The organism is Agrobacterium sp. LEGMi-208b, assembly GCF_059511785.1.
In genome coordinates, this window is the sequence record NZ_CM183446.1 from 1,401,985 (window position 1) to 1,458,515 (window position 56,531).

General features: G+C 60.9%; 51 protein-coding genes (2 of these 51 only partly in view). 32 read left to right on the plus strand and 19 right to left on the minus strand.

What is annotated here, in order from left to right; translation table 11 throughout:
• A protein-coding gene (rpsA, locus tag AC5YUO_RS20990) for a 30S ribosomal protein S1 (RefSeq protein ID WP_400819243.1) crosses the window boundary here: on the plus strand, positions 1-777 show its 3' portion. 924 nt of this gene lie to the left of the window's left edge; 777 of the gene's 1,701 nt are visible here — the last part of the coding sequence; its start codon lies beyond the left edge, outside the window; the stop codon is at positions 775-777.
• A 96-nt stretch (positions 778-873) separates the two neighbouring features.
• Here rpsA and AC5YUO_RS20995 read toward each other — a convergent pair whose 3' ends face one another.
• From AC5YUO_RS20995 to AC5YUO_RS21010, 4 genes are all read right to left on the minus strand, one after another.
• Entirely contained in the window at positions 874-2,424 is a 1,551-nt protein-coding gene (locus AC5YUO_RS20995) for a hypothetical protein (RefSeq protein ID WP_496155043.1), read from the minus strand.
• 254 nt (positions 2,425-2,678) lie between these two features.
• Positions 2,679-2,987: a hypothetical protein gene (locus AC5YUO_RS21000; protein ID WP_496155044.1), complete on the minus strand. Its 309-nt coding sequence runs from the start codon at positions 2,985-2,987 to the stop codon at positions 2,679-2,681.
• Between the two features lie 48 nt (positions 2,988-3,035).
• A complete protein-coding gene (locus AC5YUO_RS21005) occupies positions 3,036-4,265 on the minus strand; it encodes a hypothetical protein (RefSeq protein ID WP_496155045.1) in 1,230 nt (409 codons plus the stop codon).
• An 84-nt stretch (positions 4,266-4,349) separates the two neighbouring features.
• Complete coding sequence (locus AC5YUO_RS21010; RefSeq protein ID WP_496155046.1) at positions 4,350-4,976, minus strand: ribonuclease D; 627 nt, start codon at positions 4,974-4,976, stop codon at positions 4,350-4,352.
• Between the two features lie 176 nt (positions 4,977-5,152).
• On the opposite strand from AC5YUO_RS21010, the gene AC5YUO_RS21015 reads away from it, so the two are divergent.
• The 8 genes from AC5YUO_RS21015 (at position 5,153) to AC5YUO_RS21050 (ending at position 13,642) form a co-directional block, all read left to right on the plus strand.
• Positions 5,153-5,767, plus strand: a complete 615-nt coding sequence (locus AC5YUO_RS21015; protein WP_496155047.1) for a nucleoside 2-deoxyribosyltransferase — start codon at positions 5,153-5,155, stop codon at positions 5,765-5,767.
• Positions 5,764-6,513 carry an SDR family oxidoreductase gene (locus AC5YUO_RS21020; RefSeq protein WP_496155048.1) on the plus strand — a complete coding sequence of 250 codons (750 nt, stop codon included), beginning with the start codon at positions 5,764-5,766 and terminating at the stop codon, positions 6,511-6,513. Before AC5YUO_RS21015 ends, AC5YUO_RS21020 begins: the two co-directional genes overlap by 4 nt.
• 552 nt (positions 6,514-7,065) lie before the next feature.
• Entirely contained in the window at positions 7,066-8,253 is a 1,188-nt protein-coding gene (locus AC5YUO_RS21025) for a M24 family metallopeptidase (protein ID WP_496155049.1), read from the plus strand.
• A gap of 119 nt (positions 8,254-8,372) precedes the next feature.
• Positions 8,373-9,977 carry an ABC transporter substrate-binding protein gene (locus AC5YUO_RS21030; protein ID WP_496155050.1) on the plus strand — a complete coding sequence of 535 codons (1,605 nt, stop codon included), beginning with the start codon at positions 8,373-8,375 and terminating at the stop codon, positions 9,975-9,977.
• 61 nt (positions 9,978-10,038) lie between these two features.
• Complete coding sequence (locus AC5YUO_RS21035) at positions 10,039-11,046, plus strand: ABC transporter permease subunit (RefSeq protein WP_400819225.1); 1,008 nt, start codon at positions 10,039-10,041, stop codon at positions 11,044-11,046.
• Positions 11,043-11,957 (plus strand): ABC transporter permease subunit, encoded by a 915-nt coding sequence (locus AC5YUO_RS21040; RefSeq protein WP_080819996.1) that lies wholly within the window; start codon positions 11,043-11,045, stop codon positions 11,955-11,957. The genes AC5YUO_RS21035 and AC5YUO_RS21040 overlap by 4 nt, the downstream gene beginning before the upstream one ends.
• 3 nt (positions 11,958-11,960) lie before the next feature.
• Positions 11,961-12,800 carry an ABC transporter ATP-binding protein gene (locus AC5YUO_RS21045; RefSeq protein WP_496155051.1) on the plus strand — a complete coding sequence of 280 codons (840 nt, stop codon included), beginning with the start codon at positions 11,961-11,963 and terminating at the stop codon, positions 12,798-12,800.
• Positions 12,797-13,642, plus strand: a complete 846-nt coding sequence (locus AC5YUO_RS21050) for an ATP-binding cassette domain-containing protein (protein ID WP_496155052.1) — start codon at positions 12,797-12,799, stop codon at positions 13,640-13,642. The genes AC5YUO_RS21045 and AC5YUO_RS21050 overlap by 4 nt, the downstream gene beginning before the upstream one ends.
• Positions 13,643-13,828: 186 nt before the next feature.
• On the opposite strand, the gene AC5YUO_RS21055 is transcribed toward AC5YUO_RS21050, so the two are convergent.
• Positions 13,829-15,298, minus strand: a complete 1,470-nt coding sequence (locus AC5YUO_RS21055; RefSeq protein ID WP_496155053.1) for a mannitol dehydrogenase family protein — start codon at positions 15,296-15,298, stop codon at positions 13,829-13,831.
• Between the two features lie 107 nt (positions 15,299-15,405).
• A complete protein-coding gene (locus AC5YUO_RS21060; protein ID WP_496155054.1) occupies positions 15,406-16,080 on the minus strand; it encodes a GntR family transcriptional regulator in 675 nt (224 codons plus the stop codon).
• A 281-nt stretch (positions 16,081-16,361) separates the two neighbouring features.
• Between AC5YUO_RS21060 and AC5YUO_RS21065 the strand changes: the two genes are divergently transcribed.
• The gene (locus AC5YUO_RS21065; RefSeq protein WP_496155055.1) at positions 16,362-17,480 is read left to right on the plus strand and encodes a mandelate racemase/muconate lactonizing enzyme family protein; all 1,119 of its coding nucleotides are present in this window, start codon (positions 16,362-16,364) and stop codon (positions 17,478-17,480) included.
• A 103-nt stretch (positions 17,481-17,583) separates the two neighbouring features.
• Here AC5YUO_RS21065 and AC5YUO_RS21070 read toward each other — a convergent pair whose 3' ends face one another.
• Complete coding sequence (locus AC5YUO_RS21070) at positions 17,584-18,606, minus strand: LLM class flavin-dependent oxidoreductase (protein WP_496155056.1); 1,023 nt, start codon at positions 18,604-18,606, stop codon at positions 17,584-17,586.
• A gap of 136 nt (positions 18,607-18,742) precedes the next feature.
• Positions 18,743-19,660, minus strand: a complete 918-nt coding sequence (locus AC5YUO_RS21075) for a LysR family transcriptional regulator (protein ID WP_496155057.1) — start codon at positions 19,658-19,660, stop codon at positions 18,743-18,745.
• 212 nt (positions 19,661-19,872) lie between these two features.
• On the opposite strand from AC5YUO_RS21075, the gene AC5YUO_RS21080 reads away from it, so the two are divergent.
• From AC5YUO_RS21080 to AC5YUO_RS21135, 12 genes are all read left to right on the plus strand, one after another.
• Positions 19,873-21,081: an ABC transporter substrate-binding protein gene (locus AC5YUO_RS21080; protein ID WP_496155058.1), complete on the plus strand. Its 1,209-nt coding sequence runs from the start codon at positions 19,873-19,875 to the stop codon at positions 21,079-21,081.
• Between the two features lie 29 nt (positions 21,082-21,110).
• Positions 21,111-21,896, plus strand: coding sequence for an ABC transporter ATP-binding protein (locus tag AC5YUO_RS21085; RefSeq protein WP_496155059.1), 786 nt, complete (start codon positions 21,111-21,113; stop codon positions 21,894-21,896).
• A 1-nt stretch (position 21,897) separates the two neighbouring features.
• Entirely contained in the window at positions 21,898-22,599 is a 702-nt protein-coding gene (locus AC5YUO_RS21090; RefSeq protein WP_496155060.1) for an ABC transporter ATP-binding protein, read from the plus strand.
• Between the two features lie 2 nt (positions 22,600-22,601).
• Positions 22,602-23,489, plus strand: a complete 888-nt coding sequence (locus AC5YUO_RS21095) for a branched-chain amino acid ABC transporter permease (protein ID WP_400820425.1) — start codon at positions 22,602-22,604, stop codon at positions 23,487-23,489.
• 1 nt (position 23,490) lies between these two features.
• The gene (locus AC5YUO_RS21100; protein WP_496155061.1) at positions 23,491-24,498 is read left to right on the plus strand and encodes a branched-chain amino acid ABC transporter permease; all 1,008 of its coding nucleotides are present in this window, start codon (positions 23,491-23,493) and stop codon (positions 24,496-24,498) included.
• Positions 24,499-24,572: 74 nt separating this feature from the next.
• Positions 24,573-26,168: a GMC family oxidoreductase gene (locus tag AC5YUO_RS21105; RefSeq protein ID WP_496156537.1), complete on the plus strand. Its 1,596-nt coding sequence runs from the start codon at positions 24,573-24,575 to the stop codon at positions 26,166-26,168.
• A 13-nt stretch (positions 26,169-26,181) separates the two neighbouring features.
• The gene (mmsB, locus tag AC5YUO_RS21110) at positions 26,182-27,066 is read left to right on the plus strand and encodes a 3-hydroxyisobutyrate dehydrogenase (protein ID WP_496155062.1); all 885 of its coding nucleotides are present in this window, start codon (positions 26,182-26,184) and stop codon (positions 27,064-27,066) included.
• The gene (locus AC5YUO_RS21115; RefSeq protein WP_496155063.1) at positions 27,063-29,018 is read left to right on the plus strand and encodes an acetoacetate--CoA ligase; all 1,956 of its coding nucleotides are present in this window, start codon (positions 27,063-27,065) and stop codon (positions 29,016-29,018) included. The genes mmsB and AC5YUO_RS21115 overlap by 4 nt, the downstream gene beginning before the upstream one ends.
• A gap of 4 nt (positions 29,019-29,022) precedes the next feature.
• Positions 29,023-29,808 carry a 3-hydroxybutyrate dehydrogenase gene (locus tag AC5YUO_RS21120; protein WP_496155064.1) on the plus strand — a complete coding sequence of 262 codons (786 nt, stop codon included), beginning with the start codon at positions 29,023-29,025 and terminating at the stop codon, positions 29,806-29,808.
• Between the two features lie 119 nt (positions 29,809-29,927).
• Positions 29,928-30,971 carry a helix-turn-helix domain-containing protein gene (locus AC5YUO_RS21125; RefSeq protein WP_496155065.1) on the plus strand — a complete coding sequence of 348 codons (1,044 nt, stop codon included), beginning with the start codon at positions 29,928-29,930 and terminating at the stop codon, positions 30,969-30,971.
• Positions 30,972-31,468: 497 nt separating this feature from the next.
• Positions 31,469-31,810 (plus strand): flagellar basal body-associated FliL family protein, encoded by a 342-nt coding sequence (locus AC5YUO_RS21130; protein WP_400820408.1) that lies wholly within the window; start codon positions 31,469-31,471, stop codon positions 31,808-31,810.
• 103 nt (positions 31,811-31,913) lie between these two features.
• A complete protein-coding gene (locus tag AC5YUO_RS21135) occupies positions 31,914-34,250 on the plus strand; it encodes a glucose/quinate/shikimate family membrane-bound PQQ-dependent dehydrogenase (RefSeq protein WP_496155066.1) in 2,337 nt (778 codons plus the stop codon).
• Positions 34,251-34,319: 69 nt separating this feature from the next.
• On the opposite strand, the gene AC5YUO_RS21140 is transcribed toward AC5YUO_RS21135, so the two are convergent.
• Positions 34,320-34,820, minus strand: a complete 501-nt coding sequence (locus AC5YUO_RS21140) for a YciE/YciF ferroxidase family protein (protein ID WP_065657331.1) — start codon at positions 34,818-34,820, stop codon at positions 34,320-34,322.
• 172 nt (positions 34,821-34,992) lie between these two features.
• On the opposite strand from AC5YUO_RS21140, the gene AC5YUO_RS21145 reads away from it, so the two are divergent.
• Complete coding sequence (locus tag AC5YUO_RS21145; protein ID WP_496155067.1) at positions 34,993-35,478, plus strand: MgtC/SapB family protein; 486 nt, start codon at positions 34,993-34,995, stop codon at positions 35,476-35,478.
• A 6-nt stretch (positions 35,479-35,484) separates the two neighbouring features.
• On the opposite strand, the gene AC5YUO_RS21150 is transcribed toward AC5YUO_RS21145, so the two are convergent.
• From AC5YUO_RS21150 to AC5YUO_RS21175, 6 genes are all read right to left on the minus strand, one after another.
• Complete coding sequence (locus AC5YUO_RS21150; RefSeq protein ID WP_496155068.1) at positions 35,485-36,711, minus strand: NAD(P)/FAD-dependent oxidoreductase; 1,227 nt, start codon at positions 36,709-36,711, stop codon at positions 35,485-35,487.
• 19 nt (positions 36,712-36,730) lie between these two features.
• On the minus strand, positions 36,731-37,141 hold the full coding sequence (locus AC5YUO_RS21155; RefSeq protein WP_496155069.1) for a TIGR02588 family protein: 411 nt from the start codon (positions 37,139-37,141) through the stop codon (positions 36,731-36,733).
• 7 nt (positions 37,142-37,148) lie between these two features.
• Positions 37,149-38,009, minus strand: a complete 861-nt coding sequence (locus AC5YUO_RS21160; RefSeq protein ID WP_496155070.1) for a TIGR02587 family membrane protein — start codon at positions 38,007-38,009, stop codon at positions 37,149-37,151.
• Positions 38,010-38,063: 54 nt separating this feature from the next.
• Positions 38,064-38,507, minus strand: a complete 444-nt coding sequence (locus tag AC5YUO_RS21165) for a PPC domain-containing DNA-binding protein (protein ID WP_496155071.1) — start codon at positions 38,505-38,507, stop codon at positions 38,064-38,066.
• A 62-nt stretch (positions 38,508-38,569) separates the two neighbouring features.
• Positions 38,570-39,130: a type 1 glutamine amidotransferase domain-containing protein gene (locus AC5YUO_RS21170; protein WP_400820395.1), complete on the minus strand. Its 561-nt coding sequence runs from the start codon at positions 39,128-39,130 to the stop codon at positions 38,570-38,572.
• 18 nt (positions 39,131-39,148) lie between these two features.
• Complete coding sequence (locus AC5YUO_RS21175; protein ID WP_400820393.1) at positions 39,149-39,382, minus strand: hypothetical protein; 234 nt, start codon at positions 39,380-39,382, stop codon at positions 39,149-39,151.
• Positions 39,383-39,674: 292 nt separating this feature from the next.
• Here AC5YUO_RS21175 and AC5YUO_RS21180 point away from each other — a divergent pair, with 292 nt between their 5' ends.
• Genes AC5YUO_RS21180 through AC5YUO_RS21190 form a run of 3 tightly spaced genes read left to right on the plus strand, consistent with a single transcriptional unit; the run spans position 39,675 to position 43,436 of the window.
• On the plus strand, positions 39,675-40,505 hold the full coding sequence (locus tag AC5YUO_RS21180) for an N-formylglutamate amidohydrolase (RefSeq protein ID WP_496155072.1): 831 nt from the start codon (positions 39,675-39,677) through the stop codon (positions 40,503-40,505).
• The gene (locus AC5YUO_RS21185; protein ID WP_400820450.1) at positions 40,502-42,379 is read left to right on the plus strand and encodes a flavohemoglobin expression-modulating QEGLA motif protein; all 1,878 of its coding nucleotides are present in this window, start codon (positions 40,502-40,504) and stop codon (positions 42,377-42,379) included. The genes AC5YUO_RS21180 and AC5YUO_RS21185 overlap by 4 nt, the downstream gene beginning before the upstream one ends.
• A 10-nt stretch (positions 42,380-42,389) precedes the next feature.
• Complete coding sequence (locus AC5YUO_RS21190) at positions 42,390-43,436, plus strand: glutathione synthase (RefSeq protein ID WP_496155073.1); 1,047 nt, start codon at positions 42,390-42,392, stop codon at positions 43,434-43,436.
• A 2-nt stretch (positions 43,437-43,438) separates the two neighbouring features.
• Here the strand turns inward: AC5YUO_RS21190 and AC5YUO_RS21195 are convergent, their stop codons facing one another.
• Both AC5YUO_RS21195 and AC5YUO_RS21200 read right to left on the minus strand, forming a co-directional pair.
• Positions 43,439-44,461: an NAD-dependent epimerase gene (locus tag AC5YUO_RS21195; RefSeq protein ID WP_496155074.1), complete on the minus strand. Its 1,023-nt coding sequence runs from the start codon at positions 44,459-44,461 to the stop codon at positions 43,439-43,441.
• An 81-nt stretch (positions 44,462-44,542) separates the two neighbouring features.
• Positions 44,543-45,874 (minus strand): UDP-glucose dehydrogenase family protein, encoded by a 1,332-nt coding sequence (locus AC5YUO_RS21200; protein ID WP_400820388.1) that lies wholly within the window; start codon positions 45,872-45,874, stop codon positions 44,543-44,545.
• 381 nt (positions 45,875-46,255) lie between these two features.
• Between AC5YUO_RS21200 and AC5YUO_RS21205 the strand changes: the two genes are divergently transcribed.
• A complete protein-coding gene (locus tag AC5YUO_RS21205) occupies positions 46,256-47,143 on the plus strand; it encodes a DMT family transporter (protein ID WP_400820387.1) in 888 nt (295 codons plus the stop codon).
• 102 nt (positions 47,144-47,245) lie between these two features.
• On the plus strand, positions 47,246-48,226 hold the full coding sequence (locus tag AC5YUO_RS21210) for a glutathione S-transferase family protein (RefSeq protein WP_496155075.1): 981 nt from the start codon (positions 47,246-47,248) through the stop codon (positions 48,224-48,226).
• 12 nt (positions 48,227-48,238) lie between these two features.
• On the opposite strand, the gene AC5YUO_RS21215 is transcribed toward AC5YUO_RS21210, so the two are convergent.
• A complete protein-coding gene (locus AC5YUO_RS21215; protein WP_496155076.1) occupies positions 48,239-49,141 on the minus strand; it encodes a LysR family transcriptional regulator in 903 nt (300 codons plus the stop codon).
• Between the two features lie 215 nt (positions 49,142-49,356).
• Here AC5YUO_RS21215 and amaB point away from each other — a divergent pair, with 215 nt between their 5' ends.
• The 4 genes from amaB (at position 49,357) to AC5YUO_RS21235 (ending at position 53,702) form a co-directional block, all read left to right on the plus strand.
• Entirely contained in the window at positions 49,357-50,886 is a 1,530-nt protein-coding gene (gene amaB / locus AC5YUO_RS21220; protein WP_496155077.1) for an L-piperidine-6-carboxylate dehydrogenase, read from the plus strand.
• A 229-nt stretch (positions 50,887-51,115) separates the two neighbouring features.
• Positions 51,116-52,069 (plus strand): aliphatic sulfonate ABC transporter substrate-binding protein, encoded by a 954-nt coding sequence (locus AC5YUO_RS21225; RefSeq protein WP_496155078.1) that lies wholly within the window; start codon positions 51,116-51,118, stop codon positions 52,067-52,069.
• A 20-nt stretch (positions 52,070-52,089) separates the two neighbouring features.
• Positions 52,090-52,872 (plus strand): ABC transporter permease subunit, encoded by a 783-nt coding sequence (locus AC5YUO_RS21230; RefSeq protein ID WP_496155079.1) that lies wholly within the window; start codon positions 52,090-52,092, stop codon positions 52,870-52,872.
• A gap of 8 nt (positions 52,873-52,880) precedes the next feature.
• On the plus strand, positions 52,881-53,702 hold the full coding sequence (locus AC5YUO_RS21235) for an ABC transporter ATP-binding protein (RefSeq protein ID WP_496155080.1): 822 nt from the start codon (positions 52,881-52,883) through the stop codon (positions 53,700-53,702).
• Between the two features lie 37 nt (positions 53,703-53,739).
• Here the strand turns inward: AC5YUO_RS21235 and putA are convergent, their stop codons facing one another.
• A protein-coding gene (gene putA / locus AC5YUO_RS21240; protein WP_496155081.1) for a trifunctional transcriptional regulator/proline dehydrogenase/L-glutamate gamma-semialdehyde dehydrogenase crosses the window boundary here: on the minus strand, positions 53,740-56,531 show its 3' portion. It continues 883 nt past the right edge of the window; the window shows 2,792 of its 3,675 coding nt (coding positions 884-3,675); its start codon lies beyond the right edge, outside the window; its stop codon occupies positions 53,740-53,742.

Consider the following 56,531-nt stretch of genomic DNA (forward strand, 5'->3'; position numbering starts at 1 on the left):
CTGATCCACATTTCCGAAATGTCCTGGACCAAGAAGAACGTACATCCCGGCAAGATCCTGTCCACGAGCCAGGAAGTCGACGTTGTCGTTCTCGAAGTCGATCCGTCCAAGCGCCGTATCTCGCTCGGCCTCAAGCAGACGCTGGAAAACCCGTGGCAGGCATTTGCCTACAGCCATCCGGCCGGCACTGAAGTTGAGGGCGAAGTCAAGAACAAGACCGAATTCGGTCTGTTCATCGGCCTCGAAGGCGATGTCGACGGCATGGTTCACCTGTCGGATCTCGACTGGAACCGTCCGGGCGAACAGGTCATCGAAGAATACAACAAGGGTGACGTCGTTAAGGCTGTCGTTCTCGACGTTGACGTTGAGAAGGAACGCATCTCGCTCGGCATCAAGCAGCTCGGCAAGGATGCTGTCGGCGAAGCCGCAACCTCCGGCGACCTGCGCAAGAACGCAGTTGTTTCCGCTGAAGTCACCGCGGTTAACGATGGCGGCATCGAAGTGAAGCTCGTCAACCACGAAGACCTCACCTCGTTCATCCGTCGCGCCGATCTTTCCCGTGACCGCGACGAGCAGCGCCCCGAGCGCTTCTCGGTTGGCCAGGTTGTCGACGCCCGCGTCGTCAACTTCTCGAAGAAGGACCGCAAGGTCATGCTTTCGATCAAGGCTCTGGAAATCGCTGAAGAGAAGGAAGCCGTCGCACAGTTCGGTTCGTCCGACTCGGGCGCTTCGCTCGGCGACATCCTCGGCGCGGCTCTGAAGAACCGCGGCGAATAATCGCTCCGATCTTATGACATGAAGAACCCGCCGGAATTTCCGGCGGGTTTTTTGTTGCTTCCAGGTCGCGCCGGTGAACGGGCAGCGGCGCGTTGCTCAGAGCATGCCGCTCATCTTGAGATAATAGTTTTCCGCGCTGTCATCGGAAACCGTCGCTGGCGGGTTCTCCTGCGTGTCGGTCCCGTCATTGGCGGCGACGCGCTCTTCTTTTTCGTCCTCACCATTGGAATTTTCACCGCCGGCCTCGGCTTCGCCTTCGGCCTCATCCCCGGAAAACGGACCGCCTCCGCGCGGCGGCGATTCCGATTCATAGTCCTCATCCGCCGGAGGATAGGCGACGAGCGGCAGCGGCGTGCCGTCTTTTACCAGGGCCGCGGCGATCAATGATTGCGATGCCGATTGCTCCAGCATCGCCATTCTCACTTCCGGGTCCAGTGTGGCCCGGGGCAGCGGTTGGGCTTCGGGGCGGTGGGCCGCCGTCTCCGTTTCGTCACCTGAGGGGCGGGCAGCGGCTGTTGCGAGGGCCGATTTTTCGACGGGTTGATCATCGGACGGTTGCTGCGCAGCACCCTGTGGCGCGGGCGGAAGCTGCTGTGTGCTGGTTGCCTTGACCGGAAGTTTGCCGGCCGTGGCGGCAAGCAGCAGGCTGTTCACGGTTTCGGCGTCGTCTGCGAACAAACCGGATGGCGGCATAGGGCCCGTGCGGATTTCTTTCTGCTCCGTCTTCATCGTCTCCCGATGCGGAAGGGCAGGGCGGGCTTCACCGGTTTCGGCGCGAGGCGGATTTGCCGGGCGGGTCTCGGCCGATATTTCCTTTGTCCCGCTGCCGGTTTGTGGCGGAAGCGGACGTACCGTGTTTTCGGCCTTTCCATCCGGTTTTGCGGTGCTGGTCTGCGTATCGTCTGTGTCGGCAGCCGGAGTGGAAAGCGTGGGCCGGGGGTCCGGCTGCGCCGTCAGTGCCGCCACCGTGGCTTTCACAGCTGCGCTACTGAGGGCGAGCGGGCCGATGAGCAGAGGCAGGAGCCGGCTGACGGTCGCGGAATTTGCCGCCTGCGCTGTCGCGGCCAGAGACGGACGGGCTTCCGCATTCTGGCTCGGCACATTCTGCTGTTTCGGCGGGGCGGCCGATTGCGCGGGAGATGGGTTGGAGGAATTGTTCTGCTGATAGGAGGAGACTACCGCCTTGGCTGCAAGATCCGCTCCCTTGTAACGGGAAAGCTCGATCAGCAGCGCGAGGCGGGCGGCATCCGGCCCGGTCGGCTGTTTCAGAATTTCGGCGAGCATCGAAAGGGTCAGGCCCTGCAGGGCTTTGCCGACCTGCTGCTCCAACGCCAGACGCTGTGGTGCCGGCAGGGTGCGGAGCGCCTCTGTCAGCCGCGTCACATAGGTCTCTATGGCTTCGCCGTCCCGCCGGGGCAGGTTCATCAGCTTGCCGAGCGCTTCCGCGAGAACGGCGGTGCTGCGGGAGAGCTGAAATTCGCTGGTGAGGGAGGCGATTGCCGCGCGGGCAAAAAGGCTGCTGTTTTCAGGGGCGGGAGTGTTCGGTTGCGGCGGTGCAATCTGTTTCACCTGCTCGCGCGGCGTCAACGGGACCGTGGTTCCATAGGCGGCATCGGTTGCCGCAATTTTCGGTACAGGCGGTAACATGCTGCGCTCCGTTTCTATCGGTGACCGCCGCTGGCTGCGAAAGGGCCAATCCCCATTGGCTCTGTGATCCGCATCTGGCTTGAATGTTGAAAAATCGCCGCGCCGGTGATGTACAGGTGTCATCTCGCCCGCTCATGCGGGAGCGCCGTATACGCCTCTGGCCGCAATACCGGTTGCAGCGCATACAGAATCATCAAGCTCAATCTTGGCTTGCAGATATTAAGATTTGGCTAACCAACGCATCGCGCGTGCTCTCAGGGCGAGATGCCGATGAACATGCGATAAAGGCCGTTGTCGTCGGAATTGACCGAGGAAATATGGTCGGGATCGCTGGGTGCCGTCTCAAAAGCTTCCGGCGGCATGGCATCGAGCCAGCTTGCCTTGGGAAGGCTTCGCGCCGGTTGAATTTCCACGGGGGCGATGGGGTTGTCTTCCTCAGCGGGTGCGATGAAGGCCGCGTCATCCGGAACGAGCGGCGGGGCGGCCATGGATAGCAGCGCCTGCGCCGCATTGGGTTCGGTGTCGTAAACGGCGCTGCCGGATAGGCCGGAAATATCGGTCATGTCTGAACTCACATCATGTTTCGCTCAAGTGACGATCGGAAGCGGCAATCATGCCGCCTTTTTCTTCAGCAGTTCATAAAGGCCATTGTCGTCGATCGAGATCGGCAGAATGGCATTGCGGGTCTCTTCGACAAGGGCCTGTGCATCGAGCAATTTTTCGGCGTCGTCTTCCGCATCGGCCGGATTGGTGGCTGCGTCTGTCTCCGCAGGTTCATTTTCGTTTTCCGCCGGGGCGGCTTGCTCGGCAGGCACGGCCGCCAGCACGGAGATCAGGGCCGTTTCCGATGATATGTCGGCCGGCACCTGCGGGTCGGCGCCTTCCGTTTTTTCCTCGCCGGAAGCATCGATATGCTCCTTCACGACGTCCTGGAGTTCCTGCACGTCTTCAAGCTTGCCCTGCGCATCGCGCGCCTGGATATCCTGTTCCCGCTCGGCCTTCACTTCTGCATCGTTGATTTCGCCAATGCGATCTTTGCCGCGTTCGGCCTGCAGCTCTTCCTTGGTTTTGGGATCGGCGACATCTTCGAGACGCTGAATGACCTTCAGGGTTTCGCGCGTCATGAAGCGGGTGCCCTGCGCCTGTTCGTCCAAGGCCTGCTTCACGGCGCGCGCCTCATCGCCATAGGGGTTGGCGATGGCGGAGATCATCTGACGGGCGGAGACGCCGAGTTGTTTGAGCCCGGTCGATTCTTCCAGATCGCCGACGCTTTTCGGCAGGGTCGCGCGCACGGTCATGATGGCTTTCGACATTTGCTCGCCGAAATCCTCCTCTGTGCCTGTGAGGCCCGCGCCCTTCGCGATGCGGGCGGCAAGGGCGGCCATCGGATCGGTTTTGGTGTTGATGCCATTGTTCAGCACGTCCACGACCTCAGCCTCCGAAACACCGAAGGATTTCAGGGAAATCTTCGTGGCTTTCCCCTGCGCATCGGTTTTTTCGAAGCTGTCGGTCAGGGTCAGCGCATCCTGAAGTCTTCGCGCGAAGGAAAAGCTCGATTCGTCCTTTTCCTGTGTGATGCCCAGCGCGGAGGAGAAACGGGAGACAAGCGAGGCGAAGGCATCGGCATCCGGCTTCATGACGCCGAAGAGATAGGCGCTTATCTTCTCGTTGGCGGCGCGATGGCTTTCGTCCGGCTGCGGGTTCGTCTTGACCGCATCGTCCTTTTTGGTGCCGTTCGCCTTTTCCTGCTCTTCGCGCTGGCGTTCCTCGATGGTTTCGACCATCGAGCGCATGAGGTCGCTGACTGCAATGCCCGCCGTCTGCTGTAACGGAGTGATCATCCTTCAAAGTCCCCGGCCGCCCAAAGTTGCGGCCGAGAATAGGCAATTTCGGTAAATCAGTGCTTAAACCAGATGCGGGCTCGCTCAGCTATGGGCGAAAATATCGGTTTCTTCCCAGCCGAGGAGATCGAGCTTCGCGCGGGTCGGCAGAAAGGCGAAACAGGCGTCGGCATGGTCGAGGCGGCCGTCACGCACGAGACGACCTGTCAGCTTGTCGCGTAGCGCGTGCAGGTGCAGCACGTCGGAAGCGGCATATTCGAGCTGCGCCGGCGACAGGGTCTCGGCCGCCCAGTCGGAAGATTGCTGGGCCTTGGAAATATCGACTTCCAGCATTTCCTTGAGGTTATCCTTCAGCCCGTGGCGGTCCGTATAGGTGCGGGTCAGACGCGAGGCGATCTTGGTGCAGAAGACCGGCGTGGTCGTCACGCCGAAGGTGTGGAACAGAACGGCGATATCGAAACGGCCATAGTGGAAAATCTTCTGGTGTGCGGGGTCGGCAAGCATCCGCACGAGGTTCGGCGCTTGCCTCTGGCCGGCCGCGATACGAATGACGTCCGCCGTGCCGTCGCCCGGCGACAGCTGAACGACACAGAGGCGGTCGCGGCGCGGCACCAGTCCCAGCGTTTCCGTATCGATTGCGATGGCGCCGGTGTAACGCGCGGCATCTTCGGCGGAAATATCGCCTTCGTGGTAACGGATGGGTGCTGCCATGTCCTGCTCCAGAAATTCCGGTTTCTTGCTCCGGCTATAACGGAAAGAGCGGCGGGACGATACCGTTTTATCGGGTGGCTCCACGCTCCTCTGCGCCGGCTCTTGGCACTTGCCTTTGCGAAAGTCTCCGGGTTAGGGTCAGGAAATCCTTTTCTGACAAATCGCATGAATTCCCGATGACAAAGAAAATCTATCTCGCCGGACCGGAAGTCTTCCTCCCGAACGCGCGCGAAATGCTCGACCTCAAGGCCTCGCTGGCGCGGGAAGCCGGTTTCACACCGCTTTCGCCGGGCGATCTGCAGATTCCGCCGGCCGACACCAGGGTCGGTCATGGCTGCAACATCAATGAAGTCGATGAGCGGATGATGCTGGAAGCGGATGCGATCATTGCCAACCTCACGCCGTTCCGGGGCATCGCGGCCGATACGGGAACCAGCTATGAGCTGGGCTTCATGTGCGCACTGGGCAAACCGGTTTTTGCCTATACCAATGTCGCGGCCAATCACTTCACCCGCATCAAGGCGCATTACGACGGCGTCGCCACACTGGATGAAACGGGCCGTTATCGCGGGCCGGACGGGCTGTCGATCGAGAATTTCGATATGGTCGACAATCTCATGCTGCATGGCGGGATTTTGCGGCGCGGCGGCGTCATTATCGTTGGCGACGCTCCCGAAGAGGCTTTGTATACGGATCTCGACGCCTACAAGCGCTGTCTCGCTGCAGCGGCCGAAAAATTACTGACACCGATTGACCCTGAAAAAACGACTTTAGTGGAGGCATCATCATGAGCGGAACCATCCTCATCACCGGAGCGACATCCGGTTTCGGGCAGGCGACAGTGCGGCGCTTCGCCAAGGAGGGCTGGAAGGTCATCGGCACGGGCCGGCGGGCGGAACGGCTGGAAGCACTGGCGGCCGAACTCGGTTCCGTCTTTCATGGTCTCGCCTTCGACATCACCGACGAGGACGCGACCGAAAAGGCGCTGGCGGCTTTGCCTGATGATTTCAGGGAGATCGACATTCTCGTCAACAATGCCGGTCTCGCGCTGGGTACCGCGCCCGCACCGCAGGTGGCGCTGAAGGACTGGCAGACCATGGTGGACACCAACATTACCGGTCTCCTCAACATCACCCACCATCTTTTGCCGACACTGATCGAACGCAAGGGGATCGTCGTCAATCTCGCATCCGTTGCCGCGCACTACCCCTATACGGGCGGCAATGTGTATGGCGGCACCAAGGCCTTCCTGCGCCAGTTCTCGCTCGGCCTGCGTTCCGACCTGCACGGCAAGGGCGTGCGGGTGACGTCCATTGAGCCCGGCATGTGCGAAACGGAATTCACGCTGGTGCGCACCGGCGGCAATCAGGAAGCCTCGGACAATCTCTACAAGGGCGTCAATCCGATCACGGCCGACGATATCGCCAATACGATCTATTGGGTCGCCTCGCAGCCCAAACATATCAACATCAACAGCCTCGAACTCATGCCGGTCAACCAGTCCTTCGCCGGTTTCCAGGTCTATCGGGAAAGCTGATTTTCCGCGTTTTTGGGGAGTGCTGAAAAACCGGGCAGGAATTTTCGAGCTATGCAGAAATGCAATGCTGCATTGCGAGACTTGCTCTGTTAAAAATCACGGATACCGCTATATTCAAATCATCGAAGCGACGCACTCCTCCTCCCAGCGTCGCTCGATGTGGATCGGTGGTACTCCTCCTCCCAATCACCGATCAAGTTTGAAGCCTGCCGCACCTCCTCCCGCGGCAGGCTTTTTCCTTTTCCGGGCGTCTTTTCCTTGAATATTTCTGGCCGTCGACTTCCGGCGCACCGGCTCGGGGCCGGAGGCAGTTCGCAGTCTCCCCTTGGATTTCCGGGGGATTTTGAATTTCTGCGTCAAGGCGACGAGTGTTGAAATCAGGCGTGCGCCGATCACATTTTCGTTATGTCTAGATAAATTTGCACAGTTTTGTGGTGACGTGCCCTGCCGGGCCATTGCTTAGCCCCCGCCCTGTGTTTAAGCATGGGCAAAAGAACGCTTGGGAGGTTGCCGGCACGCTTGTGTCTGTGGCCCGAAAGCGGCGGGGAGAGAATGGCAGACTTTCAAGAGGCGCTGAAGCGGTTTCAGCCGATCGCGGTTTCATCGATCGCTGAAGACGAGCTCAGGTTGCGACTACGCGGCCTGCAGGCGCGGATGATCCAGCAAAACATCAAGGCGGTCTGGCTCGATGCATCATCGTCGCTGACCTATTATACCGGCCTGTCGCTTGGCCTTTCCGAGCGCATCCACGGCGCCCTGGTGCCGGCGGAAGGCGTGCCGGTCTATGTCAGCCCGACCTTCGAGGAACCGAAGCTTCAGACGCTCATCCGCATTGCGGGTGAGGTCGCCGTCTGGGAAGAGGATGAAAGTCCGTTCGATCTGATGGCGAGGCGCATCGAGGCGCTGGCCTGTCCCGGCGATCTTGTCGCCATCGATCCCGCCACCCCCTTTGTCTTCGCATCCGCCCTCATGCAGCGCCTTGAAGGCCGCATCATTTCCGCCCAGCCGATGATCGTCGCCCAGCGGCAGGTCAAATCCGCAGCCGAGATCGCCATCATCCAGACGGCGATGGATGCGAGTTACGGCGTGCAGAAGGCCGTGTTCGAAGGGCTGCGTCCCGGCGTTTCCACCACGGAAGTCGCCGATTTCGTCAACGCCGCCCATATTGCCCTTGGCCTGAAGCCGCTTTTCGTGGCGGTGCAGTTCGGCGAGGCGACGGCCTATCCGCATGGCGTGCCCTATGCGCAGACGCTGAACGACGGCGATATGGTGCTGGTCGATCTCGGTGGCATTCTTCACGGTTATCGTTCCGATATCACCCGCACCTATGTCTTCGGCAAACCGACGGAACGGCAGCGTTTCCTCTGGAACGCCGAGCGCGACGCGCAGGCGGCGGCCTTTGCCGCAGCCAAAGTCGGTGCTGCCTGCTCGGATGTGGACAGGGCCGCGCGCGACAGCCTGAAAGCGGCCGGTTTCGGCCCGGATTATCAGCTTCCCGGCCTGCCGCACCGCACCGGCCACGGGCTTGGGCTGGATATTCACGAAGAACCCTATATCGTTGCAGGAAATGCCACGGCGCTTGAGCCGGGCATGTGTTTTTCCATCGAGCCGATGCTGTGCGTTTATGGCGAATGCGGCGTCCGTCTCGAGGATATAGCCTATATGACGGAGGCGGGGCCGCGCTGGTTCTGCCCACCGGAGAAGAACCTCGACCGGCTGTTTCAGCCGGTCGCCGGGTAATTGGTCGGGAGGCAAAAGACCGAACGACGACATGGGGCTCCCGCGTCGTCGCTGACCAGAAGAGGTAGGCCCCCGGACGGGGCCGCAGGAACTCAGAAAAAGAGGGAAAGGACCACCAGATGAAAACGCTGACCCGCAGTTTGCTTATCGCCTCTGCGATTGCGATCACTTCCGCCATGCCCGCCATGGCGAAGACTTTCGTTTATTGCTCCGAGGCATCGCCGGAAGGCTTCGATCCGTCGCCTTATACCGCTGGCGGCACCTTCGACGCTTCCGCGCATCCGGTCTACAACCGCCTGACCGAGTTCAAGAAGGGCACGACCGAAGTTGAGCCCGGCCTTGCCGAAAAATGGGAAGTTTCGGGCGACGGCCTGGAATATACCTTCCACCTGCGCAAGGGCGTGAAGTGGCACTCCAACGACAAGTTCACGCCGAGCCGCGAATTCAACGCCGATGACGTGATCTTCAGCTACGACCGTCAGCGCGATGCGAAGAACCCGTGGAACCAGTATATCGCAGGCATCACCTACGAATATTTCAACTCCATGGAAATGCCGTCGCTGATCAAGGAAATCGTCAAGGTCGACGATTACACCGTCAAGTTCGTGCTGACGCGTCCGGAAGCGCCGTTCCTCGCCAATATCGCCATGCCTTTCGCCTCCATCGTGTCGAAGGAATATGCCGATACGCTGGAAAAGGCCGGCACCAAGGAGGACTTCAACAACCTGCCGATCGGCACGGGCCCGTTCAAGTTCGTCGCCTATCAGAAGGACGCGGTCATCCGCTACCAGAAGAATGCCGACTACTGGGGTGAAGCACCGAAGATCGACGACCTGATCTTCGCGATCACGCCGGATGCCGCCGTTCGTCTGCAGAAGCTGAAGGCCGGCGAATGCCACCTGATGCCTTATCCGGCACCGGCCGACCTTGCCGCCATCCGCGCCGATTCCAACCTCAAGCTCGATGAACAGTCGGGTCTGAACGTCGCCTACTTCGCCTACAACACGACCGTTGCGCCTTTCGACAAGCCGGAAGTCCGCAAGGCGTTGAACATGGCGATGAACAAGCAGGCGATCATCGACGCCGTGTTCCAGGGCGCCGGCCAGGTTGCCAAGAACCCGATCCCGCCGACCATGTGGTCCTATAACGACAGCATCAAGGACGATGCCTACGATCCGGAAGCGGCCAAGAAGGCTCTCGAAGCCGCTGGCGTCAAGGATCTGTCGATGAAGATCTGGGCGATGCCGGTTCAGCGTCCTTACATGCCGAACGCGCGCCGCACCGCCGAACTCATCCAGGCGGATTTCGCCAAGGTTGGCGTCAAGGCCGAGATCGTCTCCTATGAATGGGGTGAATACCTCAAGAAGTCGACCGAAGTGAACCGCGACGGCGCCGTCATCCTCGGCTGGACCGGTGACAACGGTGACCCTGATAACTTCATGGGCGTTCTGCTCTCCTGCGCTTCGGCAGGCGAAGGCGGCACGAACCGTGCACAGTGGTGCAACAAGGAGTTCTCCGAGCTGATTTCCAAGGCAAAGCAGGCGACTGACGTTGCCGAGCGCACCAAGCTTTACGAGCAGGCGCAGGTGATCTTCAAGGAACAGGCTCCGTGGGCGACGCTTGCGCACTCCACCCAGTTCGTTCCGATGTCCGCCAAGGTTTCCGGCTTCACCATGAGCCCGCTTGGCGACTTCACCTTCGAAAACGTCGACATCGCGGAATAATCCCAAACAACGGACGCGCGGAAGGACCCTGTTCTTCCGCGCGTCTTTTCAGGAAAAAACCATGATCCGGTTCATTCTCGGCAAACTTCTCTATCTCGTTCCGACATTTCTCGGGATCACCTTTGTCGCCTTCTCCTTCGTGCGCGTCCTGCCGGGAGATCCCGTGCTGCTGATGGCGGGCGAACGCGGCATTTCACCCGAGCGGCATGCGCAGCTTGCCGAACAGCTCGGCTTCAGCCAGCCCATCTGGCAGCAATATCTGCATTTCCTCGGACGGCTGCTTCAGGGCGATCTCGGCAATTCGCTGGTCACCAAAAAACCCGTTCTTACCGAGTTCCTGTCGCTTTTTCCCGCGACGGTCGAGCTTGGCCTTGTCGCCATCATCATCGCAACATTGATCGGCGTGCCGGTCGGCGTCATCGCCGCCATTCGTCGCGGTTCCTGGTTCGACCAGATTTCCATGACGACAGCACTCGTCGGTTTCTCCATGCCGATCTTCTGGTGGGGCCTGCTGCTGATCATCATGTTCTCCGGCATCCTGCAATGGACGCCGGTGTCGGGCCGCATCTCGCTGATGTATTTCTTCCCCTCCGTTACCGGTTTCATGCTGATCGACAGCCTGATTTCGGGCCAAAAGGGTGCCTTCGTGTCGGCCTTTTCGCATCTCATCCTGCCGTCGGTCGTGCTTGCCACCATTCCGCTGGCCGTGATTGCCCGCCAGACACGTTCGGCCATGCTGGAAGTCATGGGTGAGGACTATGTGCGGACCGCGCGCGCCAAGGGCATGTCGTCCGCCCGCGTCGTCGGCATTCATGCGCTGCGTAACGCCATGATCCCGGTCATCACCACCATCGGCCTGCAGATCGGCGTGCTGATGGCTGGCGCCATCCTGACCGAAACCATCTTTTCCTGGCCGGGTATCGGCAAGTGGATGATCGATTCCATCTCGCGCCGCGACTATCCGGTCGTGCAGAGCGGCCTGCTTCTGATTGCGGGTCTGGTGATGATCGTCAACCTGCTCGTCGATCTGACCTATGGCCTCATCAATCCGAGGATCCGTCACAAATGACCGATGTGACCACCACTCCCGGCGTCCGCCTTTCGGACGCCGCCATCCGCCGCCGGATGCTTGCCGATTTCTGGTTCTATTTCCGCCAGAACCGCGGCGCCGTCATCGGGCTTGCCGTCTTCATCCTGCTTGTGCTGGTGGCGATCTTCGCGCCCATTCTGGCCCCGCATGATCCGACACAACAATATCGCGATGCGCTGCTCGTTCCGCCGGTCTGGCAGGAAGGCGGCCGCGCCGGCTTCTTCTTCGGCACCGATGCGGTGGGCCGCGACATGCTGTCCCGCCTGATCTACGGCGCGCAATATTCGCTGTTCATCGGCGTTGTCGTCGTTTCCATCGCGCTTGTCGGCGGCATCGTCATCGGTCTCGTCGCCGGCTTCTTCGGCGGCTGGGTGGACACCGTCATCATGCGTGTGATGGATGTCATTCTGGCGTTTCCGTCGCTGCTTCTGGCGCTGGTGCTGGTTGCGGTCCTCGGGCCGGGTCTCACCAATGCCATGATCGCGATTGCCATCGTCTACCAGCCGCATTTCGCGCGTCTGACACGCGCTGCCGTGATGAGCGAACTCAGGCGTGAATACGTCACCGCGGCCCGTGTGGCGGGGGCCGGCAATTTCCGGCTGATGTTCAAGACCATCCTGCCGAACTGCCTTGCGCCGCTGATCGTTCAGGCAACCTTGTCCTTCTCGTCTGCGGTTCTCGATGCTGCGGCGCTCGGCTTCCTCGGCATGGGCGCACAGCCGCCCGCCTCCGAATGGGGCACGATGCTGGCGGAAGCCCGCGAGTTCATCCTGCGCGCCTGGTGGGTTGTCACTCTTCCCGGCCTGACGATCCTGATCTCGGTGCTCGCCATCAACCTGATGGGTGACGGCCTGCGCGATGCGCTCGATCCCAAACTGAAGCGGAGCTGAGCAATGAGCCTGCTGAAAATCAAGAACCTCACCGTCAAATTCGCCACCGCCACCGGCGCCTTCACGGCTGTCGACGGTATCGATGTTTCCGTCGACAAGCATGAGGTGCTGGCCATCGTCGGTGAGTCCGGTTCCGGCAAGTCGGTATCGATGCTCGCGGTCATGGGGCTTCTGCCCGATACGGCGACGATCACCGCCGATGAGATGACCTTCGACGGCAAGAACCTTTTGAACATGTCGTCGCAGGAGCGCCGCAGGGTGATCGGCCGGGAGATCACCATGATCTTCCAGGAACCCGTCGCCTCGCTCAATCCGTCCTTCACGGTCGGTTTCCAGATCGAGGAAGTTCTGCGCCTCAATCTCGGCATGAGCGGCGCGGCCGCGCGTGCCCGCGCCCTTGAACTGTTCCGGGCTGTCGGCATTCCTGATCCCGAAACCAAGCTCAAGGCATACCCGCACCAGATGTCGGGCGGCCAGTGCCAGCGCGTGATGATCGCCATCGCGATTGCCTCCAAGCCGCGCCTTTTGATCGCCGACGAGCCGACGACCGCGCTCGACGTGACGATCCAGAAGCAGATCCTCGACCTGCTGATGAAACTGCAGGAAGAATACGGTATGGCGCTGATCCTCATCACCCATGACATGGGCGTGGTGGCGGAAACCGCAGACCGCGTCGTGGTGCAATATAAGGGCCGCAAGATGGAAGAGGCGGATGTCTTAAGCCTCTTCGAAGCCCCGCAGCATCCCTATACCAAGGCACTGCTTTCGGCCCTGCCGGAAAATGCCACCGGCGATCGTCTGCCCACGGTCTCCGATTTCTTCGGCAAGGAGGGCGTTCGATGAGTATTGTTGTCGAAGGCAAGGGTATTACCCGCCATTATCACGTTCCCGGCGGCCTGTTCGGCGGCGCGAAAACGGTTCAGGCCCTGAGGGGCATCGATTTTGCCGTCGAGCGCGGCAAGACGCTTGCCATCGTCGGCGAGTCCGGTTCGGGCAAGTCGACGCTTGCCCGCATCATCGCGCTGATCGACCCGGCATCCGGTGGTGAGCTCAAGATCGAAGGCAATCCGGTCGATATCGCCAGGCGCCGCCCCGACACACAGATGCGCTCCAAGGTGCAGATGGTGTTCCAGAACCCCTATGGCAGCCTCAACCCGCGCCAGAAGGTGGGCGACGTGCTGATGGAACCGCTCGTCATTAACACCAAAATGCCGACTGCGGAGCGACGCGAGCGCGCCGAAGCGATGCTGGTCAAGGTCGGCCTCGGCCCGGAACATTTCAACCGTTATCCGCACATGTTCTCGGGCGGCCAGCGCCAGCGCATCGCCATCGCGCGCGCGTTGATGCTGAACCCCGCGCTGCTGGTGTTGGATGAGCCGGTCTCGGCACTCGATCTTTCGGTGCAGGCGCAGGTCTTGAACCTGCTGCGTGATCTGCAGGAAGAATTCGAGCTGACCTATGTTTTCGTCAGCCACGATCTTTCCGTGGTGCGCTACATCGCCGACGACGTGCTGGTCATCTCCAAGGGTGAGGCTGTCGAGCAGGGCTCGCGCGAGGAACTCTTCGCCGATCCGAAGCACCCCTACACGCGCCAGCTTTTCGCCGCGACACCGATCACGGATGTCGATGCGATCCGCGCCCGTGTGGAGCGCCGCAAGGCGGCCCGGCTGGCAGCGACAGCCTGAGCAGCGAGCACTCGTATTGCAGGTCTGGGATTTCCGATCTTAGGCTGCCGACGAGCGTATCCTCAAACGCGACGTCATCCTCGGGCCTGTCCCGAGGATCCACTCACGTATCGTAAATTGATACCTCCTAGATGCTCTGGGCAGGCCCGAGCATGACGGTGGAGAGTTTTTCGACCTGCGCGCTTTTCAGGGCGTCAGAAATTTGCCGATGGCGCCGAGCGCGCCATGTTCCCGGACGTCATGATAGGCGGATTTTAGACTGGAAACGAAGGTGTCGTTCCTAGGCAGGTCGTTGCCAAATGTGCGCTCGAAAGTCAGAAAACGGTCGACAACCGCATCCGGCGCCATTGCCAGTTGATCCGGCGCATCCCACTCCCTGAAAGCGGGATCGAGAATGGTGATCGGCTGCCCCTTTTCATTCTTGTCCGCGCAGGACCTGATCCATAGCGCGACGGCGAAAATGACCGTCCGGTTTTCAGCCTTCTCCGCAAGCAATTCGCGCAACGGGGCGAGAATGCGCAACGGTACTTTCTGCGACGCATCGGAGGCGATCTGCATGGTCTTGTGCTGCAACGAGGGATTGGCGAAACGCTCCCGCAGGCCGGCCGCAAATTCCGCACCATCGACGCTGGGGTCCAGCGTCCGGCCGACTTCGCGCCAATAGGCGTCGATGAAATCGCGCACGGCCTTTTCACCCCAGGCATCGGCAACGGTGGCAAGGCCGGCAATCTGGCCGATGGCGGCGATGGCGCTGTGGGAACCGTTCAGCATTCTGAGCTTCATATGTTCATACGGCTCGACATTGCCGACAAATTCTACCCCGGATTTCTCCAGCGCCGGTCTTCCATGCGGGAAACGGTCCTCGATGACGAAGCGGAAATAGGGCTCCGCCACCACCGGCCAGGCATCGCCGAGGCCGAGCGCGGCCGAGATCGCATCCCGGTCCGCGTCAGTGGTGGCGGGAACGATACGGTCCACCATCGAGCAGGGGAAGGCAATATTGGTTTCGATGAATGAAGCCAGTTCCGGGTCGGCCAATTCCGCAAACTCCAGCAGCAGCTTGCGCAGCACATGGCCGTTGGCGGGCAGGTTGTCGCAGGACAGGAGTGTCAGAGGGTGAGAACCCTCTTTGCGCCTGCGTCGCGTGGCCGCAAGAATGAAGCCAAAGATGGAACGCGGCCGGTCCGGGTTTTCGAGGTCATGGATGATATCAGGGTGTTCGCGCAGGAGGCTGCGGGAGGCGAGGTTGGTCAGATAACCCTTCTCCGTCACGGTGAGGGTGACGATCAGAACGTGCGGATCGGCCAGTCGCTCCACCAGCCGTTCAGGGGTCTGCGGTGCGACGATGGTTTCCAGAATCGAACCGATGATGCGCAGGCGCTCGCTCTCACCGTCCCGCAGGCAAAAGGTGTAGAGATTGTCCTGCGGTTCGATGGCGTCGCGCGTATCCGGGCTGCGCAGCGATGCGGCCACGATGCCCCATCGGGTCTCGCCGCGATTGAGGCAATCATCGATGAAAACCGCCTGATGTGCCCGGTGAAAGGCGCCGACGCCAAGGTGAACGATGCCCGGCGTGATCTTCTCACGGTCATAGGCGGGTATTGTGACTGTTTGCGGCAGGCGGGGCAGGGTTGCAGTGGAAAGCCGGTCTGTCATCGATGCGAAATCCCCATGCGGAACGGGACGGCCGTGGCTCGCACCGCTGGAATTGCGACGCTCAGGTTTTCGCGCATGTCAGTTCCTCCCCTTATCTTCTGAATGGATCAGGCCCCGGCCTCTTTGAGCAGCCGGATCTGGCGCAGCGTGTTCTGACGGCTGCGCTCCAGATGCCGCCACAGGGCGTCAATGATCTGGGCCTTGCTGCCAGCGGCGATGGCATCGGTGATATTCTGGTGCTCCTCGACCGAGCGGGCGTAGTCACCGAGGATCGAGACGAAAACCGTGTGGGTCTGGTCGAGAATGCGCCCGTGCGAGCCGGAAATGACGGGAATGCGCGCGGCCGAAACGAGGCTCGCATGGAAGCTGCGATCGTAAAAAAGCGCCTTCGATAATTCATCCAGCGTCGAGCCTTTGGCGAATTCGCGATGTTTCGCAAGGCTTTCCAGAAGCTCCGCGTGCAGCGCCCCATCCAGTTGCCCGGCATCGAAGGCCACGTCCACCGCGCCTTTTTCGAGCAGCATTCTGGCGGCGTAAAGTTCTTCCACATCCTCCACGGTGAAATCGCGCACCACCATGCCGCGCCTGGAGGAATTGACCACCAGCCCATCGGCCTCGAGTTTCAGGCAGGCTTCCTTGACCGGCGTGGGGCTGATGCCGAGATCGGCGGCAAGCTCATTGGGCAGCAGGCGTTCGCCGCCGCGCAATCTGCCGCTGACGATGCGCGCGCGCAGTTCCTGATGCGCCTGTTCGGCGAGGGTGACTTTGACCAGCGAGTTCATGGCCGCATCATTGCCCAGCTTTGAGACATGGGCAATGACCAAATATTAAAAATAAAAAATTTTTTATTTTACAAAGTCTGTTTTTCCGGTAGCTCTATCTGCCATCGGAAGCCGGTTGCCGGAGGAGGGCAGTCCGGCAATCCCCTGACCGTTCAAGTCCCGCAGTCGTTGGGTGCGGGACAATGACGCGCCTCCATCCGCCAATCGGCGAAGCGCCGGCCAGAAAGGGACTTCCGCCTTTCCTCCCCGCAAGCCGTTCAAGCATCGAGGAATGACCGATCATGAAAATTACCGCTGTCGAACCTTTCATCCTGCATCTGCCGCTGACCTCGGAGTCGATTTCCGACTCCACCCACAACATCACCCATTGGGGTGTCGTGGGGGCAAAGATCACCACGAGCGATGGCCTTGAGGGCTATGGCTTTACCGGCACCCATGCGCATCTGCCGTCCGACAGGCTGATCACCTCCTGCATCAGCGATTGTTATGCGCCCTTGCTGCTGGGAGAGGATGCATCCGAGCATTCAAGGCTCTGGACGAAACTCGCCCGTTACCCCTCGCTGCAATGGGTCGGCCGGGCAGGTATCACGCATCTGGCGCTGGCCGCGATCGATGTGGCGCTCTGGGATTTGAAGGCGAAAAAGGCGGGTGTTCCGCTCTGGCATTATCTTGGCGGTGCGCGCACGACGGCGGTGGAAGCCTATAATACCGACATCGGCTGGCTTTCCTTCAAGCTGGAGGATTTGCTCGCGGGCAGCGCAAGGGCGGTGGAGGAAGATGGCTTCACCCGCCTGAAGATCAAGGTCGGACATGACGACCCGAATATCGATATTGCCCGGCTTGCCGCTGTTCGCAAGCGCGTCGGTTCGTCCATCCGCATCGCCATTGACGGCAATGGCAAGTGGGATTTGCCCACATGCCAGCGCTTCTGCGCGGCTGCGAAGGATCTGGATATCTACTGGTTCGAGGAACCGCTGTGGTACGATGACGTCACCAGCCATGCGCGGCTGGCGCGTAACACGTCGATTCCGATCGCGCTCGGGGAGCAACTCTACACGGTGGATGCGTTCCGCTCATTCATCGATGCCGGCGCGGTCGCCTATGTCCAGCCCGACGTGACGCGGCTTGGCGGCATCACCGAATATATCCAGGTCGCCGATCTGGCGCTCGCCCATCGCCTGCCCGTGGTGCCGCATGCCGGCGAAATGAGCCAGGTGCATGTGCATCTAAGCTACTGGCACCCGGCTTCGACCATTCTCGAATATATTCCGTGGATCAAGGATCATTTCGGAGAGCCGATCCATGTGCGGGACGGCGTTTACAAACGCCCGGAACACCCCGGCGCCAGCACCACGCCTTTGACTGAAAGCTTCGCCCGTTATGGCAAGACGGTAAAATGAGCAGCGGTATACAGCCCGGATTTTAAGGGAGGGAAAGCCCGTCCTCCGTCATGCCGGATCAAGTCCGGGGTGACGGAGTGTGGATGATGCAGTTTTTCCAAATTTAGCGCCAGCCGAGCGCCGGGGCGACCTGCTTGAGGATCGTCTCGATCACATGGGCGTTGTAATCGACGCCCAGCTGGTTCGGTACTGTCAGGAGCAGCGTGTCGGCCTCGGCGATGGCTTCATCGGCTTTCAGCTGTTCGATCAGTTTTTCCGGCTCGGCGGCATAGCTGCGCCCGAAGATCGCGCGTGTCTTGTCGTCGATATAGCCGATCTTGTCATCGCCTTCGTTGCCGTAACCGAAATAGGAGCGGTCGCGGTCGTTGACGAGGGCGAAGATGCTGCGGCTGACCGATACACGCGGCTCGCGGGCATGTCCGGCTTCCTTCCAAGCTTCCCGGAAGGTGCGAATCTGCTGCGCCTGCTGGATATGGAAAGGCTCGCCCGTCTCATCCGTCTTCAGGGTGGAGCTTTGCAGGTTCATGCCAAGCTTTGCCGCCCAGACCGCCGTTGCATTGGAGCTCGAACCCCACCAGATGCGCTCGCGCAGCCCTTCGGAATGCGGCTCCAGCCGCAAAAGGCCGGGCGGGTTCGGGAACATCGGTCTCGGGTTCGGCTCAGCGAAACCTTCGCCCTTCAAAAGCTCGAGGAAGACCTCGGTATGCTGGCGTGCCATGTCTTCTTCGCTCTGACCCTCGGCCGGGCGGTAACCGAAATAACGCCAGCCATCGATCACCTGTTCCGGCGAGCCGCGGCTGATGCCGAGCTGCAGGCGTCCACCGGCGATGAGGTCGGCCGAGCCGGCGTCCTCCGCCATGTAAAAAGGGTTTTCATAACGCATGTCGATGACGCCGGTGCCGATCTCGATGTTTTTCGTGCGCGCGCCGACGGCGGCCAGAAGCGGAAAGGGCGAGGCAAGCTGGCGGGCGAAATGGTGCACGCGGAAATAGGCGCCATCGGCACCGAGCTCTTCCGCGGCGACGGCGAGGTCTATCGATTGCAGCAGCGTGTCCGCAGCCGAGCGGGTTTGTGACTGGGGCGAGGGCGTCCAGTGGCCGAAGGACAGAAATCCGATCTTTTTCATGATGACCTTCCAGATGTCGGAGGATGCCGGTCTTTACAGGCCGGCTTCGTTGTTGTCAGTCATATAGGCTGGGACGCGCATCCTCCAACCGGCCACGCGTAGACACGGTGTCGCCGAAATGTGAACGATGGCCGTTTCACACAATTGTTCGGCGGTCCAGGATGAAGAGGTTCTCATGCGCGCGCGCCGTGTTGAGGATGAAATCCATCAGCGAGCGCACCCGCGGCACATTGGCGAGGTCGTGGTGGCTGGTGAGCCAGTAGCCGCGCCGCAGTTCCACCTCTCCTGCGAGCACCATCTGCAGGTCCGGGAAACGCGCGGCGATGAAATTCGGCAGGATGCACAGGCCCCGGCCGCTCAGCGTGGCCGTCAGCTGCGCAAAAATGCTCGATGACTGAAAACCCGGACGCAGGCCGGGCAGCACGTCGCGCATATAGTCGAGACCCGGCGAGAAGATCAGATCCTGCACGTAACCGATGAAGAAATGATCGAGCAGGTCCTCGCGTTTGGTGATTTTGGGCCGCCCGGCGAGGTAGGACCGCGACGCATAGATATGCAGCGTGTAATCGATGATCTGTTCGTTGATGTAAGGACCGGCTTTCGGCGGGTCGAGCGTTACCGCCACATCCGCCTCCTTTCGGGACAGCGCCATGATCTGCTGGATCGTCACCATTTCCAGCATGATGTGGGGATGGGTTATGGCGAAGTCCTTCAGCCTTTCCACGAAGAAAAAATTGGAAAAACCTTCCGGTGCGCTCAAGCGCACGACGCCGCGCAGAAGGCTGCCGCTTTCGGATATATCCGATTGCAGCCGTTCAGCCTCCGCCTCGATGCGTTCGACGGTATCGACCAGCCGCCGTCCGACGGTCGTGAGTTCATATCCGCGCGGGTTTCGCTCGAACAGCTTGGTTTTAAGCGAAAATTCCAGCCGGTCGATATGGCGGGAGACCGTGGCGTGGCTGGTGCGCAGGCTGCGGGCTGCCGATGAGAGCTGTCCGGTGCGGGCCACGGCCAGGAAATATTGCAGGTCGTCCCAGGTGAAAGGGGTGGCCATATTTGTCTCCCATCAAGAGTTCTGTTCAAAAATGAACAGTTCCTGTTCGCAATTTGATGATGACAAGCTCTTGTGTCAACGGCCGAATTCGAGAAGTCTAGGCTCAGGATGCATCGCTTTGAGGAGGGCGGTGCGGCCATTCGGGTGCAACGGTTTCGTTCACCGCTGCACAGACAATCTGAGGCTCGCAATCATCTCTGGGAGGAGAAGTCATGCGCAAGAGTATCGTTTTATCCACGGCCATGGCACTGGCCGCCGGCACCGCCGCTTATGCCGCCGAGATTTCGGACGGCAAGGTCAAGATCGGTATCCTGAACGACCAGTCGGGCGTCTACGCCAATTTCGGCGGCAAATACTCCTATGAAGCCGCGAAGATGGCGGTCGAGGATTTCGGCGGCAAGGTGCTGGGTGCGCCGGTGGAAGTGGTGACCGCCGACCACCAGAACAAGGCGGATGTCGCCTCCAATATCGCCCGCCAATGGTACGATACCGAACAGGTCGATTCGATCATGGAACTGACCTCGTCGTCGGTCGGTCTTGCCGTGCAGGCGCTCTCCAAAGACAAAAAGAAGATCACCGTCAACACCGGTGCGGCAACCACCGAACTGACCGGCAAGCAGTGCAGCCCCTATGGTTTCCACTGGGCCTATGACACCTATTCGCTGGCGGTCGGCACCGGCGGCGCGCTCGTCAAGCAGGGCGGCGACAGCTGGTTCTTCCTGACCGCCGACTATGCCTTCGGTTATTCGCTGGAAGAAAACACCTCCAATTTCGTCAAGGCCAATGGCGGCAAGGTGCTGGGTTCCGTGCGCCATCCGCTCGCCACGACGGATTATTCCTCCTTCCTGCTGCAGGCGCAGTCCTCGGGCGCGAAGGTCATCGGTCTCGCCAATGCCGGTCTCGATACCTCCAACGCCATCAAGCAGGCGGCCGAATTCGGCATCGTCGCCGGCGGCCAGCGGCTGGCAGCCCTTCTCTTCACGCTTGCCGAAGTCCATGGCCTTGGTCTCGAAGCGGCTCAAGGGTTGACGTTGACGGAAGGTTTTTACTGGGATCGCGACGATGAATCGCGCAAATTCGGTGAGCGCTTCAAGGAACGCACCGGCGCCATGCCGAACATGGTGCATGCCGGCACCTATTCCGCCGTGCTGCACTATCTGAAGGCCATCGAAAAGGCCGGCACCGACGATGCCGATGCCGTTGCAAAGGCCATGAAGGAAATGCCGGTCAACGACGTCTTCGCCAAGGATGGCCATGTCGCTGCCAACGGCCGCATGATCCACGACATGTATCTGATGGAAGTGAAGAAGCCGGATGAGAGCAAGCAGCCGTGGGATTATTACAAGGTGCTCGCCACCATTCCCGGTAAGGAAGCCTTCATGGACCCCGCAAAAAGCGGTTGCCCGCTGGTAACGCAATAAAAGACTGACGCAATAAAGGGGAAAGTTTCATGACGATCGCTCCCGCCCCCGCCGGGCAGGCCGAATCACGCGTCGTTCTTTCGGCGCGCGGTCTCTCCAAGACCTTCGGCGCATTCGCGGCCGTGAAAAACGTCGATCTCGACGTGCATCATGCCCGCGTGCATGCGCTGATCGGTCCGAACGGCGCCGGCAAGACCACGGTCTTCAATCTGTTGACCAAGTTTCTCCAGCCGACGGGCGGGGCGATCACCTTCATGGGAACGGATATAACAAGGACGCCACCGGACAAGGTGGCGCGTCTCGGCCTCGTCAGGTCTTTCCAGATATCGGCGGTGTTTCCGCATCTGACGGTTCTGGAAAACGTGCGGGTGGCGTTGCAGCGGCCGAACGGCCTTGCAACGCAGTTCTGGCTGCCGCTCTCCTCGCTCGACAGGCTGAATGCCCGCGCCGAGGAGCTGATCGCAACGGTTGGCCTGGTCAGGGAAAAACATGCGCTTGCGGCCGATCTGTCTTACGGCCGCAAGCGGGTTCTCGAAATCGCCACCACGCTGGCGCTCGACCCCAAGGTGCTGCTGCTGGACGAGCCGATGGCCGGCATGGGTGGGGAAGATGTCTCCCATGTCGCCGAGCTCATCCGCGAGGTGGCAAAGACACGCGCGGTGCTGATGGTCGAACACAATCTGAAAGTCGTGGCCGATATCTGCCACCATGTCACGGTGCTGCAGCGCGGTGAAATTCTGGCGGAGGGCGATTATGCCGCCGTTTCCGCCGATCCGCGGGTGCGAACGGCCTATATGGGCACGGAGGAGGCTTGATATGGCGGCGATGCTCGAAGTCTCCAACCTGAAATCCTGGTATGGCGAAAGCCAGGCGTTGCATGGCGTCGACCTGACGGTCGGCGAAGGCGAAACCATCACCATTCTCGGCCGTAACGGCGTGGGCAAGACTACGACGCTGCGCACCATCATGGGCATCATCCGCAACCGCAAGGGCGTCATCAAACTCGGCGGCAAGGATCTGATGCCGGTGCCGCTGCATCGCACGGCGAAATACGGCCTCGGCTTCGTGCCGGAAGAGCGCGGCATCTTCGCGACGCTGAGCGTCGAGGAAAACCTGAAGCTGCCGCCCGTCGTCGCATCCGGCGGCATGACGCTCGATGAAATCTACGAACTGTTTCCCAATCTTCACGAACGCCGCGCCAGCCCCGGCACCAAGCTTTCCGGCGGCGAGCAGCAGATGCTGGCCATGGCGCGCATCCTGCGCACCGGCGTGAAGGTGCTCTTGCTTGACGAACCGACGGAGGGACTTGCCCCGGTCATCGTGCAACGCATCGGCGAGGTGCTGCAGAAGCTGAAGAGCCGTGGCATGACCGTGGTTCTGGTCGAGCAGAATTTCCGTTTCGCCAGCCGTATCGCCGACCGTTTCTACCTGATGGATCACGGCCAGATGGTCAGCGATTTTCCGGTCAGCGAGCTTTCCGGCCGCATGGGCGAGCTCAACAAGGTGCTGGGGGTTTAACTATGACGATGATCTTCGGCGTTCCCATTCAGGCGCTTCTCGGGCAATTGCTGGTCGGCCTCATCAACGGGTCTTTTTATGCGCTGCTGTCGCTCGGTCTCGCCGTCATTTTCGGCCTGCTGCGCGTCATCAATTTTGCCCATGGCGCGCAATATATGCTCGGCGCTTTTGTCGCCTTCCTCGGCCTGCAATATTTCGGCATCAATTTCTGGGTGGCGCTCATCGTCACGCCGCTCGTCGTCGCTTTGTTCGGCGCGATCGTTGAACGCTTCCTGCTGTCGCGGCTTTATGATCTCGATCCGCTTTACGGGCTGCTTTTCACCTTCGGCCTGGCGCTGGTGGTGGAAGGCACGTTCCGCTGGCTTTATGGTGCGGCGGGCCAGCCCTATTCGGTGCCGCGCGCGCTTGCCGGCGGCACCAATCTCGGTTTCATGTTCCTGCCGAATTACCGCGCTTTCGTTGTCGTCATTTCGCTCATCGTCTGCATCGCCACCTGGGCGCTGATCGAAAAGACGCGTCTCGGCTCCTATCTGCGCGCCGCGACGGAAAATCCGACGCTGGTGCAGGCTTTCGGCATCAACGTGCCGGTGTTGCTGACGCTGACCTACGCACTGGGCGCCGGCCTTGCCGGGTTCACCGGTGTGCTGGCCGCACCCATCTACCAGGTCTCGCCGCTGATGGGCACGAACCTCATCATCGTCGTCTTTGCCGTGGTGGTCGTCGGCGGCATGGGCTCGATCATGGGCGCCATCGTCACGGGTTACATGCTGGGCGTCGCCGAAGGCCTGACCAAGGTGTTCTACCCGGAAGCCTCCAACATCGTCATCTTCGTCATCATGGCCTTTGTGCTGCTCATCCGCCCCGCCGGACTTTTCGGAAAGGACGCCTGATATGTCCAAAGCCACCCATAGCTCCACCGCCGGTACGCTGCCGCAGACGGAAGTGTCTGCGACGGCCGGAACCATCAAGACGGTGCTCATTCTCTTGGGGCTCGCCGTCCTCATCGCCGCACCGATGTTCGTTTACCCGATCTTTCTGATGAAGCTCCTGTGCTTCGCGCTGTTTGCCTGCGCCTTCAACCTGTTGATCGGTTATACGGGTCTGCTGTCCTTCGGCCATGCGGCGTTTTTCGGCGGTGCGGCCTATTTCACCGCCTATTCGGTGAAGGAATGGGGCGTGACGCCGGAGATCGGCCTTGTGATCGGCATGGCAGGGGCGGCCCTTCTCGGCTTGGTCATCGGCTTTTTCGCCATCCGCCGCCAAGGCATCTATTTCGCCATGATCACGCTGGCGCTGTCGCAGATGTTTTATTTCTTCTGCCTTCAGGCGCCGTTTACCCATGGCGAGGACGGCCTGCAGGGCGTGCCGCGTGGCCACCTCTTCGGCCTTCTCGATCTCAATGCGCCGCTCAATATCTATTATACGGTGCTGGCCGCCTTCGTCATCGCGCTGCTGGTCATCTGGCGTTTCGTCAACTCGCCCTTCGGCATGATCCTGAAATCCATCCGCGAAAACGAGCAGCGCGCCATTTCGCTGGGCTACAGCGTGCAGCGCTACAAGCTCGGCGCCTTCGTCATGTCGGCGGCGCTTGCCGGGCTTGCGGGCGGTCTGAAGGCGCTGGTCTTCCAGTTCGCCACGCTCACCGACGTGACGTGGCAGATGTCCGGCGAAGTGATCCTGATGACGCTGCTCGGCGGCATCGGCACCATGATCGGGCCGATTTTTGGCGCAGGCCTCGTCGTTACCCTGCAGAACTATCTCGCGACATCGGATTTCCCGGTCACCATCATCACCGGCCTCGTCTTCATGGCCTGCGTTCTGGTGTTCCGGCGCGGTCTTATCGGCGAATTTTATGCTTCCCGGCTGGGGCGGAAACTCGGCTTTCAGCACCGCAGCTAGACATTTTTGAAAACACAGACAAGGCCTCCTCCGCGTCCGGGACGGTGCGGCAAGGGTGGCGCATGGAGAACAGCATGGGCGAATATGACTATATCGTCATCGGAGCGGGGAGTGCCGGATGCGTTCTCGCCAACCGCCTTTCGAAAGATCCGAACAACCGCGTGCTGCTTCTGGAAGCGGGCGGCAACGACAATTACCACTGGATCCATATTCCGGTCGGCTATCTCTATTGCATCAATAATCCGCGCACCGACTGGTGTTTCAAGACGGCGGAAGAGCCGGGGCTTAACGGCCGCGCGCTGATCTATCCGCGCGGCAAGGTTCTGGGCGGCTGCTCCTCCATCAATGGCATGATCTACATCCGCGGTCAGGCCCGTGATTACGATATGTGGCGGCAACTCGGCTGTGAAGGCTGGGGGTGGAACGATATCCTGCCCTATTTCCTGAAGTCGGAGGATTTTTATCGCGGTAAAAGCGACCTGCATTCCGCCGGCGGCGAATGGCGCGTGGAAAAGGCGCGGGTGCGCTGGGACGTGCTGGATGCCTTCCAGAAGGCAGCGGGCGAAGCCGGCATTCCCGCGACCGATGATTTCAACCGGGGCGACAATGAGGGTGCGGGTTATTTCGACGTCAACCAGCGCTCGGGCTGGCGCTGGAACACGGCAAAGGCGTTTCTGAAACCGGCACTCGGGCGTAAGAACCTGACGGTTCTCACCAAGGCGCATGTCAAGCGTCTCATCATCGAAGAGGGCCGCGTTACGGGTGTCGAGTTCCACCATGACGGCGTCCTGAAAAAGATGCGGGCGCGGCGCGAAACGGTGCTGTCCGCAGGCGCGATCGGCTCGCCGCATGTTCTGGAGCTTTCCGGCGTTGGCCGTGGCGACGTGCTTCAGGCCGCCGGCATCGACACCGTGGCTGAGGTTCAGGGCGTGGGTGAGAACCTGCAGGACCATCTGCAATTGCGCATGGTCTACAAGGTCTCCGGCGTCCTGACGCTGAATGAACGGGCCTCGACCCTGTTCGGCAAGGCGAGGATCGGCCTCGAATATGCGCTGACGCGCTCCGGGCCGATGTCGATGGCGCCGAGCCAACTCGGCGTCTTCACCCGTTCCTCGCCGGAAAAGGAAACCGCCGATCTGGAATATCATGTCCAGCCGGTTTCGCTCGACAAGTTCGGTGATCCGGTTCACACTTTTCCCGCCATTACCGCAAGTGTCTGCAATCTGCGGCCGGAAAGCCGGGGCTCAGTGCATGTGAAAGGACCGGATTTCGCCATGCAGCCGGAAATCCGCCCGAACTATTTGTCCACCGAAGGCGACCGGCAGGTGGCCATCGATGCGATGCGGCTGACGCGGCGCATCGTCGCCCAGCCGGCGTTTTCCCGCTTCAATCCGCAGGAATACCGGCCCGGCCCATCCTTCGAAAATGACAATGATCTCGCCAAGGCGGCGGGCGATATCGGCACCACCATCTTCCATCCCGTCGGCACATTGCGCATGGGGTCGGATGTGGAGAGCGTTGTCGATAACAGGCTGAAATTCCGCAGGCTCGCCGGGCTGCGCGTCGCCGACGCTTCGGTGATGCCGCGCATCACTTCCGGAAATACCAATTCCCCGACGATCATGATCGCCGAAAAGGCTGCCGACATGATCCTTGTGGATAATCGCTGAAAGGAGCGCACCGATGAAGACCGTCGCTTTTCTCGGGCTGGGACATATGGGCCTGCCGATGGCCGCCAATCTCGTCAAGGCGGGTTATACCGTCAGGGGATATGATCTCGCCGACGCCTGCCGTGCGGCGGCGAAAGAGGCCGGCATTCCAGTGGCAATGGATTCTGCCGAAGCAACGGACGCGGCGGATGTGATCATCACCATGCTGCCGAAGGGCGAACATGTCGTTGCGGTCTATGGCGATCTGGTTCGAAAGGTATCTGCCGGAACGCTTCTCATCGATTGCTCGACGGTGGATATGGAAAGCGCGCTGAAAGCGCATGAACTGGCCGCTTCCGCCGGTTGCCCCTCGGTCGATGCGCCCGTTTCCGGCGGAACCGGCGGGGCTGCCGCCGGCACCCTGACCTTCATGTGCGGCGGCGAGCCTGAGGCCTTTTCGGCGGCAAAGCCGGTGCTGGAGGCGATGGGCAAGAAGATCGTGCATTGCGGCAAGGGCGGTAACGGCCAGGCGGCGAAGATCTGCAACAACATGATCCTCGGCATTTCCATGATCGCCGTTTCCGAAGCTTTCGTGCTGGGCGAAAAACTCGGGCTCTCGCATCAGGCGCTGTTCGATGTCGCCTCCACCTCTTCCGGGCAATGCTGGTCGCTCACCACCTATTGCCCGGTGCCGGGGCCGGTGCCGACATCGCCCGCCAACAAGGATTATCAGCCCGGCTTTGCGGCGGCCTTGATGCTGAAGGATCTGACGCTTTCGCAGGAGGCGGCGAATGGAGCCGGAGCCTCCACTCCCCTCGGTGCCGCGGCAGCGTCGCTTTATGAGAATTTCGTCGACGAGGGGAGCGGCGGGCGCGATTTCTCCGCCATCGTGGAAATGCTGCGCGGGGGCAAAGCATGACGGACGCCGCGCCATCCGACATCTTATGGGTGCCGCCTGAGAAGAGGCGGGAGCGCTCGGCGCTTTTCTCCTTCGCGACGAAAACGGCAAAGCTGCACGGGCAGGCCGCCGATGATTATGCCGGGCTGCTGCGCTGGTCCATCAACGCGCCGGATGAGTTTTACGATGCGCTGTGGGATGAACTCGGGATCATTGGCACACGCGGCGACACGGCGTTCAAACCGGGCGCGACGATCCGGGATGCCGAGTTCTATCCGGACGCAAGGCTCAATTATGCCGAAAACCTGCTGCGCGATGCCGACGAGCGAGTGGCCATCATCGCCCATCGCGACGATGGCACGAGGCGCGAGATTACCCGCAGACAGCTTTACGACGAAGTATCCCGCATGGTGCAGGCGCTTGCTCATGCTGGCGTGAAGGAGGGCGACCGCGTCGGGGCCATCGTCACCCATGATATCGAGGCGATCGTCAGTTATCTGGCTGTCAGCGCCATCGGGGCGATCTGGTCGTCCTGCTCGCCGGATTTCGGCCCTGCCGGCGCCTCCGACCGCCTGTCGCAGATCGACCCGAAAATCCTCCTCGCGGTGCCGGAATATGGTTATGCCGGCAAGCGCATCGATGTCGCTCCGACCATCCGCGCCGTCGTGGAAAGTGCGGCTCCCGAAAAAATCGTGCTGATCGGTGATGCCGTTCCCGAAAGCCTCGCCGATCTCGGCTGCGTGACGCTTGCGGATTTCGTCGCGCCCTATGCGGCGGGTGAGATTGCTTTCAACCGTCTTCCCGTCAAGGCGCCGCTGGCGATCCTTTATTCCTCGGGCACGACAGGCAAGCCGAAATGCATCACCCATTCCGGCGGCGGCCTGCTTCTTCAGCATATGAAGGAACAAAAGCTGCAATGCGATATTGAGGAGGGGGAGCGCTTCTTCTATTTCACCACCTGCGGCTGGATGATGTGGAACTGGCAGGTCTCCGGCCTGGCGCTCGGCGCGACGCTCGTCACCTATGACGGCAATCCCGGTTATCCCAACCCTGCGCGGCTGATCGATCTCATCGATGCTGAACGGATCGCGACCTTCGGCACCTCGGCGAAGTTCATCGACGCGTGCCTCAAAGCTGGGCTGAAGCCGCGTGAAAGCCACGATCTTTCATCGCTGAGGACAATTCTCTCCACCGGCTCGCCGCTCATCCCGCAATCCTTCGATTACATCTATCGCGACTGGAAGGCCGATGTGCATCTTGCCTCGATTTCCGGCGGCACGGATATCTGCGCCTGTTTCCTCGGCGGCAACCCGCTGCAGCCGGTGCATCGCGGCGAATTGCAGGGCGCGATGCTCGGCATGGATATCGACACGCTGGATGATGAGGGCCGTTCGGTTCGCGGCGTTGCCGGCGAACTCGTCTGCCGCAATGCGCATCTCTCCATGCCGGTAAAGTTCTGGGGCGATGCAGATGGTTCCCGGTATCAGGCCGCATATTTCGACCGGTTTCCGGGCATATGGGCCCATGGCGATTTTGCCGAACTGCGCCCCTCCGGCGGATATGTCATTCATGGACGTTCGGATACGACGCTCAATCCCGGCGGGGTTCGCATCGGCACGGCGGAAATCTACCGGCAGGTGGAAACCGTGCCTGAAGTCGAGGAGGCCATTGCCGTGGGACAGGATATAGACGGCGACCAGCGGGTCATCCTCTTCCTGCGCATGAAGGGCGGCGCGGTCTTGACGGAAGAGCTGGAAAAGACCATCCGCAGCCGCATCCGCTCAGGCGCCACACCGCGGCATGTGCCGGCAAAGATTATTGCCGTCAGCGCAATTCCCCGCACCCGTTCGGGCAAGATTTCCGAAATCGCGGTGCGCGACACCATCCATGGCCGGCCGGTGAAGAATGCCGATGCGCTCGCCAATCCCGAAGCGCTCGAACTTTTCCGCAACCTGCCACAGCTGAAGGACTAGGCCGATGGAGGATCAACCGAAAACCGTGCTGGTCACGGGCTCCACCAGCGGCATCGGGCTCGCCATCGCCAAGCGGTTCGCCGAAGCCGGGTTTCTGGTTGCCGTCCACGGCGTGGAGACGGCGGAAGAAGGTGCGCAGGCCCTTGAAGCGGTTGCGAAAGTGGCGCGCCACCGGCCGGTCTATTTTTCCGCCAATCTCGCCCATTACGACGAGAGCGCGCACCTCCCGGAAAAAGTCATCGCCGAGTTTGGCCGCATCGATGTGCTGGTCAACAATGCCGGCATCCAGAAGGTCGCGCCGATCGACGAGTTCGATTTCGCCGATTTCTCCCGCATCGTCGCCATCTCGCTCGACAGCGCCTTTCACACCATCCATGCGGCCCTGCCGGGCATGAAGGAACGGGGCTGGGGCCGCATCGTCAATATCGCCTCCGCCCACGGCCTGCGCGCTTCGCCCTTCAAGGGGCCTTATGTCGCGACCAAACATGCGGTGGTGGGCCTGACGAAAAGCGTGGCGCTGGAAGTGGCCGAACTCGGCATTACCTGCAACGCCATCTGCCCCGGTTACGTCTGGACGCCGCTTGTCGCCGCCCAGGTTGCCGATCAGGCGCGCGTGCATGGCATGAGCGAGGAGGATGTGGTGAAAAAGGTGATGCTGGCGCCCCAGCCGACCAGACGGTTTGTGCAACCGGAAGAAGTGGCGGAAATGGCGCTTTATCTCTCCGGCGATATGGCGCGCTCCATCACCGGCACGACCATCTCCATCGATGGCGGCTGGACCGCGAAATAATCTTGGCGCACCCACCTCCAGCGAACCATCTCGCTGGCATCCGGCATTGTTAGGCGATTTCAATCCTGTATAGTTTTCGTGGACGGCGGGGGTCAGCGCCGTGTTCACGGAAAAACGGTGTGATGAACACAGGGTCTTTTGAAGCGCCGCTGGCGCGCTCGCGCTTCGATACGCGCCATGTGCCGAAACGCGATGCCATGGCGCTGTGGCGTGATTCGATCAACGTGCTTTTCGATGCCCGCCTGCGGCGCTCGCAGGATGACGGTTTCTTCGCCAGCGTGGACGCCGCTTTCATCGGCAATGTCGCGCTTGGCCGCACCCAGTCCTCGGCGCAGGATTTCGACCGTTCGCGCCACAAGCTTGCCCGCGACGGCATGGACGGTTTTCTCCTGCAATTTTACGCCAGCGGACAAAGCATGTCGCGGCGCGGATCGGGCGAGACCGCAGGCCCCGGCGACCTCTATCTCATAGACATGGCGCAACCGCTGGCCACCGCCACGACCGACCACGATCATCTCAGTCTCGTCGTGCCGCGCCGGCTGCTGGAAGGCAGGCTTCTCGGTTCCGGCAACCATCATGAGCGCGTGCTGCCGGCCGGTCTGCCGCTGGTATCGCTGCTGCGCGAAACGATGACGAGCATCTATCGCCATTTCGACATCATGAATGCCGGCGAGGGTGCTGCCACGGTCTCGCCGCTTCTGGAACTCGCCGCCGCCGCCATCAACAATCATGTCGGGCACGACAATGCGCAGGGTGTGCAGCGGGCGCTCAGGGCATCCATCCGGCGTTACATCGACAATCATCTTCTCGATCCGGCCCTCTCGGTGGAGAAGGTCATGGGTGAGTTCGGCGTATCCCGGCGCACCGTCTACCGGCTCTTCGAGCCGCTGGGCGGATTTTCGGCCTGTATTACCCAGCGACGTCTTGAACGCGCGATGGATTTTCTGCGGGCGCCGCAATCGGCGCATATGACGATTGCCGAGGTGGCGGCGTCCTATGGTTTCACCAATCCGGAAAATTTCAGCCGCGTCTTCAAGAGGACCTTCGGCCTTTCGCCGCGCCAGATGCGGCATTTCGCGTCCGAAAGCCGTAACGTCACGTCGGATATTCTGAAGCCGGATAGCGCCGAATGGACACGCTGGATCGTGCAGCTCGGCCGCTGATCACGCCTGGTCGGGCGTCGACCTGACACTTTATGACGGTTTCTTGGCACAATTCGACTATTCGCTGCGGTTGCGCTGCAACGGGGATGCGCCTGTCCTCCAGACGTGCCAAACAGGAGACGTTATTTTTATCGATATATTGCCTGACAATCATGATGCTGAAAATTCCTGCTTTTCTCGACCTGTGGCGCGGATGGCGTCATGCGGTGAAAAAATACCTTTCCTTTTCCGGTGCCGGATTTCATGCGGCGGCATCGCCCCTGTCTTCGGCGAATTCCGACAACCTCCCGGACGACCCATGGGAAACGGATGGAGCACGCCCGCCGGTCTCCTGGCTGGGTCTCGGGCAAAGCTTTAGCGCGGTGGATGTGGCAGGCTGCGACGGCTCAGAGAGGTCTCGGTTACCGGCCGAGTGCGGCTAAAGTCGTTCTCCGACAATCTGGAACAAAACCCTGACCCCGGGGATTAGATCAACAGGGTCACAGGGAGTGAAAGACATGGCCAGAGAAAATGCCAGCTATCTCGACGGTCGGGATGCTCACAAAAGCGAAACGGCAACGCGTGCGCGGCAGGGATCGCGCGGACGTCCGGTCCTTGTCATTCTGATCGTCAGCGTGCTTCTTGCATTGGTGGTTTGGGCCGTTGTCGAATATTCGGTTTTCGAACCCGACGAAAACCTGCCGCAGAACCCGCAGACCGAGACTGCGCCCGTGCCGCAGCAGCCGTCCGGATCCGGAAGCTTCGACAACAATCCGGCGAATGGCCGCGCCCAACCGCCGGCATCGACGGAAACCAATCCCGCGCCGCAGGATTCCACCGGAGCGCCACAAAACCCGTGACCACCATGACGTGAATTTTTTTCGCGATCATGATGATTTCCATGGAACCAGATCGCGCCCGATTTCATTTCACGCAAAGTGACAGGAATCGGGGGTTTCATTCATGGCAGTCACCGTCACTGCAGTTGTTCTCACACTGATCGGTCTTGCGCTGTTCGGTTTCGGCTCTCAGCTCGTCATGCTGGGCGGGAGCTTTTATTACGTGCTTTCCGGACTGGCCTTTCTTTTAACGGCCATTCTGCTGTTCAAGCGCAATCGCGCAGCCCTTCACGTCTATGCCGTCTTCATTGTCGCGACGCTCGCCTGGGCCGTCTGGGAAGTCGGCTTCGACTGGTGGCAGCTTGGCCCGCGCGGCGGCATCATCATTCTCATCGGCCTCTGGCTTCTGGTTCCATGGGTCAGAAAGCCGCTCGGTTTTGCGAGCCCGACCGGGCTTAGCTACGGCCCGAATGCCTGGCCGCTTGCGCTCTCCGTCCTCGCCTCGATCGTCGTGGCCGGATATTCCATGGCGCAGGATCCGCACGAAATGGCAGGTTCGCTGCCCCAGGAAACGGCCTCCGCCACGCCCGCCTATGGCGGCAATGTGCCTGACGGTGACTGGCATCAATATGGCCGCACGCCCTATGGCCAGCGTTATTCGCCGCTGACCCAGGTCAATGTCGAAAACGTCTCGCAGCTCAAGGAAGCCTGGCGTTACCAGACGGGGGATGTGAAGCTGCCCGATGATGTGGGTGAAACCACCTATCAGGTGACGCCGCTCAAGGTCGGCAACACGCTTTATATCTGCACGCCGCATAATTGGGCGATTGCCATCGATGCCGCCACCGGCAAGGAAAAGTGGAAATACGACCCGAATGTCGGTCTCAATCCGGACCGCCAGCACCAGACATGCCGCGGTGTTTCCTATTATGCCGAACCGAATGCCGCGCCGGGCACGGCCTGTGCCGAACGTGTCTATTTGCCGACCTCGGATGCGCGGCTGATCGCGCTTGACGCCGCCACCGGCCAGGTCTGCACGTCCTTTGCCGATCAGGGTGTGCTGCATCTTGAGCAGGGCATGAAATACAATCCCGCCGGCTATTATTATTCGACCTCGCCCCCCGTCATCGTGGCGGGCAAGATCATCATCGGCGGCGCGGTGAACGACAATTATTCCACGCAGGAACAGTCCGGCGTCATTCGCGCTTTCGATGTGAACAGCGGCGCGCTCGTCTGGAACTGGGATTCCGGCAATCCGGCGAAAACCGAACCGATTGCGGCGGGTGAAACCTATACCACCAATTCGCCGAACAGCTGGTCGGTCTTCAGTTACGATGAAGGCCTCGGCCTCGTTTATATCCCGCTCGGCAATCAGGTGCCCGATCAGCTCGGCATGGGCCGCAGCGAGAATGTGGAGAAATATTCCTCCTCGATTGTCGCGCTCGATATCAATACCGGCAAGGATCGCTGGGTGCGCCAGACGGTTCATCACGATCTCTGGGACATGGATGTGCCGGCGCAGCCGGTGCTGCTCGATATCACCAAGGACGGCCAGACCGTGCCGGCGCTGGTCGGTCCCACCAAGCAGGGCGATATCTACGTTCTCGACCGGCGCACCGGCGAGCCGCTTCTGCCGATCACCGAAGAGCCCGCGCCGGGCGGTGCCATCCCGGAGGACTTCACCTCCCCGACGCAGCCGACGACGGCCCTGTCCTTCAAGCCGGAGCCATTGCAGGAAAAGGACATGTGGGGCGTCTCCATGTTCGACCAGCTCGCCTGCCGCATCCGCTTCCATCAGCTGAACTATAAGGGCCGTTACACGCCGCCTTCGCTCAACGGCTCGATCATCTATCCCGGCAATTTCGGCACCTTCAACTGGGGCAGCGTGGCGGTCGATCCCGAACGTCAGGTCATGTTCGGCATGCCGACCTATCTCGCCTTCACCTCGCAGCTCGTGCCGCGTGCCGACATTCCGCCGAAGGGTCAGGACGAAAAGGGTAGCGAGCAGGGCCTGAACCGCAATGACGGCGCGCCCTATGGCGTGTTCATGGGTCCCTTCCTCGGTCCGTTGCAGATTCCCTGCCAGGCGCCGCCATGGGGTTATGTCGCGGGTGCAGACCTGCGCACCGGTGATATCGCCTACAAGCACAAGAACGGCACGGTCTATGACATGACGCCGCTGCCCTTGCCCTTCAAGGTCGGCGTGCCGGGCATTGGCGGGCCGATGATCACCAAGGGCGGCGTGGCCTTCCTCGGTGCTGCTGTCGACAACTTTCTGCGGGCCTATGACCTCACCACCGGCAAGCAGCTTTGGGAAGCGCGCCTGCCGGCCGGCGGCCAGGCAACGCCAATGACCTATGCGCTGGATGGCGGCAAGCAATATGTGGTGATGGTTGCGGGTGGTCACGGCTCCGTCGGAACCAAGCCGGGCGATTATGTGATCGCCTATACCCTGCCGTAATTTCCGCGGGTTTCAAGACACAAAAAAAACCGGAATGGGCGACCATTCCGGTTTTTGTCGAGGAGGGTGTTACGCCGCCTTTTTTTCGGCGGCAGCGTTAACCGAAGTCTTGGCGAGCGCGGTCAGCGCATCGTCGGTCTTCGCCTCTTCCTTGAGCGTGGCGTCCAGCAGCGAAACCGCCTTGGTGTGGCCCAGCTTTTCCGCCCAGGCCTTCAGCGTGCCGTAGCGGGCGATCTCATAGTGTTCGACCGCCTGTGCCGACGAAACGAGACCGGCATCGAGGGCGGGGGTGCCTTTGAAGTCCTCCATGATTTCCTCGCCCTCGGCGATGATGCCCTGAATGGCTTCGCAGGTCTTGCCCTGCGCCCGCTTGCCAATGATCTCGAACACTTCCTGCAGGCGTTCGACGTGGCCCTGCGTTTCTTCCTTGTGCTTTTCAAAAGCCTGTTTCAGCTTCGGGTCGGTCGCTGCCCGCGCCATTTTCGGCAGGGCTTTCAGGATCTGCCTCTCGGCGTAATAGATATCCTTCAGCGTATCGTAAAACAGGTCGTCGAGTTTCTTCTCGGCCATTGGTCCTTCTCCCATGTGTGAAATTGCATGATGTGCGCCCATGCGCACGGGAGACAAACCCTTTGCTCCGCCCATGGTTCCGGCTCGGTTGCGCGCAACGTTTATATTGCCGCGCGGAACCAACACGCCTCTCCAAACTTAGTGTGAAGAAATTTCGGGAGGAGACGCGACAGTGCCCCAGAGCCTTGCAGAAGAATTTTCCATGAATATTTCCATCCCCTTCGAGGTGCTCCTGGTGCGGGTGTTCGGCGCGGTCATCCTGTGCGGGCTGATCGGTCTGGAGCGGGAGTTTCACAAGAACACGGCCGGCCTGCGCACCAACATGCTGATCGGCCTTGCCGCCGTCACCTTCTGCGTCATCACCATTCACATGATGGAGACGATGGCGGAAGGCCATGAGGCCGCACGGCTCGATCCCATCCGGCTGGTGGAGGCCGTGACGGCGGGCATCGCCTTTCTCGCGGCGGGTGTGGTCGTTTATACCAGAGGCGATGTCAAAGGCCTGACGACGGGCGCCAGCATGTGGCTTTCGGCGGCAATCGGCCTCTCGGTCGGTCTTGGCATGTGGCCGCTTGCCCTTCTTGCTGCGGGAATGGGCATTGTCGTCTTGTGGACGCTCCGCCGCATACAGGTGGCGGCGGGCATCAAGGAGGAATGAACGGCATCAGCCGAAGCGGAAAAGATCGGCATCGGGGTCCTTGCCGCCATTGACGGCGGCGGCCACGATTTCAGCGGCGATCTGGCTGAAGGTGATGCCGTTGCCGCCGAAACCCATCACGGCATAGACGTTGTTCATTCCGGGCACCGCGCCAATCAGCGGCAGGCCGGTGGTGGTCGTGCCGAAGGCCGCCGCCCAGCGATATTCCGGCTTTCCCATATCGATGCCGAGAAGCTTCTCGATCTTGCGGCGGATCGTCTCCGCCTTGGCGGCGAGCTTGCGCTCCGACTGGTAGGCGGTGGGGTTTTCCTCGTCCTCGCCTCCGGCAATCATCCGCCCCTCGCGGTCGGTGCGCAGGTAGAGATAGGGATCGGAGGCCTCCCAGACGATATGGTTCTCCAGCCAGTCGGGCAGGTCGAGCCCCTTTCTGCTCGCCAGCGCCCAGGTGGAAATGATCTGGTGCTTCGGGCTCTCCAGCATTTTCAGGAATTCATAGCCGGTGCAGAAAACGACATTGCGCGCTGAAAGGATTTTGCCGCCGGCGGTCGCAAGGACAACCTCGTCGCCGAGGTTCCTGAGATCGGTGATCTCAAGCTGCGAGACGATTTCGGCGCCGGCGCCCGCCGTGTGGCGCAGCAGGCCGGCGGTCAGCTGTGCGGGATTGGCAGAGGCCGAAATATCGCTGAGGATGGCTGCGGTCCGGTGCATGCCGTATTGCTCTCTCAGTTCTGCAGCGGTGAGAAAGCGGGCCTCGATGCCCGCTTCCTCACGGGCTGCCGCCTCGGCCTTCAACGCGCGCGATCCCATTTCGTCTCCCGCCAGATAAAGGGCCTGTTTGCGCCTCATGCTGCAGGAGATGCCGAGCGAAGAAACGATTTCCTCTAGCCGCAGGACGGCGCGGGCGGAACGCTGCCATGCCCTGTCGGCCGCATCCCTGCCGATCATCTTTCTGAGCTGCGTCAGCGGCGTGTCGATTTCATGCTGGATCATCGCGGTGCTGGCGACGCTGCTGCCCATCACCGGCTCGCGCCGGTCGACGATCAGCATGGATTGACCCGGCCGGTGCAGGGCATGGGACACCAGCGCGCCGCTGATACCGGCGCCGACCACGATCGTGTCGTAATGGTCGGCCTCCGGCGTCTGCCTGCTGCGGACGCCGATGCGGGGCGTGTCCGCCCACACGGGTTTTGAATCTCTGAGGTCGCGTTCTTTCGTCAGTTCCGATGTCGGCATGAAATCATCCTGAAAGGTCTCACGGCTCGGTATAGCCGGCGACATTGATGGTGAGCGTTGCGCTGCGGGGATCGTTGCGGAAGAAAAGCGTGCCGGTGTCGCGAGACTCCGAGGCGACGTAATCGAATGTCACATCGGCGCTCTCCAGCGTCGCGCCGTTTTGCTGCAGGTCGCCGCGCACCTGCACCTGCGCCGCCGTCGTCATGGAAAGGTTGCGGATATCGAACCGCACGCGATATTGCCCGGCCTGCGCCTCCACGCCGGTAACGGCGATTTCGAAGCGGGCATCCTCCGGCCTGTAGCGATAAATGTCATAACCTATCCAGCCGAGCATGGCGGCGACAAGAAGCGTGCAGATGACGCCCGTCAGCCATTCCACCCAGTGGGGCTCGGAGCTTTCCGTATGTTTGCGGCCCTTGGATATCGTCATCTTGTCCTCACAGGATCAGCCGGGCGGAGGCCGCGCCGATCGAGGCGGGAACGCCGAGAATGACGGCGGCGTTCATGATCTGCGACAGCGAGGTGTGGTCAAGGCGCTCGAAGGTCCAGAGCGTATAGATGCTGATGGCGATGGCGATGACATAGCCGGGCAGGGTGAAGCGGATGAAGGATTGCCACCACTTCTGCCCCTCGTGCAGCTGGTGCGAGCCCTTGAAGTGAAGCGCGTAGACAAAGCCATGCATGATGGCGATCGACAGCAGGCAAAGCGCCAGAATGTGATAGGGCGTCACCTTATAGGCGATCAGGATCATTTCTTCCGTCGGCGCGACATTGAGGCTGAGGAAAAGCGCACCGACAACCATCATGAACAGTTCGTGCAGATAACCCGTCTCGCCGGAATATTCGCCTTCCTCTTCATCCTCCGCGTCGGAATGCTGACCGAGCTGGCTGCGTCCGAGCAGCGCGCCGATGCTGGCTGGAACGGATTGCAGGGCAATCTTGGCGACGATGTTGGAGGCGGTGATCTGATCGTTCAGAATACCGAACAGCAGGAGCACGGCCGCGCTGACGGCGATGCCCAGCCCATAGGCCGTCATCGCGTCGCGCAGCGCCTGGCTCCAGGAGTGAATATTCTCGAAGCCGATGCGGCGGGCGAGAAGCAAGAGCAGCGGCAGGTTGAGGATGCAGAGCAGCAGAAGCCGCCAGGAATTGACGTAAAGGCCGAGAAACCACATTTCCATGGTCATCAGCATGGGCAGGGCAAACAGCAATGCGCCCGCCGTGCCGCGCGCGAGGCCGATCAGAAATTGCCCGACCTCGTCATCATCCGCATCTCTTCGATCGATCGCCGTCACCATGCCGCCCCCCTGTCCAAAGCGATAACGCAATGGCGTTTTTCCGGTTCCGTGGGTTTATTTCGCGGGATCGATGAGAGCGATTCCGAATTCCGGGCGGTAGCTGCGCCGCAATTCCGCAGGTGTTTCGCGGATGACGACTTCCAGCGTCGGTCGCACCACTCCTTTTAGAAAATGGCCGCCCTTCGTGGAGCCATCGGCAAAGCCCAGAACCACATGCAGGTGCGGATTGGGCGTATCATTCTCGTCAAGGGTGATATCGCCGAGCAGACTCAGAACCTCGCTCTGGTCGGTGATCGGTATTTCCTTGTAGTCCCGCGTCGAAAGATCGAAAAAGGCGAGTGTTGCCGTGGCAAAGGCCCCGATCGCGGTAACCGAGGCGGCGTTGATGTTTTCGGCCTTGGCAAAGCGTCCGATGGCCTCGAAGGCTTCTTCCTCGGGATCAATGACGAGGATGAAGGTGCGCTCCGCGCCGCTGGTGGCCAGCAATCTGTTTTTCATGTCTTTCACCCAAATACATGGGCCGCCGGGCAACCCGGCGCCACGGAAACATGGTGCGTGTCTTAAGCGGCGCGACGTTCGTGGCGGCCTTCCTCGACCTCTTCCACGATCTTGGCGACGAAGGCGTCGAGATCGTCAGGGCTGCGGGAGGTGATGATCCCCTTATCGGTCACGACCTTTTCATCCTTCCAGTTGGCGCCGGCATTCTTGAGGTCGGTCTTGATCGACCAATAGGAGGTGGCGTCGCGGCCACGCAGGGCATCCGCTTCGACAAGCAGCCATGGGGCGTGGCAGATGGCGGCCACCACCTTGCCGGATTTGACGAAATCACGCACCACCCGCATCGCATCCTCATCATGACGCAGGATATCCGGGTTGATCTGGCCGCCGGGAAGAACCAGCGCGTCAAAATCTTCCGTTTTTACGGCCTTGGCGGGAAGGTCGACGGCGATGCTGTCGCCCCAGTTCTTCTTGTCCCAGCTCTTGATCTCGCCCTCCTTGATGGAGGCGACCTTCACGTCTGCACCCCTGGCCTTCAACTGGTCATAGGGCACGCGCAATTCGGAGCGCTCATAGCCGTCCGTTGCGAGAATGAGGATTTTTGCGGCGTTGATGGCAGTCATGTCTGTCTCCTTCTGGGTTCATTTGCCCTTGTCGGAATTCATGTCGGAATTCATGGAGGGCAGGAAAAATTCCACGTCCTTGAGCCGTTCCGCGTCGAGATTTTCGATATGCGTTTGCCAGAACCGTTCGGCTTCCGCCGGTTCGTGCTGCCATTGGCGCACGAAGGTCTTGTTGTCGTCGATCATCACCTGACGCGTGCCGCCGAGACGCAGATATTCTTCCGCAAGTTTGCGTGTTTCGGTCTTTTCCATGTCGCGGCTCCTTGTGCGTGGAAAGCGGGAACGGAGGGGTGCCGGATGGGTAAGAAGCTCGGCTGCCATTTCGTTGGCCACCGGGAGAAAACGGAAAAATCCCGATGTTCTTCAGCGCCATCGCGTCCGTTTGACACGGCGGCCCCTCCTGCTGGAACAACGTGGGCTTTCCGGGATGGTTCCGCATTTTTTCCAGCGGCGTCATTGCCGAGACCGAATGCATCGCGCGCAATTTTTTACCGGAACAAACGGGCATGTCCCGCTGTTTTATCCCCGATGCAGGGGAGGCAGCATGGCAGCCAGACAGAGCGACGGCGAATACCGCGGTAACAACGAAAACAAGGGTTTCTGGTCGATTGATTTCGGCAATTCACCTGTTATCGGCACGGCCATTCATGACGGTCATCGCATTCGACCGGACGTATCCGGGCTCATCGCCCTTTCCCCGGAACAGCGGCTGAGGGAGGAAGACCCTTTCACCGGTGAGATGATCGCGGGACTGACGAACCGTATCGTTGTTCACCATTCGCGTTTCGAAATCGATCTCAACCGTGCGGCCGATCAGGCGATTTATCTGAAGCCGGAACAATCCTGGGGGCTTGAGGTCTGGAAAGAGGAGCCGGCCCCGGAAGCCATCCGGCAATCGCTCGATTTTCACGCCGATTATTATGCGATGCTCGAGACCGTGCTCTCCGCAATCGAAAGACGGCACGGCGCCTTCGTGGTGCTGGATGTGCACAGCTATAATCATCGCCGGCAGGGCGCCGCCGCGCCGCCGACGGCACAGGCGGAGGCGCCCGATATCAATATCGGCACCTTTTCCATGGATCGCAGCCGCTGGGGCGATATCGTCAGCGCGGTCGGGCATCATTTCGCGTCAGCGACCATCGGCGGACGCCGCCTCGATGTTCGCGAGAACGTGGCGTTTCAGGGCAAGGGCGAGCAGACCCGTTTCATCCACGAGCGGTTCGCCGAAAATGGCTGCGCCATCGCAGTCGAGTTCAAGAAATTCTTCATGGATGAGTGGACGGGAAAGCCGGATGCGCGTGTGGTGGCGGATATTCGCCAAGCGATAACAGCACTCCAGCCGGTGCTCGAAGAGTGCCTGAGGTCGCGGCGATGAACCTCTCTTCCGCCCGCAGCGCACCGTCTCCCATCGCCGATCTGGCCGATGACGTCGTGTCCTGCCTCGAGGCGGGCAAGGCCATCCGCCGCGATCTCGGCAAAGACGGCCGTCTGCATATCGACCGGCCGCTGCCATTCCTCTGCCTGCATCTGACGGGCGGCACGAAAAATCTCGCCGCCCGCGATATCGCCGCCGCTCATGCCTCCTATCTGATCGCGTCCACCATTCAGGAGGCGGCGCCGCTGATCGAGGCCGTTGGCACGGTCATGCGGCAGCGTTTCGGCGCCTTTATCGTCCTCGATATCGGCGAGCTGGAGCATGACATTCTTCTGGCCGACGATTCGCCTTTCCTGCCGCATTATGAGGTCTCCGTCTCGGCGACGGCTGAGCCCGAAACGCAGAATGCCCGCCGGGTATTCATCAAGGCGGTCTGTGATGCCGAAGTGCGCTTTCGCACGCCGCGCATCACCCGGCCGGAGCCGGATGCCGATCCGGTTCTGCGCTTCAAGAAAGCCGGACTCGATTTTCCCTGCATCAGCGTGCGTTTTGCACCGATCTACCGCCAGCCGGAATCCGGCGCGGATTATCCGGGCCTGCGGGTGACGATGATCGCCGATCTTTTCGATGCCGGCCTGCAGGCTTTTTCATCCTTCGCTTCGGGCAAGGACGCGCTCAAGGTCACCAGCCATCGGGCGCTGGGGCGCAAGGCCTTCGTCGATGCGGTCAGGCGTGCCGACCGGTCCGTCGACGATATTGTTTCATCCTTCGATTTTCTGCTTTCCGTCACGCCCATCAATGCCCGCCGGGCCTTCGAGGAGTTTCGCGATGGCGGCTTTCAGTTCGCGCCGCGCCTGCTTTACCGGCCGCTTGGCGTCGATGTCGAGGAGCAGAAACGCAAGCTTTATTCCGTCGTTTTCGATCATCTGGAAGACCCGGTGCTTTATAATCTCTACCGGGAGAAACAGCAGGAGATCGATCTGCAGCTGACGATGCTAGCCAATCTGCACCATCGCACCTTCACCGATTTTTCACGCGCCCTTTATGGCGCTGTCGAACCGGCCCTCCTTCAGCTGGCGCTGCGCGTGCTTGCGGATTGCCCGCGCGGGCAAGAGAGCGGCGAAATCGCCATGGTCGATTGTTACGCGGTCGCCAAGAAGTCACGGGAGATGGTCGAGACCTATCTTGCGGAAGCCCCGGAATTCAAGGCCCGCGTCGAAATCCGTGACGACCTGCCGCCGGGCCTGATGGTGACGGGCGAGAAGCTTTTGATTTCCCGCCACACCGTCATGGAACAGCGCCGTGTCGAGGCGCTGCTGTCGCATGAGATCGGCGTGCATCTTCTCACCTATTTCAACGGCTCGTTTCAGGGGCTGCGTCTCTTCCGCACCGGCCTTTCCGGTTATGAGGGCGTGCAGGAGGGGCTCGCGGTGCTGGCGGAACATCTGGCCGGCGGCATGACGCGCGAGCGTCTGCGGCTGATCGCCGGCCGCGTTGTCGGCTGCGCCGCCATGCTGGATGGGGCAAGCTTCGTGGAGACCTTCCGCACCATGACGCGCGATCACGGTTTCGATGAAGCCGCCGCCTTCAACATGGTGCTGCGCATCTATCGCGGTGGGGGTCTTTCCAAGGATGCGATCTATCTGCGCGGGTTGGCCGAGGTGCTGGACCATCTGCGCAGGGGCGGGGCGCTCGATCCGTTCTGGATGGGCAAGATCGCCGCCGCGCATTTTCCTGTCATGCAGGAGCTTGCCCTGCGCGGCCTGCTTCGCCCGCCGGGTGTGAGACCCGCATTCCTGCTGCCCGCCAAGGCCAATGAGCGGCTGGAAAAAATACGGGCGGGATTATCCATTGCCGAACTGGCGACATTATAGGAGGGGCTTCATGCGTATCGCATTTTTCGTCAATTCCATCGAAACCGAGGGACCGAACTACGCCACCGGCCTGCTGGCCATGGCCGCACTCAATCGCGGCCATGAGGTGGTCTATCTGACGCCAGGCGATTTCACCTTGCGCTCGGATGACAGCCTGACCATCCATGCCACCGTGCTGCCGAAGACGAAATACAAGAAATCGGAAGGTTTCCACGCCGCACTTCAGGACAAGGCGCTGGAGCGACGCACCATGGATGTCGAGGAAATAGACGCGCTGATGCTGCGCAACGACCCCTCGCTCGACCAGACGACGCGGCCATGGGCGGTGCATGCCGGCATCCTGTTTGGCCGGCTCGCCGAACAGCGCGGTGTCGTGGTGCTGAACGATCCGGAAGGTCTGGCGCTGGCGCAGAACAAGCTCTATTTCCAGAGCTTTCCCGAAATCGTCCGCCCAACCACGATCATTTCGCGCAATGTCGAGGAAATCCGCGCCTTTGCCGATGCACATCCCAAGGGCGTCATCGTCAAGCCGTTGCAGGGCTCCGGCGGCAAGAACGTCTTCAAGATCGGCTCCAGCAAGGAGACCAATCTCAACCAGATTTTCGAGGCGGTGAGCCTCGAAGGCTATCTGATCGCACAGGCCTATCTGCCGGCCGCCAAGGATGGCGACATCCGCTTCTTCATGATGAATGGCCGGCCGCTGATGCGTGAAGGCAAATATGCCGCCCTTCGCCGCGTGCCGGCCAAGGGCGATCTGCGCTCCAATATCCATGCCCATGGCACGGCGGAGGCGGTGACGGTGACCGATGAAATCGTGGCGCTTGCCGAAATGGTGCGGCCGAAGCTGGTGGAAGACGGCATGTTCCTCGTCGGGCTCGATATTGTCGGTGACAAGATACTGGAAGTGAACGTGTTTTCACCGGGCGGTCTTTCCAATATCCGCGATCTCACCGAAATGGATTTCAGCGATACGATCATCGAGGCCGTGGAAACCAAGATCGCCATGCAGAGCGCTTCCGGCGGCACCATCTCCAACCGCCTGCTGGCGACGTTGTGAGGTTATTCCCGTAATTCGGCCGGGTGCATTTCGCGATACCAGGCGACGAGGGCCTTGATGCCCTCCTCGACCGGGGTTTGCGGCACGTAGCCGGTCAGGGCTTTCAGAAGATCGGGCGAGGCGAAGGTGCGGGGAACATCGCCCTGCTGCATCGGCAGCATGTTGCGGATCGCGGGTTTCCCGACCGCCTTTTCGACCGTCTCGACGAAATGCATCAGTTCCACCGGCTGGCCGCCGCCGATATTGACGACACGGAAGGGCGCGTGGTGCGAAAGCGTGTCGGTAACGCCTTCCTGCGTGACGCGGTTTTCCTCCGAAGGGATGATCTGGCTCAGCCGGACGATGCCTTCCACGAGGTCGTCGATATAGGTGAAATCGCGGCTCATATTGCCTTGCCCGTAAATATCGATCGGCCGGCCGTTGGAAACGGCGTCGACGAATTTGATCGGTGCCATGTCCGGCCGCCCCCATGGGCCGTAGACGGTGAAAAAGCGAAAGGCGGTGGTGGGCAGCTTGTGCAGATGCGCATAGCTGTGCGCCATCAGCTCCATCGACTTTTTGGTGGCGGCATAGAGCGTCATCGGCTCGTCGGCCTTGTCGCTTTCCGCGAAGGGAATTTTTTCATTGGCGCCGTAGATGGAGGAGGTCGAGGCCAGCATCAGGTGCTTGACATCAAGGCTTCTGGCAAGCTCCAGCATGTTGAACGAGCCGATGAGATTGGAATCGATATAGGCGCGCGGATTTTCAAGGCTGTAACGAACGCCCGCCTGTGCGGCGAGGTGGATGATGATCTCAGGTTCGGCGGCCTCAGCGGCCCGCTTCAGCGCATCCGTATCTTCCAGCATGCCGATTTCGGCCCGGAAGCCGTTGGAGCGGGAAAGAATGGCGTGGCGTTTTTCCTTGAGGCTGACATCGTAATATTTCGTCATGCCGTCAAAACCGGTCACGAAATGGCCGGCATCCAGCAGCCGCTTCGCAACGTAAAAGCCGATGAAGCCTGCTGTGCCCGTAACCAGATAACGCATGATATATCCCGAATCCGTTGGTGCGTTTGCGGTTTAACCGAAGCGCAGAAAACCTCTTGATGAAATTGCGAAGCGAAACCCCTAAGCGCCGTTACCGGTGCTGCCTTCGTGCGGGCGCCCGACCGCGGCATAGATGAAGCCATGCGCGGCGACCTCATCCGTGCGATAGATATTACGCAGGTCCACCAGGACCGGATGTTTCATGATCGCCTTCAGGCGCGGCAGGTCGAGCGCGCGGAACTGGTTCCATTCCGTCACGATCACGACGGCGTCGGCGCCTTCCGCTGCCTCGTAGGGGCCTGAAGCATAGTCGATGTCTTCCATCAGATGGCGGGCATTCGCCATGCCTTCCGGATCGTAACCGACCACTTTCGCACCGCCGTCCTGCAGGGTCTGGATGATGGCGATTGCCGGGCTGTCGCGCATGTCGTCGGTGTTCGGCTTGAAGGTGAGGCCAAGCACGGCGATCTTCTTGCCGCGCACATCGCCACCCACGGCGTTGATGACCTTGCGACCCATGGCGCGCTTGCGGTTGTCGTTTATGGCGATTGTGGTCTCGATCAGCCGCACCGGCGCATCATAATCCTGCGCGGTCTTGGCAAGCGCCAGCGTGTCCTTCGGGAAACAGGAGCCGCCATAACCGGGGCCGGCATGCAGGAATTTCGAGCCGATGCGGCCGTCGAGACCGATGCCGCGCGACACGTCCTGCACATTGGCGCCGACCTTCTCGCAGAGGTCGGCCATCTCGTTGATGAAGGTGATCTTCATCGCCAGAAAGGCATTGGCGGCATATTTGATCAGTTCTGAAGCACGTCTGGTGGTGAAGAGCAGCGGCGACTGGTTGAGGTAAAGCGGGCGGTAAACCTCCGTCATGACAGGGCGGGCGCGCTCATCCGAAAGGCCGACGACGATGCGGTCCGGCCGCTTGAAATCCTCGATGGCGGCCCCTTCGCGCAGGAATTCCGGATTGGAGACCACGGCAAAATCGGCGGAAGGATTTTCCTCGCGGATAATGCGCTCCACCTCGTCGCCCGTGCCGACGGGAACGGTGGATTTGGTGACGATGACCGTGAAGCCATCGAGCGCATGGGCGATCTCTTTCGCCGCCGCATAGACATAACCGAGATCCGCATGGCCATCGCCGCGCCGCGAGGGCGTGCCGACCGCGATGAAGACGACATCGGCATTGGCAACGGCTGCGGAAAGATCGGTCGTGAAGCTCAGCCGGCCGGCCTTGGCATTGTTGGCAACGATGGTTTCGAGCCCCGGCTCGAAGATCGGAATATGGCCGCTTTTCAAAGCTTCGATCTTCTCCGGCATCTTGTCGACGCAAACCACGTCATGGCCGAAATCGGCAAAACACGCGCCGGACACGAGGCCGACATAACCCGAACCGATCATCACAATCCGCATTCTTTTTCCTTTCGGTTAGCGAGGCCATGTTAACGCGGCAGCACCGGCCGGGGAAATCAGCGGGTGAAAAATCGCATGATGATGTTTAGCCGCCTTCATGCCCGTCGCCAAGCGCCACGATCAACACCGGCTAACCTCTTTCCATGACGGTGATGTGATGGCCATGGCGGGACAAATTTGCCGCACCTTGCGGCCATTTGCACCGGCGGCGTCCAATCCGGCAATTTTGCCGTTTTTGCGGCTTGCACTCATAGGTAGCCGGGTCTAGCCATAGGGGTGAGGATCAAATCTGCCAGACTGTCTGCCCTTTTAATGGGTGCTCGGGTCGCGTCACGCGGCCGGGGGATGCTTTGCATTGCGGTCGATGTTCGGGGAAGTCAAATGCAAAAGGGTTTTCTGCTCGGTCTGTTCGCTTATGCGACCTTTTCCATGGGCGATGCCACGATCAAATCGCTTGGGTCACAGATCAGCGTTTTCGAGATCGGCTTTTTCAGCATTCTTTTCTCCGGCATCTTCATCTTCTTCAGCAAACCGCGCGAGGAAAGGTGGCGCGAATTCTGGCGCATGAGCCGGCCCTTTGCGGTGCATGGGCGCGCCATTTCCGGTCTCTTCGCCGGTATTTTCGGCATCTATGCCTTCACCACCATTCCGCTGGCGGAAGCCTATGCGCTGATCTTCCTGTCGCCGCTCTTCGTAACAGTTCTGTCCGCCGTGGTCCTGAAGGAGAGTATCGGCCCATGGCGCTGGGCGGCGGTTCTCGCCGGCATCGTCGGCGTCATTCTCGTCGTGCGGCCGGGCTTCAAGACACTGGAACTCGGGCATATCGCCGCCATCGGCGTAGCCTTCCTGGCGGCCATGACCATCGTGCTCTTACGCTCGCTTGCGGGCAAGGAAAAGCGCACCTCCATCATGGGTGTGCTGTTGATTTATGGCCTGACTTTCAACGGCATCGCTTCCATTCCCGATTTTGTCATGCCCAACCTGCATCAGCTTCTCGCCTTCGCCTTCATAGGCCTCTGCACGGCGACGGGACAGATCACCCTTCTGGTCGCAACCCGCATCGCGCCGGCAAGCCAGATCGCGCCCTCGCATTACTCGCAAATCCTCTGGGCAGTGGCGATCGGCATGACCTTCTTCCACGAGTACCCCGATGCCATCGCGGTGCTGGGTCTCGCCGTCATCGCCGCTTCGGGACTTCTGACGATGATCCGCGAAAAAGTCAGGCTCGGAACGGTGCGCTGGAACCCGTTTTTCCGCAATCGACTTTGAACTCGCGCTTGATCGGAAACAGTGCGTCAACCGAAGCGCGGCTTGCCGCCCGGCGGGCAACCGGCTCATAAGGCGTTCATCGACAGATGAACGGAGAGCACAATGCTCGTTGATGGAAAATGGACCGCCGAATGGCATCCGGTGCAGGCGACCGACAAGAAGGGCGGCTTCGTTCGCCAAACCTCCGGCTTCCGCAACTGGGTGACGCCTGACGGTTCGGCAGGGCCGACGGGCGAGGGCGGTTTTGCGGCCGAGGCCGGTCGCTATCATCTCTATGTCGCGCTGATCTGCCCCTGGGCATCGCGCACGTTGATCGGCCGGAAGCTGAAGCGGCTTGAAGACGTGATTTCCGTTTCCGTGGTAGAGCCAGCGCTTTCCGACGAGGGTTGGAAATTCGGCGATTATCCGGGTGCTGATCGCGACGGGCTGAACGGCTTTACCCATATGCATGAGGTCTATACCAGCGCCGATCCGCATTATACCGGCCGCGCCACCGTGCCGGTTCTGTGGGACAGGAAGACAAAAACCATCGTCAATAACGAATCTGCCGATATTCTGCGCATGCTGAATTCCGGTTTCGGTGACCTCGCCGATAATGCCATCGACCTTTATCCGGAGGCGCTGCGGGGCGAGATCGACGCGCTCAACGATCACATCTATCCCCGCCTCAATAACGGCGTCTACAGAACCGGTTTTGCCACCACACAAGTTGCGTATGAGGAAGCCTTCGCCGAGGTCTTCGCCACGCTCGATGAGCTTGAGACGCAGCTGGCGGCCGGCGGGCCTTTCCTGTTCGGCGATCGTCTGACTGAAACGGATGTCCGGCTTTTCGTCACGCTGGTACGTTTCGATGCTGCCTATTATGGCCTGTTCAAATGCAATCTCCGCCGCATCGCCGATTATCCCGCGCTGCAGGCCTATATGATGCGGGTGCTGACTGTTCCAGGCGTGCGGGACACGGTCAATATCGATCACATCAAGCGCGGCTATTATTCGATCAAGGCGCTCAACCCGACCCGGATCGTACCCGTTGGTCCCGACCTTCCGGGACTGGATGACGTCTCCATCCGATCTGCAAACTGAGCCGGTGACGGCCTAGACCGGCTTGCCGACCTGCTCGAGCAGCCAGGCCTGAAAGGCGCGGGCAAGCGCGTTGTCCTGACGTCCTTCCGGCAGGGCGACATAATAGCTCTTGTCGGTTTGCAGGGGGATGTCGAAGACAATTTCGAGGCGGCCGGACGCCAGTTCCGCCTCGATTAGATATCTTGGCAGAAGAGCAAAACCGATGCCGCTCGCGGCGGCTTCGATGATCATCGAAAACTGGTCGAAACGGCTGCCCTGATAGGCATTTTCGGCCGCCACCCCGTTCATTTCCAGCCATTCCGTCCAGAGTTTCGGCCGCGTCGTGACATGCAGCAACGGTTGTCCGGCCAGATCCTGCGCCCGATTCACGTCGGCGCGGCGGCGCAGGGCGGGGCTCGCGACCGGCACGATTACCTCGTTGCATAAGAACGTGCAGGTGCCGTGTGCCCAGATTGGCTGGCCATAATGAATGGCGAGATCGAAGCCTTCCTCGTCAAAATCGAAGGGATGCGAGCGCGAGCCGATCGTGATCGTCATATCGGGGTTGGCATCGATGAAGCGGTGAAGCCGCGGCATCAGCCAGCGGCTGCCAAAGGTTGGCAGTGTCGCGACCGAGAGCGATGCATGGGAGGTCCCGGCAGAAACCGCACGCACCATCAGCTGTTCGGATTGCTGCAACAGGCGTCGCACATCGGGCAGAAATTTGCGCCCTGCCTCCGAAAGCACGACCCGCCGGCGGATGCGCTCGAACAGCTGCATTCCGGTCTGCGCTTCCAGCTCGCCGATCTGCCGGCTCACCGCGCTCTGCGTGAGGTTGAGTTCTTCGGCCGCGCGCGTAAAATTGCCATGCCGTGCCGCGCATTCGAACGCCTGCAGGGTAACGATATCAGGAACCAGTCTTCTGCGCGGATCCATTCCATTCTCGCATCAACTTACCCGCTTTCCTCATTGGAAAAGGGTCGTTATGGCCATATATGATTACGGGAAAGAATGGAACGGTGTTTTCCGGCACTGCCGGGCCCAGTTTCAGATAACGAATGAAAAATTCGGGGAAAGCATAGAGTGACGGGAGTTGAAAGCGCCGTATCCAAACGGCCTTTCCTCCCCTTTCAGCCAAAAGGACGATGGACATGGATGCGATGACGAAGCTTGACGTGAAACAGGAAGCCGCGGCTCTACTCGAAAAGATGGGTGTTGCCCGCGATCTTTATACCGGCGGCGACATGGCGTCCTTCAGCCCTGTCACGGGTGAGCAGATCGCGAGCCTCAAGACCGTTTCGGTCGACGGTGTCGCGGCCGTGGTCGACAAGGCTGACGCCGCCTTTAAGGTCTGGCGCAACGTGCCGGCGCCCCGCCGTGGCGAGCTGATCCGCCTGCTCGGCGAAGAACTGCGCGCCTTCAAGACCGATCTCGGCCGTCTCGTTTCGCTGGAAGCGGGCAAGATCCCGTCCGAGGGTCTCGGTGAAGTGCAGGAGATGATCGATATCTGCGATTTCGCCGTCGGTCTGTCCCGCCAGCTTTACGGTCTCACCATCGCCACTGAACGTCCCGGCCACCGCATGATGGAAACCTGGCATCCGCTTGGCGTCGTCGGCGTCATCTCGGCCTTCAATTTCCCCGTCGCCGTCTGGTCGTGGAATGCCGCACTTGCCCTCGTCTGCGGTAATTCGGTGGTCTGGAAGCCTTCGGAAAAGACCCCGCTGACGGCCCTTGCCGTTCAGGGCATCTTCGAGCGCGCCGCCGCCCGCTTTGGCGATGCGCCGGAAGGTCTGTCCCAGCTGCTGATCGGTGATCGCGCCGTGGGTGAAGCAATGGTGGACAACGCCAAGGTGCCGCTCGTCTCCGCCACCGGTTCCACCCGCATGGGCCGCGATGTCGGCCCGCGTCTGGCCAAGCGCTTCGCCCGCGCCATTCTGGAACTCGGCGGCAACAATGCCGGCATCGTCTGCCCGTCTGCCGATCTCGACATGGCGCTGCGCGCCATCGCCTTCGGTGCCATGGGTACCGCCGGCCAGCGCTGCACCACGCTTCGCCGCCTTTTCGTGCATGACAGCGTTTATGACGAACTCGTGCCGCGCCTGAAAAAGGCTTACGCCTCCGTGTCCGTCGGCAATCCGCTGGAAAGCTCCGCACTCGTCGGCCCGCTGGTCGACAAGGCGGCCTTTGACGGCATGCAAAAGGCGCTCGAGGCTGCCAAGGCGGCCGGTGGCGTGGTGAATGGCGGCGGCCGCGTGGATACCGGCGCGGCAGACGCCTATTACGTGAAGCCGGCACTGGTCGAAATGCCGAAGCAGGTTGGCCCCGTTCTGGAAGAAACCTTCGCGCCGATCCTCTATGTCATGAAATACAGCGATCTCGATCAGGCGATCGACGCCCATAACGCCGTTGCCGCTGGTCTTTCCTCATCGATCTTCACCCGAGACATGCAGGAATCGGAACGTTTCCTGTCGTCGGAAGGCTCGGATTGCGGCATCGCCAACGTCAATATCGGCACATCGGGTGCTGAAATCGGCGGCGCCTTCGGCGGTGAGAAGGAAACCGGTGGTGGCCGTGAATCCGGTTCGGATTCCTGGAAGGCCTATATGCGCCGGGCGACCAACACCATCAACTATTCCAAGGCGCTGCCGTTGGCGCAGGGCGTTTCCTTCGATATCGAATAAGCCAATCACACGATGATTGATGCATATGCCGGCGCCTTGTGCGCCGGCGTTTTCGTTTGGGGCCCAAAATAAGCCGCTGCCAATATTTGCGGAAAAGCCTTCCGGTTGCGGAATTTTATTCCTGCGATATCAGTCATATTGAATTATTGTCTCTCTATCGTTTTTATTGAAAACCCTAGCATTGCTCCATATCGCAGACCGGCCAGTGGGGCTGGTGATAGGAGATGAAATGCCAGCCATGACCCGACGCGCCCTTTCCGCCGGTCTTCTCGCCGCCGCCGCCTTTTCAACGCTGGCCTTCGCCGCGCAGGCTGCGGAAGAGCTGAAGATCGGTTATCAGAAAACCGGCCTGCCTGTTGTCGCAAGGCAGCAGGGCGTCATCGAAAAGGCGCTCGAGGCGAAGGGTGTGAAGGTATCCTGGGTGGAGTTCACGGCGGGCCCGCCGCTGGTGGAGGCCCTGAATGTCGGCTCCATCAATGTCGGCTGGACGGGTGACGCGCCGCCGATTTTCGGACAGGCGGCGGGTTCGGCCATTGTTTATGTCGCGGCCCTTCCTTCGAACGGCAAGGGCGAGGCGATCTTCACCAAGCCTGAAAGCGGCATCAAGTCGGTTGCCGATCTCAAGGGCAAGAAGGTCGGCGTCGGCAAGGGCACCAGTGCCCATAATCTACTGGTCGCGGCTCTGGAGAAAAACGGCCTGAAATTCAGCGATATCGAGGTGACCTATCTGAGCCCCGCCGATGCCGCGGCAGCTTTCGCCAGCGACAAGATCGATGCCTGGGCCGTCTGGGACCCGTTCTACGCGATTGCCGAAACCCGCTACAAGCCGGTGACCCTTGCCCGCACCAGCGACGTTCTGGATGTCAGCACCTATTTCCTCGCTAATCGCGACTATGCCAAATCCCATGCTGATACCATCAACACCACCATCGATGCGCTTGGCGAGGCGGCGAAATGGTCTGCCGCCAACCGCGACAAGGTGGCCGCAGCGCTGCATGAGGTGACGGGTGTTCCGCTGGAAGCGCAGACGCTCGCCGCCAACCGCTCGGAATTCGGTATCGTAAAGATCGACGACAAGATCGTCGCCAGCCAGCAGGAAACCGCCGACCGCTTCTATCGTCTCGGCCTCATCCCGAAACAGATCAGCATCAAGGATGCCGTCTGGTCGGGTGCGACCAACTGAGCCGGACCGGAGGGGATGCCATGAGCACTGGAAAGCGTATCGAGATAGGTGGCGCCGCCACCGGCTGGCTGCTTCCCTTCCTCATCCTTGCCGGATGGGAAGTGGCGGCGCGTGTTGGCCTGATTTCCGCCAATGTGCTGCCGGCCCCCTCCGCTGTCGCGGAAGCCTTCTGGCGGCTTCTGCTCTCGGGTGAGCTCATCGCCAATATCGGTGTCAGTTCCGCCCGTGCGCTCGCCGGTTTCGCCATCGGCGGCTCCATCGGCTTCATCTTCGGTCTGGCCAATGGCCTGTCGAGATTTTCCCGCAGCTTCACGGATACGACGCTGCAGATGATCCGCAATATTCCACATCTGGCGCTCATTCCGCTCGTCATCCTGTGGTTCGGCATTGATGAGGAGGCGAAGCTCTTTCTCGTCGCGCTCGGCGTGTTCTTTCCGATCTACATCAACACGCTGCTCGGCATTCAGGGGGTCGATCCGCAACTGGTGGAGATGGGCCGCACCTATGGCATGTCGCCCTTCACGCTGTTTCGCCGGGTGATACTGCCCGGCGCGTTGCCGGCCATCTTCACCGGCCTGCGTTATGCGCTCGGCATCATGTGGCTGACCTTGATCGTGGCGGAAACCATCTCCTCGTCCTCCGGCCTCGGTTACATGGCCATGCAGGCGCGCGAGTTCCTGCTGATCGATGTCGTTGTGCTGTCGATCCTCATCTATGCGCTTCTCGGCAAGCTCGCCGACAGTTTCGCCCGCTTCCTCGAAAGCATCTTCCTGCAATGGCATCCAGCCTTCAAGAAAGTCTGAGGTAATCCATGTCGACCGGTAATGTGACGACGCTGAGACGCCCCGAAGCCCTTCCGTCCGGAATCGAGACGAAGATCGAACACCGCTCCAAACCAGCTGAAGGCAAGGTCGCCTTCAGCTTCCGCAACGTCACGAAAAGCTTTGGCGACAAGCCGGTCCTGCGTGGCATCGATCTCGATGTGCGGGAAGGCGAGTTTCTGGCTGTTATCGGCAAGAGCGGCTGTGGCAAGAGCACGCTTTTGCGCATTCTGGCCGGCCTCGACACGCCGACGACTGGAACCGTCTCGAAAGACCCTTCGGACCGTACTCGCATGATGTTTCAGGAGCCGCGCCTTCTGCCGTGGGAGCGGATCGCAAACAATGTTTCCGTCGGCCTGACCGGCATCGCCAAGGGCGAAGCGGCAAGGGAACAGGCGCTCGGTATTCTCGATGAGGTCGGTCTCAAGGACCGGGCGGGTGAGTGGCCCTATGTGCTCTCCGGCGGCCAGAAGCAGCGCGTGGCGCTGGCGCGCGCGCTTGTCGCCCATCCGCAAATCCTGGCACTGGACGAGCCGCTCGGCGCGCTCGATGCGCTGACCCGCATCGAAATGCAGCTTCTGCTGGAGCGTATCTGGCGCAAGCAGAAATTCACCGCCGTGCTCGTCACCCATGATGTGTCGGAGGCCGTGGCACTTGCCGATCGCATCGTTGTCATCGATGAGGGGCGCATCGCGCTCGATCTCGATGTGAAGCTGCCGCGCCCGCGCCGTCATGGCACGCCGGAATTCGCGAGGCTGGAAGAACAGGTTCTGAACCAGCTCTTCGGCCGTGGCGAGATTACCGGACAATAGGTGGTGCGGCAGGGCTAAGACCCTGCCGCACCATGTCTTAGCCAATGCTCATCAGGCTGGCATTGCCGCCGGCGGCCGTGGTGTTGACGCTGACGGAAACCTCTTCCACCAGCCAGTCCAGAGTATAGGGCTGGCTTTCGCCGGAAAGCGCGTCCGTCGTGGCGGCCTGAACGAGAACCAGCGGGCCGGGCAGGGCGGCGATCTTCCTGTTGATCGCAATCACGCGCTCCGGGTCGCCCTCGACCAGCGCGCCGGCGAAGGGCGCCGATTTTTCCCAGTCATCGGCCCAGACGATACGCGAGGTGACGGTTGCCGGCAGACCGTAGATTGCCTTTTCCAATCCCGAAGCATTGTCGATGACAACCGCGTTTCCGGTGGAGAGTGCGGCCGCAAGCTGGCGGTAAAGCCCCTGTTCGGTCGCCGGCACCAGCAGGACCTTGCCGCGCGGATGCAGCGCATAGACATTGCGCTCGCCGACCGGCCCGGCCAGCTCGGTCTCGAAGCCGAGACCGGAAAGTGCTGCCGCCTGGCGTGCGGCTTCGGCCGCGACGGTCTGACCATTTTCATCCAGCCAGCGGGCGAGATCGACCGCAGCCTGATCCTGCTGGCTGGCGATGCGGTCGATCTTCGGCGCTTTCTCCGCCATGCGGCCGAGATAGAGCGGGCCACCGGCCTTGGGACCGGTGCCGGAAAGGCCACGCCCGCCAAAGGGCTGCACGCCGACCACGGCGCCGATGATGTTGCGATTCACATAAAGATTGCCGGCCGCAACGCGGGAGAGCACATGCTGGATCGTATCGTCGAGACGCGTATGCAGTCCGAAGGTCAGGCCGTAGCCGGTGGCGTTGATCTCATCGATCAGCCGGTCGAGATTATCGCGCTTGAAGCGGATGACATGCAGCACCGGCCCGAAGACCTCGCGCTTCAGATCGGCGAGCGATTTCATCTCGATGATGGTTGGCGGCACGAAGGTGCCCTTGCCGGTTTCTCCCGCAAGCGTGATCTGCTCGATGCGGTGACCGAGCGAACGCATGCCGTCAATGTGCTTTTCGATGATGCCCTTGGCCTCGGCGGTGATGACGGGGCCGACATCGACCGAAAGTCGATCCGTGCGGCCGATGCGCAATTCATGCAGCGCGCCTTTCAGCATGGTCAGCGTGCGGTCCGCCACATCTTCCTGCAGGCAAAGGATGCGCAGTGCCGAGCAGCGCTGGCCGGCGCTGTCGAAGGCAGACGCGATGACATCGGCGACCACCTGTTCGGCAAGCGCGGAGGAATCGACGATCATGGCGTTCTGACCACCGGTCTCGGCAATCAGCGGCACCGGCTGGCCATTGGCGAGAACCCGGCCGGCAAGCTGGCTCTGAATGAGCCGCGCCACATCAGTGGAACCGGTGAACATCACGCCCGCCGTCAGTGGTGAACCAACGAGTGCCGCGCCCGTCTTGCCGTCGCCCGGCAGAAGCTGCACGGCGTCTGCCGGAACGCCTGCCTCATGCAGCAGGCGGACACCCTGTGCGGCGATCAGCGGGGTCTCTTCGGCTGGCTTTGCCAGAACCGGGTTGCCGGCAACCAGTGCTGCCGTCACCTGACCGATGAAGATGGCAAGCGGGAAGTTCCATGGGCTGATGCAGACGACCGGGCCAAGCGGCGTTTCGCCGGCCTTGAAATTCCTGCGGGCTTCCGCCGCGTAATAACGCAGGAAGTCGATGGCCTCGCGCACCTCGGCAATGGCGTTGGGCATGGATTTTCCCGCCTCGCGCATGATGAGCCCGAGAAGTGCCGGCATTTCGGCCTGCATTGCATCGGCTGCCCGCTCCAGGCAGGCGGCGCGCTCTTCCACCGGAGTGGAGGGCCAGCTTGAAGCCGCTGCCCGCTGCATGGCCGCTTCGACATCGGCCTGCGTCGGCTCGGTCACATGACCGACGATATCGCTGTGGTCGCCGGGGTTGAGGACCGGACGCGTCTGGCCGCCCGCCTGTGGCGCGGCAGCCTTCCATTCCGTTGCTGCACCTGCCTTCAGGGTCTTGTCGAGGGCAGAAAGTGTCGTCTCGCTGGAAAGGTCGAGGCCGGCGGAATTTTTCCGCTCTGGGCCGAAGAGACCTGCGGGTGCAGCGATGCGATCGTGGCGTGCGCCGGGAACGGCATAGGCCTTGACCGCTGCGACCGGGTCTTCCAGCAGGGAATCCACCGGCACGGCCGGATCGGCAATACGGTTGACGAAGGAGGAATTCGCACCGTTTTCCAGCAGGCGGCGGACGAGATAGGCCAGCAGCGTCTCATGGGTACCAACAGGGGCGTAGAAGCGGCAGGGGCGGTCGAGCTTCTTTTTGCCGACGACCTCGCTGTAAAGCGGCTCGCCCATGCCGTGCAGGCACTGGAACTCGTAGTCGCCGAGTTTGAAATCCGGTCCCGCGAGATGATAGATCGTCGCCATGGACTGCGCATTGTGGGTCGCAAATTGCGGGAAGACCAGATCGCGCGCGTCGAGCAGCTTGCGGGCGCAGGCGATGTAGGAGACATCCGTGTGCACCTTGCGGGTGAAGACCGGGAAGTCTTCCAGCCCATCCACCTGCGCGCGCTTGATTTCCGCATCCCAATAGGCGCCCTTGACGAGGCGTACCATGATGCGGCGTCCCGAACGGCGGGCGAGATCGATGATGTAATCGAGAACGAAGGGGCAGCGGCGGCCATAGGCCTGCACCACAAAACCGAGGCCGTTCCAGCCGGCAAGGTCCTTGTCGAGCGCCAGTTCTTCGAGAAGATCGAGCGACAATTCCAGCCGGTCAGCTTCTTCCGCATCGATATTGAGGCCGATATCGTATTTTT

What these genes read in the sequence shown, in the direction of transcription:
- AC5YUO_RS21215 (WP_496155076.1), bottom strand. Translation starts at nt 49,141, where the DNA reads ATGGATCCGCGCAGAAGACTGGTTCCTGATATCGTTACCCTGCAGGCG.
- AC5YUO_RS21105 (WP_496156537.1), top strand. Translation starts at nt 24,573, where the DNA reads ATGGGCGAATATGACTATATCGTCATCGGAGCGGGGAGTGCCGGATGC.
- AC5YUO_RS21155 (WP_496155069.1), bottom strand. Translation starts at nt 37,141, where the DNA reads ATGACGATATCCAAGGGCCGCAAACATACGGAAAGCTCCGAGCCCCAC.
- AC5YUO_RS21000 (WP_496155044.1), bottom strand. Translation starts at nt 2,987, where the DNA reads ATGACCGATATTTCCGGCCTATCCGGCAGCGCCGTTTACGACACCGAA.
- AC5YUO_RS21160 (WP_496155070.1), bottom strand. Translation starts at nt 38,009, where the DNA reads ATGGTGACGGCGATCGATCGAAGAGATGCGGATGATGACGAGGTCGGG.
- AC5YUO_RS21185 (WP_400820450.1), top strand. Translation starts at nt 40,502, where the DNA reads ATGAACCTCTCTTCCGCCCGCAGCGCACCGTCTCCCATCGCCGATCTG.
- AC5YUO_RS21090 (WP_496155060.1), top strand. Translation starts at nt 21,898, where the DNA reads ATGGCGGCGATGCTCGAAGTCTCCAACCTGAAATCCTGGTATGGCGAA.
- AC5YUO_RS21115 (WP_496155063.1), top strand. Translation starts at nt 27,063, where the DNA reads ATGACGGACGCCGCGCCATCCGACATCTTATGGGTGCCGCCTGAGAAG.
- AC5YUO_RS20995 (WP_496155043.1), bottom strand. Translation starts at nt 2,424, where the DNA reads ATGTTACCGCCTGTACCGAAAATTGCGGCAACCGATGCCGCCTATGGA.
- AC5YUO_RS21165 (WP_496155071.1), bottom strand. Translation starts at nt 38,507, where the DNA reads ATGAAAAACAGATTGCTGGCCACCAGCGGCGCGGAGCGCACCTTCATC.
- AC5YUO_RS21225 (WP_496155078.1), top strand. Translation starts at nt 51,116, where the DNA reads ATGCCAGCCATGACCCGACGCGCCCTTTCCGCCGGTCTTCTCGCCGCC.
- AC5YUO_RS21120 (WP_496155064.1), top strand. Translation starts at nt 29,023, where the DNA reads ATGGAGGATCAACCGAAAACCGTGCTGGTCACGGGCTCCACCAGCGGC.
- AC5YUO_RS21180 (WP_496155072.1), top strand. Translation starts at nt 39,675, where the DNA reads ATGGCAGCCAGACAGAGCGACGGCGAATACCGCGGTAACAACGAAAAC.
- AC5YUO_RS21210 (WP_496155075.1), top strand. Translation starts at nt 47,246, where the DNA reads ATGCTCGTTGATGGAAAATGGACCGCCGAATGGCATCCGGTGCAGGCG.
- AC5YUO_RS21080 (WP_496155058.1), top strand. Translation starts at nt 19,873, where the DNA reads ATGCGCAAGAGTATCGTTTTATCCACGGCCATGGCACTGGCCGCCGGC.
- AC5YUO_RS21235 (WP_496155080.1), top strand. Translation starts at nt 52,881, where the DNA reads ATGTCGACCGGTAATGTGACGACGCTGAGACGCCCCGAAGCCCTTCCG.
- AC5YUO_RS21140 (WP_065657331.1), bottom strand. Translation starts at nt 34,820, where the DNA reads ATGGCCGAGAAGAAACTCGACGACCTGTTTTACGATACGCTGAAGGAT.
- AC5YUO_RS21190 (WP_496155073.1), top strand. Translation starts at nt 42,390, where the DNA reads ATGCGTATCGCATTTTTCGTCAATTCCATCGAAACCGAGGGACCGAAC.
- AC5YUO_RS21205 (WP_400820387.1), top strand. Translation starts at nt 46,256, where the DNA reads ATGCAAAAGGGTTTTCTGCTCGGTCTGTTCGCTTATGCGACCTTTTCC.
- amaB (WP_496155077.1), top strand. Translation starts at nt 49,357, where the DNA reads ATGGATGCGATGACGAAGCTTGACGTGAAACAGGAAGCCGCGGCTCTA.
- AC5YUO_RS21005 (WP_496155045.1), bottom strand. Translation starts at nt 4,265, where the DNA reads ATGATCACTCCGTTACAGCAGACGGCGGGCATTGCAGTCAGCGACCTC.
- AC5YUO_RS21025 (WP_496155049.1), top strand. Translation starts at nt 7,066, where the DNA reads ATGGCAGACTTTCAAGAGGCGCTGAAGCGGTTTCAGCCGATCGCGGTT.
- AC5YUO_RS21095 (WP_400820425.1), top strand. Translation starts at nt 22,602, where the DNA reads ATGACGATGATCTTCGGCGTTCCCATTCAGGCGCTTCTCGGGCAATTG.
- AC5YUO_RS21175 (WP_400820393.1), bottom strand. Translation starts at nt 39,382, where the DNA reads ATGGAAAAGACCGAAACACGCAAACTTGCGGAAGAATATCTGCGTCTC.
- AC5YUO_RS21055 (WP_496155053.1), bottom strand. Translation starts at nt 15,298, where the DNA reads ATGACAGACCGGCTTTCCACTGCAACCCTGCCCCGCCTGCCGCAAACA.
- AC5YUO_RS21130 (WP_400820408.1), top strand. Translation starts at nt 31,469, where the DNA reads ATGGCCAGAGAAAATGCCAGCTATCTCGACGGTCGGGATGCTCACAAA.
- AC5YUO_RS21075 (WP_496155057.1), bottom strand. Translation starts at nt 19,660, where the DNA reads ATGGCCACCCCTTTCACCTGGGACGACCTGCAATATTTCCTGGCCGTG.
- AC5YUO_RS21040 (WP_080819996.1), top strand. Translation starts at nt 11,043, where the DNA reads ATGACCGATGTGACCACCACTCCCGGCGTCCGCCTTTCGGACGCCGCC.
- AC5YUO_RS21200 (WP_400820388.1), bottom strand. Translation starts at nt 45,874, where the DNA reads ATGCGGATTGTGATGATCGGTTCGGGTTATGTCGGCCTCGTGTCCGGC.
- AC5YUO_RS21100 (WP_496155061.1), top strand. Translation starts at nt 23,491, where the DNA reads ATGTCCAAAGCCACCCATAGCTCCACCGCCGGTACGCTGCCGCAGACG.
- AC5YUO_RS21195 (WP_496155074.1), bottom strand. Translation starts at nt 44,461, where the DNA reads ATGCGTTATCTGGTTACGGGCACAGCAGGCTTCATCGGCTTTTACGTT.
- AC5YUO_RS21015 (WP_496155047.1), top strand. Translation starts at nt 5,153, where the DNA reads ATGACAAAGAAAATCTATCTCGCCGGACCGGAAGTCTTCCTCCCGAAC.
- AC5YUO_RS21085 (WP_496155059.1), top strand. Translation starts at nt 21,111, where the DNA reads ATGACGATCGCTCCCGCCCCCGCCGGGCAGGCCGAATCACGCGTCGTT.
- AC5YUO_RS21230 (WP_496155079.1), top strand. Translation starts at nt 52,090, where the DNA reads ATGAGCACTGGAAAGCGTATCGAGATAGGTGGCGCCGCCACCGGCTGG.
- AC5YUO_RS21150 (WP_496155068.1), bottom strand. Translation starts at nt 36,711, where the DNA reads ATGCCGACATCGGAACTGACGAAAGAACGCGACCTCAGAGATTCAAAA.
- AC5YUO_RS21070 (WP_496155056.1), bottom strand. Translation starts at nt 18,606, where the DNA reads ATGAAAAAGATCGGATTTCTGTCCTTCGGCCACTGGACGCCCTCGCCC.
- AC5YUO_RS21045 (WP_496155051.1), top strand. Translation starts at nt 11,961, where the DNA reads ATGAGCCTGCTGAAAATCAAGAACCTCACCGTCAAATTCGCCACCGCC.
- AC5YUO_RS21135 (WP_496155066.1), top strand. Translation starts at nt 31,914, where the DNA reads ATGGCAGTCACCGTCACTGCAGTTGTTCTCACACTGATCGGTCTTGCG.
- AC5YUO_RS21030 (WP_496155050.1), top strand. Translation starts at nt 8,373, where the DNA reads ATGAAAACGCTGACCCGCAGTTTGCTTATCGCCTCTGCGATTGCGATC.
- AC5YUO_RS21035 (WP_400819225.1), top strand. Translation starts at nt 10,039, where the DNA reads ATGATCCGGTTCATTCTCGGCAAACTTCTCTATCTCGTTCCGACATTT.
- mmsB (WP_496155062.1), top strand. Translation starts at nt 26,182, where the DNA reads ATGAAGACCGTCGCTTTTCTCGGGCTGGGACATATGGGCCTGCCGATG.
- AC5YUO_RS21020 (WP_496155048.1), top strand. Translation starts at nt 5,764, where the DNA reads ATGAGCGGAACCATCCTCATCACCGGAGCGACATCCGGTTTCGGGCAG.
- AC5YUO_RS21170 (WP_400820395.1), bottom strand. Translation starts at nt 39,130, where the DNA reads ATGACTGCCATCAACGCCGCAAAAATCCTCATTCTCGCAACGGACGGC.
- AC5YUO_RS21010 (WP_496155046.1), bottom strand. Translation starts at nt 4,976, where the DNA reads ATGGCAGCACCCATCCGTTACCACGAAGGCGATATTTCCGCCGAAGAT.
- AC5YUO_RS21050 (WP_496155052.1), top strand. Translation starts at nt 12,797, where the DNA reads ATGAGTATTGTTGTCGAAGGCAAGGGTATTACCCGCCATTATCACGTT.
- AC5YUO_RS21060 (WP_496155054.1), bottom strand. Translation starts at nt 16,080, where the DNA reads ATGAACTCGCTGGTCAAAGTCACCCTCGCCGAACAGGCGCATCAGGAA.
- AC5YUO_RS21065 (WP_496155055.1), top strand. Translation starts at nt 16,362, where the DNA reads ATGAAAATTACCGCTGTCGAACCTTTCATCCTGCATCTGCCGCTGACC.